General features: G+C 70.2%; 34 protein-coding genes (2 of these 34 running past the window's edge). 27 read left to right on the top strand and 7 right to left on the bottom strand.

The window, feature by feature from the left end; genetic code table 11:
• From IG75_RS36420 to IG75_RS0119540, 5 genes are all read left to right on the top strand, one after another.
• Window positions 1-23,906 carry the 3' portion of a WXG100-like domain-containing protein gene (locus tag IG75_RS36420; protein WP_036514497.1) on the top strand. It extends 1,813 nt beyond the left edge of the window, so 23,906 of the gene's 25,719 nt are visible here — the last part of the coding sequence; its start codon lies beyond the left edge, outside the window; it ends in the stop codon at window positions 23,904-23,906.
• A gap of 51 nt (window positions 23,907-23,957) precedes the next feature.
• Entirely contained in the window at window positions 23,958-24,242 is a 285-nt protein-coding gene (locus IG75_RS0119520; RefSeq protein WP_030522639.1) for a hypothetical protein, read from the top strand.
• A gap of 109 nt (window positions 24,243-24,351) precedes the next feature.
• Entirely contained in the window at window positions 24,352-25,920 is a 1,569-nt protein-coding gene (locus IG75_RS0119530) for a hypothetical protein (protein WP_245713321.1), read from the top strand.
• 410 nt (window positions 25,921-26,330) lie between these two features.
• Window positions 26,331-28,151, top strand: coding sequence for a hypothetical protein (locus IG75_RS0119535; RefSeq protein ID WP_030522637.1), 1,821 nt, complete (start codon window positions 26,331-26,333; stop codon window positions 28,149-28,151).
• On the top strand, window positions 28,148-28,963 hold the full coding sequence (locus IG75_RS0119540; protein WP_245713322.1) for an ESX secretion-associated protein EspG: 816 nt from the start codon (window positions 28,148-28,150) through the stop codon (window positions 28,961-28,963). Before IG75_RS0119535 ends, IG75_RS0119540 begins: the two co-directional genes overlap by 4 nt.
• 6 nt (window positions 28,964-28,969) lie before the next feature.
• Here IG75_RS0119540 and IG75_RS0119545 read toward each other — a convergent pair whose 3' ends face one another.
• Both IG75_RS0119545 and IG75_RS39195 read right to left on the bottom strand, forming a co-directional pair.
• Window positions 28,970-29,308, bottom strand: coding sequence for a toxin-antitoxin system YwqK family antitoxin (locus IG75_RS0119545; RefSeq protein WP_030522635.1), 339 nt, complete (start codon window positions 29,306-29,308; stop codon window positions 28,970-28,972).
• A gap of 85 nt (window positions 29,309-29,393) precedes the next feature.
• A complete protein-coding gene (locus IG75_RS39195; protein WP_156058989.1) occupies window positions 29,394-29,687 on the bottom strand; it encodes a hypothetical protein in 294 nt (97 codons plus the stop codon).
• A 235-nt stretch (window positions 29,688-29,922) separates the two neighbouring features.
• On the opposite strand from IG75_RS39195, the gene IG75_RS0119555 reads away from it, so the two are divergent.
• The 9 genes from IG75_RS0119555 to IG75_RS0119595 all read left to right on the top strand — a co-directional run bounded on the left by IG75_RS0119555 (window position 29,923) and on the right by IG75_RS0119595 (window position 35,409).
• The gene (locus tag IG75_RS0119555; protein ID WP_030522633.1) at window positions 29,923-30,276 is read left to right on the top strand and encodes a hypothetical protein; all 354 of its coding nucleotides are present in this window, start codon (window positions 29,923-29,925) and stop codon (window positions 30,274-30,276) included.
• 80 nt (window positions 30,277-30,356) lie between these two features.
• A complete protein-coding gene (locus IG75_RS0119560; RefSeq protein ID WP_030522632.1) occupies window positions 30,357-30,656 on the top strand; it encodes a YbaB/EbfC family nucleoid-associated protein in 300 nt (99 codons plus the stop codon).
• Between the two features lie 98 nt (window positions 30,657-30,754).
• Window positions 30,755-31,072 (top strand): type VII secretion target, encoded by a 318-nt coding sequence (locus IG75_RS0119565; protein ID WP_030522631.1) that lies wholly within the window; start codon window positions 30,755-30,757, stop codon window positions 31,070-31,072.
• Window positions 31,069-32,472 carry a hypothetical protein gene (locus IG75_RS0119570; RefSeq protein ID WP_051714728.1) on the top strand — a complete coding sequence of 468 codons (1,404 nt, stop codon included), beginning with the start codon at window positions 31,069-31,071 and terminating at the stop codon, window positions 32,470-32,472. The genes IG75_RS0119565 and IG75_RS0119570 overlap by 4 nt, the downstream gene beginning before the upstream one ends.
• Window positions 32,473-32,504: 32 nt before the next feature.
• The gene (locus IG75_RS0119575) at window positions 32,505-32,837 is read left to right on the top strand and encodes a PE family protein (protein ID WP_030525849.1); all 333 of its coding nucleotides are present in this window, start codon (window positions 32,505-32,507) and stop codon (window positions 32,835-32,837) included.
• A 42-nt stretch (window positions 32,838-32,879) separates the two neighbouring features.
• Complete coding sequence (locus IG75_RS0119580) at window positions 32,880-33,884, top strand: PPE domain-containing protein (protein ID WP_030522628.1); 1,005 nt, start codon at window positions 32,880-32,882, stop codon at window positions 33,882-33,884.
• On the top strand, window positions 33,872-34,663 hold the full coding sequence (locus tag IG75_RS0119585) for an ESX secretion-associated protein EspG (protein WP_030522627.1): 792 nt from the start codon (window positions 33,872-33,874) through the stop codon (window positions 34,661-34,663). Before IG75_RS0119580 ends, IG75_RS0119585 begins: the two co-directional genes overlap by 13 nt.
• An 84-nt stretch (window positions 34,664-34,747) precedes the next feature.
• A complete protein-coding gene (locus IG75_RS0119590; RefSeq protein WP_051714729.1) occupies window positions 34,748-35,056 on the top strand; it encodes a WXG100 family type VII secretion target in 309 nt (102 codons plus the stop codon).
• Between the two features lie 53 nt (window positions 35,057-35,109).
• Window positions 35,110-35,409 carry a hypothetical protein gene (locus IG75_RS0119595; protein ID WP_036514495.1) on the top strand — a complete coding sequence of 100 codons (300 nt, stop codon included), beginning with the start codon at window positions 35,110-35,112 and terminating at the stop codon, window positions 35,407-35,409.
• A 76-nt stretch (window positions 35,410-35,485) separates the two neighbouring features.
• Here IG75_RS0119595 and eccE read toward each other — a convergent pair whose 3' ends face one another.
• Window positions 35,486-37,276, bottom strand: coding sequence for a type VII secretion protein EccE (gene eccE / locus IG75_RS0119600; protein ID WP_245713323.1), 1,791 nt, complete (start codon window positions 37,274-37,276; stop codon window positions 35,486-35,488).
• Window positions 37,277-37,414: 138 nt separating this feature from the next.
• Here eccE and eccB point away from each other — a divergent pair, with 138 nt between their 5' ends.
• Window positions 37,415-38,917 carry a type VII secretion protein EccB gene (eccB, locus tag IG75_RS0119605; RefSeq protein ID WP_030522623.1) on the top strand — a complete coding sequence of 501 codons (1,503 nt, stop codon included), beginning with the start codon at window positions 37,415-37,417 and terminating at the stop codon, window positions 38,915-38,917.
• A gap of 56 nt (window positions 38,918-38,973) precedes the next feature.
• Here eccB and eccA read toward each other — a convergent pair whose 3' ends face one another.
• Window positions 38,974-40,815: a type VII secretion AAA-ATPase EccA gene (eccA, locus tag IG75_RS0119610; protein WP_030522622.1), complete on the bottom strand. Its 1,842-nt coding sequence runs from the start codon at window positions 40,813-40,815 to the stop codon at window positions 38,974-38,976.
• A 332-nt stretch (window positions 40,816-41,147) separates the two neighbouring features.
• On the opposite strand from eccA, the gene eccD reads away from it, so the two are divergent.
• The 3 genes from eccD to IG75_RS0119625 are packed head-to-tail and all read left to right on the top strand — an operon-like array spanning window position 41,148 to window position 48,103.
• Window positions 41,148-42,584 (top strand): type VII secretion integral membrane protein EccD, encoded by a 1,437-nt coding sequence (gene eccD, locus IG75_RS0119615; protein ID WP_246872163.1) that lies wholly within the window; start codon window positions 41,148-41,150, stop codon window positions 42,582-42,584.
• Window positions 42,581-44,002: a type VII secretion-associated serine protease mycosin gene (gene mycP, locus IG75_RS0119620; RefSeq protein ID WP_030525851.1), complete on the top strand. Its 1,422-nt coding sequence runs from the start codon at window positions 42,581-42,583 to the stop codon at window positions 44,000-44,002. Before eccD ends, mycP begins: the two co-directional genes overlap by 4 nt.
• A 45-nt stretch (window positions 44,003-44,047) precedes the next feature.
• A complete protein-coding gene (locus IG75_RS0119625; RefSeq protein ID WP_030522619.1) occupies window positions 44,048-48,103 on the top strand; it encodes a type VII secretion protein EccC in 4,056 nt (1,351 codons plus the stop codon).
• Window positions 48,104-48,143: 40 nt separating this feature from the next.
• Here the strand turns inward: IG75_RS0119625 and IG75_RS0119630 are convergent, their stop codons facing one another.
• The gene (locus IG75_RS0119630) at window positions 48,144-48,755 is read right to left on the bottom strand and encodes a GNAT family N-acetyltransferase (RefSeq protein ID WP_063834165.1); all 612 of its coding nucleotides are present in this window, start codon (window positions 48,753-48,755) and stop codon (window positions 48,144-48,146) included.
• A 3-nt stretch (window positions 48,756-48,758) separates the two neighbouring features.
• Window positions 48,759-49,565, bottom strand: coding sequence for a GntR family transcriptional regulator (locus IG75_RS0119635; protein ID WP_051714731.1), 807 nt, complete (start codon window positions 49,563-49,565; stop codon window positions 48,759-48,761).
• Between the two features lie 171 nt (window positions 49,566-49,736).
• Here IG75_RS0119635 and IG75_RS0119640 point away from each other — a divergent pair, with 171 nt between their 5' ends.
• Complete coding sequence (locus tag IG75_RS0119640) at window positions 49,737-50,234, top strand: DUF4254 domain-containing protein (protein WP_030522616.1); 498 nt, start codon at window positions 49,737-49,739, stop codon at window positions 50,232-50,234.
• Window positions 50,235-50,304: 70 nt separating this feature from the next.
• Here the strand turns inward: IG75_RS0119640 and IG75_RS40900 are convergent, their stop codons facing one another.
• Entirely contained in the window at window positions 50,305-51,879 is a 1,575-nt protein-coding gene (locus tag IG75_RS40900) for a MinD/ParA family ATP-binding protein (protein ID WP_036514599.1), read from the bottom strand.
• A 1,212-nt stretch (window positions 51,880-53,091) separates the two neighbouring features.
• Between IG75_RS40900 and infA the strand changes: the two genes are divergently transcribed.
• From infA to truA, 8 genes are all read left to right on the top strand, one after another.
• Complete coding sequence (gene infA / locus IG75_RS0119650; RefSeq protein WP_003418601.1) at window positions 53,092-53,313, top strand: translation initiation factor IF-1; 222 nt, start codon at window positions 53,092-53,094, stop codon at window positions 53,311-53,313.
• A gap of 106 nt (window positions 53,314-53,419) precedes the next feature.
• Window positions 53,420-53,533: a 50S ribosomal protein L36 gene (gene rpmJ, locus IG75_RS0119655; RefSeq protein ID WP_025347279.1), complete on the top strand. Its 114-nt coding sequence runs from the start codon at window positions 53,420-53,422 to the stop codon at window positions 53,531-53,533.
• Window positions 53,534-53,724: 191 nt separating this feature from the next.
• Window positions 53,725-54,096: a 30S ribosomal protein S13 gene (gene rpsM, locus IG75_RS0119660; RefSeq protein WP_030522614.1), complete on the top strand. Its 372-nt coding sequence runs from the start codon at window positions 53,725-53,727 to the stop codon at window positions 54,094-54,096.
• 10 nt (window positions 54,097-54,106) lie between these two features.
• A complete protein-coding gene (gene rpsK, locus IG75_RS0119665) occupies window positions 54,107-54,520 on the top strand; it encodes a 30S ribosomal protein S11 (protein WP_030522613.1) in 414 nt (137 codons plus the stop codon).
• A gap of 22 nt (window positions 54,521-54,542) precedes the next feature.
• On the top strand, window positions 54,543-55,148 hold the full coding sequence (gene rpsD / locus IG75_RS0119670; RefSeq protein ID WP_030522612.1) for a 30S ribosomal protein S4: 606 nt from the start codon (window positions 54,543-54,545) through the stop codon (window positions 55,146-55,148).
• A 99-nt stretch (window positions 55,149-55,247) separates the two neighbouring features.
• Window positions 55,248-56,306, top strand: a complete 1,059-nt coding sequence (locus IG75_RS0119675; RefSeq protein WP_030522611.1) for a DNA-directed RNA polymerase subunit alpha — start codon at window positions 55,248-55,250, stop codon at window positions 56,304-56,306.
• 49 nt (window positions 56,307-56,355) lie between these two features.
• Window positions 56,356-56,874: a 50S ribosomal protein L17 gene (gene rplQ, locus IG75_RS0119680; RefSeq protein ID WP_030522610.1), complete on the top strand. Its 519-nt coding sequence runs from the start codon at window positions 56,356-56,358 to the stop codon at window positions 56,872-56,874.
• 228 nt (window positions 56,875-57,102) lie between these two features.
• A protein-coding gene (gene truA / locus IG75_RS0119685; protein WP_030525853.1) for a tRNA pseudouridine(38-40) synthase TruA crosses the window boundary here: on the top strand, window positions 57,103-57,671 show its 5' portion. The gene runs 265 nt beyond the window's last position; only the first 569 of its 834 coding nucleotides appear in the window; its start codon is at window positions 57,103-57,105; its stop codon lies beyond the right edge, outside the window.

Below are 57,671 nucleotides of genomic sequence, written 5' to 3' on the forward strand. Positions count from 1 at the left end.
CAGGTGACGCGGCGGCCGGACCCGGTGAGTCCGCCGGAGACCGCACCCGCGGCGAAACACCGGGTCCGGTCGTGGGCGCTCCGGTCGCCGGCCCCATGGGCGCCGCCACACCGCCCGCCACCGCGACGGCTCCGGTCAGCCCCGGTGCTCCGGCAGCACCCGGTTCGACTCCTGGCGGAGCCGGTCCGGCAGCACCCGGATCTACGAATACGCCGGGCGGCGCCAGTGATTCGCGCGCGCAGGCCGGTCCCACGGCCGAGTCCAGATCCTCGGGCGCATCGGACGGCCCGCGGTCACGTGCCGGGATCGGTGAACGGTCCCCCTATCCCGGCACCGACGGCAGCGGCGTGCGGGCCGGCCGGACCGGCGCGCCGGTGCCCGACGCGACCAATGCCCGCCAAGTGGGGGAACGACAGGATCCGGCCGGTGGCCGGATACCGGGCGACGTCGGCGACGGCCGGATCGGTCCCGAGGACGTATTCCCGCTTCCCCTACCCGATTCCGCCGCCCGAGACGGCGAAGCGCACCCCGGGTCCCCGGATCAGAGGGCGCGGGATCAGGGGTCACCCGGGGCGCGGCGTGACGGTGGAGCTCGGCCCGGCGACGACGGCGCTACCCGCGACCGGTCCACCGACGACACCGAGGAACGAGGCATCCCCGAACCCGGCGAACCACAGGGCGCGCCCGATCCGCGCAATCGCGGGGAATGCGCCCGGCTCACGCTCGCCCAGCTCGCGGCGGAAACCGGAAGCGACCGGATCACGCCCCCGGAGGAGCCGGTGGGTCCGCGCGGTATGGACCGGCGTCAGATGGAGGACGCCCTGGGCGGAAAACTCTACGACTATCCCGACCCCGGACCCGAGCACTCCCGCCACCAGGCGGTCGCCGACGAACTGTTGCGTCAGGCCGCGCGGACGGACCCGCGTCTGGTAGCGGCGGGCCGCGGACCCCGCGCCTTCGTGGTCGACGAATACGCCGGGCCGGTGGACGAACACGGGGTCGGATCGCACGCCTACTCGCTGACGGTGCGGATGGATCCGCTCACCGGCGAATACCGGGTCGTGGTATCCGATCCGGCCGCCGGGCAACGCCGCGGCTTCCCGCCGGACGTCCCGGCCGAACTGCGCTATGTCTCGGCGACCCTGCTCGACGGCGCGGGCCGGATACTCCCGCCGAGCGGCCACGACGGGCGAGTGCGGCCGACAGTGGAACGCTATCGAAGGCACAGTCGGTCGGACTACGAGGTCAACCGGCAGCGGCGCGAGACCGATGCGCAGTACGCGGCACGCCGCGACGCCGAGGACGCCGACCTCCGGTCGCTTCTCGAACGCCGGCGCGCGGAGTATCTGCGCGCGATGGCGGAACAGGTCGGGGAGGACGGGCCCGCCGAACTCGCCGACCGGTTCCGCGCCGGCGCGGCGGAAGCCGACCGTGCGGCCGAACAGCATCGCTCCGCCGCGGACGACCGGTGGGACGAGGCACGTCGCAAACCCGAGAAGCGGATCTCGGACCGGCCACCCGACGAGGACCGGACACCCTCCCGTGATGACGAGGACGCGGCGGATCGGCGTGGTGATGAGGACGTTGCGGATCGGCGCGAGGATGAGGATCCTGCCGACCGGCGTGAGGAGGACCCTGCCGGGCGGCGTGACGAGGATTCCGCCGGGCGGCGTGATGACCAGGGCGCGGCGGCTCGGCGTGACGGAGAGGGGCCTGCCGGGCGGCGTGATGACCGGGATGTTGCCGATCGGCGCGAGGATGAGGATCCCGCCGACCGGCGTGAGGAGGACCATGCCGACCGGCGTGACGAGGATTCCGCCGGGCGGCGTGATGGTGACCGGGACGCGGCGGATCGGCGTGACGGCGAGGGTCCTGCCGACCGTGAGGAGGATTCCGCCGGGCGGCGTGATGAGGAGGATGTTGCCGACCGGCGTGAGGATCCCTCCGGGGCTGTCCGCGGTGAGCCGGAGTCGGGAACCGATGCCGGTCGCTACCGTTACGACGCGCAACCGGATGAACCGCAGCCGTACCGGCCCACCGATCCCGGCTTCGCCGAGGCGCTGGCCGCGACAACGGCGCTGCGGGAGGCCGAGCAGGCGCAACGGGACAGCGTCGTCGCGGCGTTGCGGACGCTCGCGGTGGACCTGGGCCTGGTCGAGCCGGGGAGCCGGCCGGATCTGCGGCAGTTGCGGCCGAGCCGGATCGGCCCGCGGATCGACGCCCGGCAGCAGCGGGTACGCGATGACGGCACGCTCAGTGAATACGAACGGGCCCGGCAGCTGGCCGATCTGGATACGTTGCGCGCCCGGTCGGAGCGCTATCACCGGATCGTCGGCCGGATGTCCGAGACGTCCCAGTTGCTGGGCGAACTGGGTGGTCTCGCTTTCGCCTTGGACGCGGAACTGCATCCGGGCGCGATCCAGCTGACTCCGTACGAGGGCGCCAGTACCGCCAAACTCGTGGTGGATATCGCGGTGCTGGTGCCGGGGACCGGCACCGGGGCCCCGAAACTCTTGATCGTCGAGGCCAAGGGCGCCGATTCGCCGCTCGGTGGTTCGCGGCGTGCCGACGCCCAGCAGGGCGCACCGGAATACCTGCGCGACACGCTGGCGATCGACAAGAACCTCGCGACCGTCCTCACCGAGACGCCTGATCAGATGCGAGCGCGCGGGATCGATCCGGACGGTGCGGCCGGTCGCGGGCTGCTGCGCGCGCGGGAGGAACTGCTCGCCGCTCATCGCGACGGCACCCTGGAGGTCGAATACCACCAGGTGCGTACGGCGGCGACCGGCGAGATCACCGTGCGGCGGTTCGATCTCGAACGCGATGGGGATCCGGTCCGCGTCGATGTCATCGGTGGGATCGACCGGACCGCGCCCGACGGGTCCGGATCGGCCGACCGCGGGCGGTCCCCGGGCGAGGGCGAGGCACGGCGGAATCCGGATATCGGTGATACGCGGCGGATTCCGGTGGTCGGGGACACCCGGCCGGAGGGCGATGACGCCCAGCCGATTGCGAAGAACGGTGACACTCGGCCGATTTCGGTTGTCGACGACTCGCGGCCGACTCCGATAGACGATGACACGCAGCCGATCACAAGGGTCGACGACACCCGGCCTGTTCCGGCGGTGGACGATACGCAGCCCGACCCTATCGACGGTGCCGAGCGGCCCTCCGCCGCCCGACTGCTGGGTGCCCCGAACGACGACTCCTGGTCGGGGCTGGACTCCGCGCAGGTCGGTGCGCGGTTGCGGGACGAAATCCGGGACCTCATCGGCAACCCGCGATTCGAGGTCTTCGGTTTCGACCGCCCCGAGGTGCATCCGGAGGTGGCCCGCGAGTACGCCCGGGCGCTGGTCGATATGTTCCGGGCCCATCCGTACGCCCGTCTCGGCGCGGTGGTGTTCCGCGACCTGGGCCCCGATGTGTTCGGTCGGACCCACTGGTCGCTCGACAACGGGGTGCCCCGTGCCGATTCGATCGAGTTCAACACCTCCGTGGCCACCGATCCGGCGGCCGTGCGCCGGGAAACCGAGCACAACGTCGATACCGGCTGGTTCCCGGATGTGGCGCGGGACCGGCCGGCCTACGCGCGGGCCGTCCACGAGTTCGGGCATGTGCTCGACGGCGCGGGCGGGCACCGGGCCCGCCGGGACCTGACCGGCCATCTGATGCGGCACTTCTTCGACCGGCATCCCGAGGCCACCAGTGTCGACGACTATTTCGCGTGGTTGCGCGAATCGCTGAGCGGGTACAGCTTCCACCCCGGCACCCCGCATCCGAAGCCGGCGGAGGCGCTGGCCGAGGCATTCCTCGCGACCGAGATGCGCCGTGCCGGCGCGGCCGAGCCGGGTCCGGCCGTACGCGACCGCGGCGACGATCCCGTACGGCTCATCCACGACCTGCTGGTGGAATCGGCCCGGGAGACTCCACGGCCCCGTTTCGGCTGGTTCGCCGAGGAGTCCGCCGCACCGCAGCCCGCGGACGGTCCGGCCGGACCGCGGACCGAGGGTTCGGACGCCGGCGCACCGCCCGGCGCCGACCCGGGTGGCGGCGAGGGGTCGCGCTCGGACGGTGGGCCCGCCGATCCGGCCGCTGCCGACGCCGCGGCGGCCGAGCGCGAACGTCTCGATCTGGTCCGAACCGGCGACGATCAGCTCGACGACTGGCGGTACGCACCGGTGGACCAGGCAGTACAGGTGCGGGAGGTGCTGGCCCGGACCGCGACCGGGCGGGCCGCGCTCGCGCTGCTGCGGGACGCGGGGGTGACCGTCCGGTTCGCCGAACCCGGTGACGGTCCGGTCCCGGCCGACGAATTCAACGGCCGCACGATGGCGGCGGTGATCGCGGCGGGTGATCGTGATCAGGTCGCCCGGGCGGCGGCGGTCGTTCGTGTCGCCGCCCTCGCCGAGTCGGTGCTGCGCGGCCGCGTGGAGGTGACGCCGGCCCGGATCCGTGCGCTGGACCGGGCCGATCACGTCGCGGCCCGGATGCGGGCGGAAGCCGATGCGCTCGGCCGGCAGGCGGAGTTCCGGCGGGAGCTGGGCCGGGCCGGATACGACACCGACAATGCGATGGCGACCGATCCCGTCGACCTGGCGCAGCGGCGGATCCTCGACAATGCCTACCTCGAGGCCTACGACGCCGCGATCCGGCAGGCCGGGGACCCGCAGGGTTCCGGTGCGCGGACGCGAGTGGAAACAGACGCCGCCCGGGACGCCGAGCTCGGCCGTCTGGCCGCGGTCCGCGACGAGATCGCGGCGAGTCGGGATCGGGCGGTCGCCGTCCGGGATGTGCTGCTGGATCGGCTGGGGGTCGGGCCTGAAGAGGTGGCCACCCGGGCGCTGCTGGAGGAAACCGTCGAGCGGTTGTACGGCCGGAGCGTCCGCGTCGACCGGATGAGCGGATACGGCGAGCGCGTGGAGGTTGTGCGCGAGGCGGCGACGCAGGTCCTGCGCCGCCAGCGCGAACTCGAGCTGGCCGAAGCGGATATGGCGGCGGCCGCCGGACTGCGCGATTCGACCGAACCGGTCGCGGCGACCGATACCGACCGGCTGCACCGGGTCGGAACGGCCGAAGGTATCGCGCGACTGCTGGCGCACCGGGCGTTCGACTCCGCGGAAGTGGGTACCGGCCGCAGCGGTCGTGCCGCGGCGGAAGCGGAGTGGGACGCCGCGCGGGCATTCCGGCCGCCCGCGGATATGGACGAGTACATCCCGTCCGCGCAGGCGGCGGCCCGTGACGTCGAGGCGTTGGTGCGGGCGGACGCCGCCGCGGCCGCGCGGCTACACCGGATCGAGGCGGCCTGGGGCCGGGCCGCCGACCGGCTGCGGGATCTGCTCGGTATGCGAAACGATCCGGGTACCGGGTCCCGTCGCGAGATCCTCGATCATCTCGCCCGGCGCGCGCGGGAGCGGTCGGATTCGCTGCCCGGTCTGGAGGCCCGGCTGCTGGGTGCGCTCACCGACGAACACACCCGGGTGAGCGCCGAACGCGCCCGGTTGCGCGCGGAGCTCACCGAGGTGGTCACCCGCGACCTCGCGGGTACGGCGGCATCGGATCGGATCCGCGTTCAGCTGGACGATTCCGGGGCAGTGACGGTACAGCGGGAAACCGGACCGGTGCGTGCCGAACAGCCGGTGTCCCCGGATTCGCCGGTACCGCACGGCGACCGGACTGCTCGTGCCGAGCTGGCGCGAGCTGTCGCCGATCTGCGGGACAAGGCGTTCGGCGAGCTGAGCGCACTCGGCACTCGCGCCGGGGCCTGGGGAACCGCGAGCTGGGTGCGGCGCACGCTCGACGAACACGGAGTCGAGATCAGGTTCAGTACCGAGCCGGAGGCGACAGCGGCCCGCACCCCGAATACCCGGCGGCGGCTGGGCGTGGACGCCGGCTACGACCCGGTCACGCGGACACTTACGCTGCATCCGGGCGATACGCCTGCCCAGCACGTGCGTGAGCTGGTGGTCGCCGCGCGGCTGGCGGAGCAGTTCGCGGGTATCGACGTGGCGGCCGAACGGATGACGCTGCCGCGCGACGAATACTGCGCCCTCATGCTGGACCGGGTCGCCGAGGCCTATGCGCTCTCTTTCCGGGACACGGTGGATCTCCAGGTGCGCATTGTCCGGCCGGCGCCTACCGATCCACTGGCCCGCAGCTACGCCGAAGCTTTCGTGAAAGGATTCCGGACCGCCGAATCCGCCTACGGTTCCCGCAAGATGCTGGGCGGTGAATCCGGTTGGTTCTACTCCGCCGGGCACAAGGCCGGATTCCGTGCGGTGCGAGCCGCGCTGGACAGCCAGGGCCCGCTGGTCGGCGGGCTCGCCCCGGGCGAGCATTTCGCCGGGATATGGGACCGTGCCCACGGGATCTCGCCGACCGGCGGTACCGAACCGCCGACGCCGCGCCGGATCCCGGCGGACACCCCGGAGGACCGGCTGCGCCGGGCACGCAGCCTGGCCGACGAGATCGAAGGCCTGCAAATCCTGCGTGACCTCGGGCAGTACGTACCGGAGGGGCCGGCCGAGCAGGTCTACCGAGCCGCGCACGACCGGGAACTCGGCCGTGCCCGGCGCCGCGCCGGCGGCGCGGAAACTCCGGCGCAGTCCGCACGGCGGGCCGGAACCGAGGCCTTGAGCCGCTACCTGCGCCGGACCGGGCTCGCCGACGCCGAGGTCGCCATGGATGTGGTGCGGTCCATTGTGGACGGCGGCGGTTCGCCGTGGGGGCATCCGAAAGAACAGTCCGAACACCGCGGCGGGGCGGGTACGGCACGGCCGGAAACGATGGCGTCGGAGACGGATTCCGATACGGCGCGGCGTGTTGTCGACGCGGAAATGGAACGATTCCGGCAGCCCGAGCGGATGGGGGAGCGCCCGGAACGGCTGTCGGACCGGGTGCTGCGTTACCTCGACCCGCATCCGCGCCTGGTGGTCACGGCCCGGCCGGGCGAACACGTGGACGCGCTGCGGGAACTGGCGCTCACCCACTCCGAATGCGGCGATGTGCTGTGGGATCACTCCCACGGCCTGGACTATCGGCAGGTGACGGCCGGTCCGGACGGGGAACCGGTGGTCACGCCGGTCAACCGGGCGACGGCCGAGGGACCCTACGGCAGGCGTGATCTGCTGGGTGAGCGCGACCAGATGCTCGCCCACTATCTCCGGTTCCGCGCCGAGGGCCGGACCGACCTCGGCTTCACCGACTGGCTGAAGCAGCTCGGCCCGGACGCCTTCTACACCAAAGCCGATCGGGGCAGCACCCACCGGCCCGGGACGGTCGGTCACCTGCGCAACGATTTCGTCACCAGAGGTCACCAGCGGGTGCTCGCCGCCGACCGGCCGCTCGACCCGACGCATCCGGCCCGGATCGCCCACAATCTGTACACCCGGCAGGTCCCGATCGCCGCGGGCGGTAGTGCGCGGCCCGGCCATCACCGGCTGGAGGTCTTCGCGTACGGCGCCGGGCATCTCTCGGTCTTCGTGGAACCCGACGGGCACGGCGGCTGGCGGGTGCCCGCGCCGGTCGGCCTGGAAGGCAGCCAGAACACGCTGTCCCGGTACTTCCAGGGTATGGCCGGCGATACCCGTGAGGGGCTGGTCGAGCGGATCACGAGAATCCTCGACGACCCCGCCGCGCCGCTCACCCCCGAGAGCCGACCCCGCGGACGTATCGGCAGGCTGCTCGGCCGCTTGCCCTTCGGCTCGGACCGGCCGGGCGGGAACCCGACGCGGGCAGGAGATGCCGACGGAACACCTCCGCCGGACGGGCCGGAGTTCATGGGCGGTGCCGACACCCGGCCGCGCGGGAACCGGACCGGCGAGCCTGGCCCGGACACGCCGGCGAACCCGCCCGACCCGGCCGCGGACGCGGCACTGCTGCACGCCCCCACCGACGAATGGTCGGCGCTCGAGCCGGTCGAGGTCGGCCTGCGGCTGCGCGAGGTGATGCGGGAGCTGACCGGGGATCCCGATTTCGAGGTGTACGGATTCGGTCTGCCGGACCTGAACCCGACCGTGGTCCAGGAGTTCGCGCGGTCCCTCATCGACATGTACCGGCGCTATCCGCAGGTCGATCTGCGCAGTGCCGGTATCGGCCATCTGGACGATGCCATCGCCCTGAACAAACCGGTGACCGATCGCGAAACCGGTATCGCGCGCGCGGATTCGATCGCGCTCGACTACACGCACGCGCGCAGCGCCGAACGGATCCTGGATCGGATCCGGCAGTCGGTGGACGACGGCCGGCTGAACCCGAACGCGCTACGCCGGCCCGTGTACGCGGTCGGCGTGCACGAGTTCGGTCACGGAGTCGATTACGCGGGCGGCCGGCACGCACGACGCGAGCTGGAAACGATATTGCGCGAATACCATCGCGATATCGTCGGCGGAGATACCGCGGACTTCGCCGGCTGGCTGCGCCGGGAACTGGTCGGGTACAGCTTCCGTCCCGACGGCCGCCTCCACGAAGCCGAAGCCCTCGCCGAAGCCTTCGCCGAGGTCGAACTGGCCCGGCAACTCCCGGCGGGCCGCCGGCCCGAGGTGGGCGAGGTGCGCCGCAGGATCCACGACCTGCTGGTCGGGTACGCCGACGCGGATCCCGGAGTGCCCGCGCAGCGGATCGGGCCGCTGCACGACGGGCCGGAACACATCGGGACCGACGATATGCGGTCAGCGGATTCCGGCGACCGGTATCGCGATGCCGTGGCCGACGAATGGTCGGCGATGGGCCTCGACGAGATCGTCGCCACGCTGCGCGAACGGTACCCGTTCCGGGAGATCACCGGATTCGCCGACCGTCCCGGCGTCCCGCCGCTGGACCTCACACTGGTCCGTGAGGTCGCGCGGGCCGTCGATCTGATGATGTCGCGGTTCCCCATGCTCGATGTACACAATCTGCACATCGGGCCGGTCACCGACCCGGACCACGTCCGGGGCCTCGCGGGCTACGACCTGGACCCGCGCGACGCCGATCGGATGGTCACCGACACCATCACGCTCAACGAGCGGCTGCTGCGCAACCCCGGCGAGTTCTACGCCTCCCGCCGCCGCTCCGAACAGACCTTTCACTCGCCGCGCAACTCGGCCGACCGGCCCGCCTTCGCGACAACCGTCCACGAACTGGGCCACGGCCTGGACTACGCGGGCAGTACCCGAGCGCGCGGGACGGTCGAGGATCTGCTGGTCGAGTACTACAGCGAGAAGACCGGCGGTTTCGATCCGGACGAGTTCAGCGTGTGGATCAACCAGCTCAGTGGCTACAGCTTCACCAACCGGGGCGATTTGAACCGGCCGGAGGTTCTGGCCGACGCGGTTCTCGATGTCGTGCTCAACGGCCCCGATGCCACCGAACCCGCGCGGATCGTCTACGCGGCGCTGCTGCGGGAATCGATCGACAACTACTACGACACCTTCGAGAACGAAGCCGCCGCGCTGCGCATCACGGATCTGGGCCTGGGACCGTGGATGGACGGCTACGACCGGACGGCCGCGGCCGGGCCCGACCGGCCGACCGGCGAAGTCGCCGACCGGTCCGACGACCGCGGGACACCGGATTCGGATATCGCGCTGCTCGGCGCCCCCGCGGCCGACCAGTGGTCGGATCTGGGCCCGGCCGAGGTCGGCGGGAAACTGCGCGACCATATGCGTGCGGCGACCGGTAACCCCGACTTCGCGGTGTTCGGGTTCGACCAGGCCGACCTGAACCCGGAGGTGGTCCGCGAATACGCCCGCGCCGTCACCGATATGTACCGCGACTATCCGCACACCGATATCCGCGCGATCGGGATCGGGAACCGCCGCGAGGGAATTCTCGCCGACGCCGGACCGGCCCTGGACCGCGAGACGGGACTCGTCCACACCGAGGACATCACCCTCAACTACCGGCACGCCACCAGCGTCGAGAACTTTCGCGCCCAGGTGCAACGGGGAGTGGACAACGAACAGTTCTCGCCGACCATGCTGCGGCGGCCGGTATACGCCATGGCGGTGCACGAATACGGTCATGCCCTGGACTATGCCGGTGGGCTGCGGGCGAGTTCGACGGCCCAGCGGCATCTACTGCTGCGGGCCGCCGAGGTGGGTGGCGACTTCGGCGCCTGGTTGCGACAGCTCAGCGGATACAGCCGTGACGACGACGGCCTGCTGCGCGGGCACGAGGCGGTACCCGACGCGTTCGCCGAATACATCATGGGCGGTGACGATCCGGCCGCACGCGACCGCGTGGTCATCACGCCGGTACGAGAGCTGTACGAGCTGCTGATCCGGCACGCCGACAACCCACCGGGCGGTGCGTCCGAGCGCTCCGGGGACCGCGGCGCGATGGACGCCGGGCACCGGCCCGGTGACGACGGCACCGGCCGGGATCGTCCGGACGACCAGGACGGCAACGGGCTCGACCGCGACGGGCCCGAGACGAGTACCGGCGGTGGCGCGAAGAAACCCCCGGGCGGGCCGCCGCGTCCGGCCCCGCCGCCGGAAGAACCCGACGGCGGCCGGCCGGACCAGGAGCCCGGCGGGGACGAGGCGCCCATCCATCCGGACGCGATCATCGAGCCGCTGGTGATCGAGGTCGACGGCGAGCGGATCGCCTTCGATCTGGTCCCGGACGGTCCGGACCGCTGGCGGCTGGTGCCGCAGGGCGATCTCCCCTCGGCGACTCCCGAACGGCTGGCCGCGCTGCGCCGCGAGATAGCGGCGATCCGGCGGATGTGGCCGGGCCGCGCGCCGCAGGTCAAATACCCGTCCGGATCCGGATGGGACAGCCGGGGTCAGGCCGCGATCGCCGACGGTGTCGCCGGTATCCCCGATCTGGTGAACCCGGTTCCGCCGCAACCGCCGGCCACCCCGGCGCCCACTCCGGACCATCCGGTGATCGGTCCGGCACCGGAATCCGGCCCGGCCGACCCGACCCTGCTGCGGATCGGACAGCAGTTGCCGGTGTGGATCGGCAATCGCGAGCACATTCCGATCTTCGGACGGCTGTCCGCCCGGATGCGCGACGACGCGGGCGAATTCGTGCCGATGCATCCGGGCGACGACGCGGAGTACCAGCCGTGGCTCACCGACGGAACCCTGGCCGCGGCCCGCGACCAGCTGCTCGCCGACCTGGATTCTCGTCGCATATCGCCCGCCCAGGCCCTGCGGGATCTGCTGGCCGTGGCCGCCCGGCCCGATGTCACGCCCGAGCAGCAGCGCCAGATCCTCGATGCCCTGCGTGATCGCGGGCTCCTCTCAGGCGACGAGGCCGCGGCACTCGCCGACGGACTGGCCGAGGAGCGCGCAGCGCGGGGCTCGGAGCTGCCCGTCGGACCGGCGCCCGAGGGGGAGAGCCTGACCGACGCGGCCCGGCGGCTGCTCGATATCGACCTGCCCGACGACAGTCCCGAAACCCTGGCCCGGGTCATCGACGAACAGCAGTACCGGGTGGCCCGGGCGACCGGGGCCATCGAAGGGCTGGCCGCCGCGGTGCGGCGCTACCGGATCGAACAGACCCTGCCCTACACCATGCGGGACGCGCCCCCGGCGGCCGATACCGAGCGCGGGCTGCCCCGGGCCGGCGACCCGGCCGCACTGGATGATCCGGGCGGGCGGCGCACCGAGGACGATCCCGGCGACGTCTTCGACGACGAGCGCTTCGAGGACGAGACGGACGCGCCCTCGTCGCGGCGGCCCGGCCGCTACGCCGCACCTGACCCGGAGGGCCGGCCGGTCCCGTTCCGCGACGAGATCAGCTTCATCGATCAGAATCCCATGGGGCGGTTCCTCATCGAGATACTGGCCGCCTTCGGGCACGAACCGGGTCTGCTCGACACGCCGCCGGTGGAGAACGGCGCCGACCAGCTGCCGATGTGGGGTGACGGGTACGAACTCGGCCGCGACCAGGGCCTGCGCCGATTCTTCGAGAACGCGTTGCGCCGGGACCAGATCCGCGACGAACTCGCGAGCTGGGCGGCGATGCGCGACCTGTCGCTCGAGGATCTGCTCGCCGACCCGGAAGGCGTGCTGGACCGGTTGCGTACCGAGAACGTGGCCCGTTCGGAACGAGTCGCCGAATTCGTCGACGCCGCGCGCGCCACATTGCCGGAAACCGGGCTCACCGATCCGGTCGGAGACCTGCTCGGACGGCAGCTCGTGCGCCTGCCCGGCGGGGCGGGTCAACCGGACCGGCTGGTGATCGTCGACGGTGCGCGCGACCGCGAGCAGGTACTGGCCGACGCGCTGGCCGCCGACTCCGAACTACGTCATCTGCTCGACCGGGGCGATCTCGTCCTGGACTACCGTGCCGTGCAGCGGGACTGGACCGGCGAGACGGTGCTCGTGCCCGCGCCGATCCCGCCGCTGCGCTATCTCCACGAGAACATCCTGGGACGCGACCTCGAAGTACTGCTGGTCCGCGACGGCGACGGCACCTGGCATCAGGTGACCGGGTCCGCGGCGGAACACCGGGCGGCTCTCGGCGAGCCGCTGCCCCGCTCGACACCGGAGATCGCCGCCGAGATCGCCGGCATTCTGCACGAACTCGGTATCGGCCCGGACGCGGTGGCGCCGGATGCGTCGGCCGGGACCGTGGGTGATCTGCTGTTGGACAACGCGGTGCGAGCGGTGCAGCTGGAGGCGCTGGCCGATTTCATCCGTTCCGCCACCGATATCGAGATCTTCAACGAGCTGACCGACGCGCGAAGTCGACTCGCGCGCCGGCTGGGACTGAACCTGATCCCGGACCCCGGCGCACCGGAACGTACCTTCACGGCGGAGTCGCTGGCCGACCGCCTGACCGATACCGGGCAGCGCCGGGCTCTGCGCGCCCAGCAGTTCGGGGATCTCGCCGAGTACGCGAAAGGCCTGCGCGAGGTGGATCCGGACGCGGTCGCCGCTGCTCGCGACCGGCTGGCCCGGCGGCTGGTATCGGAGGAACTCGCCCGCAAGATGTCGACGCAGCGAGCCGCCGACCGCGCGGGCGTCGACCGGCGGACAGCGGCCCTGCTCCCGCCGGGTTATGTCGACGGCCCCGACGGCAAGCGCGTATTCGCGGTGAACCCTTCGGGCCTGGATCCGAAGAAGTTGTTCCAGGTGATCCGACGGCTGGAACGCGACGGTCAGGGCGAGCTGGTACACGAGGCACTGGCCGAATACGCGAACGCCCTGTTCGATATCGACCCCTATACCGATGTCCCCCGCGGCGACCGCACCGCCGACCCCCGGATCGCCGACGGCCGCTTCCCGATGCACGACCGGGAGGCCATGGGCGGGCTGCGGGACCTCATCGCCGAGGCGGTCCGTGCGGTGGGCGCCGACGATTTCGCCCGGGCAGTGGCCGATGCCGCGAACCGGCCCGGCAGCCATCGGATCCCCGACGACGACCCGGATCGGCGTCCCAACGCCGACCGGGACTGGGCCCGCCTGGTCGGGGTCGATCTCACCGGCGCCGACGACGCGACCTTCGTACGCATCTACGAGGCCTACCGGGACGGCCGGATCGAGAACCATGAGGGCCTCAGCCCCGAGGACCTGGCCGCCGAACTCGGCCGTCTGCGGCGCGAAGTCCGGGACCGGGCCCGGCGGATCGCCGCACTGGGCCGGCTGCTCGACGAATACGCGCGCGGCCGGCGGCCGGACCTGGCCGCGGCGGCGGACGGGCGACTCGCGACCGGCGCCGGTGATCCACCTCCGGCGGGGCCGGGACCGGAGGGGCCGTTGCTCGGTCCGGCGGGGCCGGGTCCGCAAGGGCCGTTGCTCGGTCCGGAAGGGCCGGGACCTCAGGGGCCGCCGCCTGGTTCGCAGGGGCCGCTGTCCGGTTCCGAGGGCTCACTCGCACCGCGTACCGGCGACGAGACACCACCACCCGGGCCGGAGGCCGGTGACTCCGGCGACGGTAGCGGGAAACCGCCGGACACGCCTCCCGCGGTCCCGGGAGATCCCGGTGAGGGCCCGGACGACTCCGGTCCGCGGGCGGAGTCCGGACCGGGGGCGGCCCCCGCGCTCCCCGATTCCTATACGGAACTGATGGATTGGGTGGAGCTGCGCCGGGCCGAGATCGCGGTCGACGCGGCCGCCGACGAAGCGGCCTGGGCCCGTCGGCAGGCCGCCGACCGGCCCGGCGACGGACTCTTGCGATTCCGCGCCGAACAAGCGGATCGGATGCTCGGCTACGCCCGCGAACGGATCGACCGGATCCGGTTGGCCCAGGTGGACCGAGCGGCATGGAATGCCCGGATGGACGCCGACCGGGCGCGCTTCCTGGCCGATATGGACCCGGACAACTGGCTCGCCGGCCAGCGGGCCGATCTGGCCGAATGGGTCGCCCGGATGGCCGCGGAGCGGGCGCGGTGGTGGCAGGACATGCTGGGAGGTCCGGGTGGGGGCACCCCACCGGGGCCGCCGCCGGGCGAGCCGGGACCCGACTCCGATTCCGGGCCCACCGGGCCGAAGCCGGATTCCGCGCCCGACCCCGAGGGTGCGCCGGAGCCGGACTCGGGAGAGTCGGTGGATAAGGCTGTGGCGCCCGGCGATCCGGAGCGCGGGGAAACGGGTTCTGCGGCGGAGGACGGAACGCCCGCCGCCGGCAACCCGGCCGATAAAGGACGGCCGGAAGATTCGGCCGATGGTGTGCGGACCGACGACTCGCCCGACGGTGGGCGGTCCGACGACTCGGTAGTGCCGGTGGGCGAAGATGCGGAGCCGGTGGCCGAAGACCGGACGCCCGAGGTCGGCGGCAGGGAGCCGGAAGCGAAGGCCGGGATATCTCGTGGCGACGGCACCGAGGCCGCGGGCGTCCAGCCCGAAACCGACGGTAACCTGCAGATATCCGAGGGTGCGGCGCCGGTGCCGGAGGGCGGGCGATCCGCGGCCGACGGCGCGGAGCCGGACGATCCCGGTGGCCCGCGGGCGCGGGAGGAGGACGGCGGTGCGACCGGTCCCCGGCCGCACGATCTGCTCGCCGATGCCTTGGTCGACGCCGTCGCACGGTGTGACGACCTGACCGCGCGGATCGCCGAACTCGCGTCCGGTCTGCGCGCCGATGTGGACCCGGGCGCCTTCGACACCGCGCGGATGGCCGAGACATTGGCTGAGCTGCGCGGTCACGATCTGGATGCCGAGGACCGGGTCCGCGTCGAGGAGATCGGCGATCTCCTGACCCGTCTGCTGCACGCGGAGCAGGAAGTGCGCCGGATCACCGGCCGGATCGAATACGACCGGCTGGTGGGGGAGCGGCACGGGGTCACCCGGGAGCGCGAATTCCTGCGGGCCAAGATCACCGACCGGGCCCGCAACCTGGGCCTGCAGAACCCCGGCGGCTGGGCCGATCTGGGGCCGGAGGCCCGCGAGCGGATCGTGCTGCGTCTCGACGAGGAGACCGGATACGACGCGGTGGACGTCGCCGGTGGGATCGACGAGATGCCGCTGCACGACCGCAGCGCGGTGGGCGACCAGGAGCGGCAGCATCGCCGGGACCTGATCCGCAAGCTGATCGCCCGGACGGCGGAATTCGACGAACTCGGCTCCCGCCTGCGGGAACTGGACCGGCAGATCGCCGGAATGGAACAGGGCCAGGAGGTCCTCGACCGGCCCCGGCCCGAGGAAGTGACCGCCGAACTGGAACGGCTCGCCCGCGAGCGCGCGGCCGAACTGCACCGCATCAAACCGCGCCGGACCATGCGCGACGATCTCGCCCGGCGGCTCGGGCCGGTGGACGAGAACGACGACCCGGCCGCGGGTCTGCTCGAACCCGGCGCGTTGGACGCGACGCTGCGTGACCTGCGTGAGGGCGCGTACCGGGAGCTCGCCGCGGGCGTCCTGCGGCCCTCGCAGTACCAGCGGCGGCTGCTGCGGATCGATGCGCTGGCGGATGCGGCCCGGGACGTGAACGAGGCCCATCACCGGATCGGCCGGCTCCAGGACGATATGGCGCGGGTGGCGGGTGTCTGGCGCGCTCTGGTGGAGGCCGAGGGCGGCCGTATGGTGACCGATCGGGTCGGTGTGGTGGACGGCGACGTACCGCGGATCATCGTGTTCGGGCCACGTCCGGACCCGGCGAATCCGCGCGCCGATCACGACGCCGCCCTCGACCACGCCCTACGCAACAGTCTCGCCGCCGCGCAGGCCATGGTGCGCCCGGAAACCACGGTGGAGTACCGGCGGGTGCTCGCCGACCGGGCGGACAACTGGCGGGTCGAGGATATGGACCCACCCGAGGTCGAGCGGATGAGCACCGGGTGGGTCGCCGGTCGCCGCCTCGATATGACGAGGTGGCGGGACGCCGCGGGCGACTGGCATCCGGTCGACCCCACCCGCCCCGGTTGGCAGACCAACCGTGACGCCCCCGACCTGCCGAAGATGTTCGGCCGGAAGGATCTGCCCGACGGTGTGAGCGGCTGGGCCAGCGAGGATGTCGTCAACGACATCGTGCTGCCCCTCGAGGATGTACCGGCGGGCAAGATCCCGGAGAGCACCCTGCCGGTCAACGCGCCGATGGCGCCGGCGCAGTACGACACCTCGGGTATCGACCCGAAGGACCTGTTCGGCCAGCACTGGGGTGCGGATGCCTACAACGTGATGCGGTTGCTGCTGATGGCCGCGCTGGTGCCGAAACATCCGGCGGTCAAGGCCTGGATCCAGCGGCATCCGGAGATCGGCCGCTGGGTGCAGGCGCGACCGTGGCTGCAGAAACTGCCGCCGTTCGGGACGGTGTTCCGCGGTTACGAATGGTTCGCGCCGCCCGGAACCGATGTGCAGCCCATGCACCGCCGCTGGCAGGAAAGCGACCACCTGCCGCGGGCCGCGATGAACGAGATCCCCGAGGGACTGCGCCGGGAGTGGGAGCGCGAGGCCGACCAGTGGGCCGAGGTGCAGCGCTGGGCCGACGAAGAATACGACCGTTTCCTCGGTGACGACACCGATATCGATCGGATCGCCGACGGTATCGAACGGTATCGGGAGGACCGGCAGCGAGCGGCGGCACGGGAATTCGTCGACCTGGTGCGGACCCGGACGGTCGGCGAACTCGGTGGTCTCGATCCGCTCGGGAATGTTCCGGCGCAGCTCGCGCGGATCGAGGCCACGATCGACCGGATGGCCGAGGAGGCCGGTGACCGGTTCGCCGTCGACGATCCCGAGCTGGTGCGCAACACGGTCGAGCAGGTCCGCGAGATGCTGCTGGGCGTGGTCGATCCGGCCGAGATCGTGCCCGGAGCCGATCCCGACGAGATCGTGCGGGCCGTCCACCCGGACGATATCGCCGAACAGCTGGCCGGGCAGATGCGCGACGACGTACCGCGCTTCACCCGGGCCGAACTCGAACAGATCAAAAACCACCTGATGGTCGACGAGCACCGGGTGCGCGACGCCGACGACCCCGACGGCGAACTGGTCCGGCGCCCGATGGACCGCCTCGCCGATATCGCCGAAGCCTGGCACCGGCTGCGGGCGGGCGAGCCGTTGCCGGCGGACCTCGTTCTGCTGCAGGACGCCCTCGCCGAGGCGCAGTACCTGGCCGACCACCCGCAGGCCACCTGGCAGGCGGCGAATACGTACGCCATCGGTCTCGGCCACCATTGGGATTCGCAGCGTCCCCCACTCACCGGGTGGCGGGCCGGCCGCCCCTACGCGCTACCCCCGCTGCAACCGGACGCGGCGTACCTGCCGCCGGGCAGCCGGGAGACAAGCGAGCGGCGACCGCCGGCCGCGCGCGACGGTGACACGCTGGAGTTTCCGGCCGCGGAACCGCCGGGCGACGGGCCCGCGCGTCCTGCTCCGGAGACGCCGGATGGGGAATCGGTGGGATCGCCGGGGGTTCGAGCTGCGCGTGACGGTGACACGCTGGAGTTTCCTGCCGACGAAAGGGCCGGTGAGGGAGAAAACTCGGTGCATCAGGCTCCGGAAGGACGCCGGGGCGAGGCCGGAGAATCCCCGGTCGAAGGGACGGCGGGCGGTTCGGCGACCAGCCGGCGGCCGACCCCACCGGAGAACACCGCGCCGGATGCTCCCAGCGGGTCCGTACCGGATGATCCCGACAACCCCGACGGACCTCCGCCGGACGAGCCCGGCGGTACCCCGCCCGCGAACGGCCCGGGTGGCGGTAAGCCGCCGTCCCACCCACCGTCCTCCGCCCACAGCGCCCCGGAACCGCCGCGGGGCAGCGGACCTCCACCGCCCCCGAACGATTCCGGCAGCTTGAACGGCCGCGGGGGCCCGGGTGATTCCGGCGGCTTGAACGGGGGCCCGGGTGACCCCGGCGGCCCGAACGCTCCCGGCGACCCCGGCGACCCCGGCGACCCGAGTAGTCCCGGCGCCCCGTTGGCCGGTGACTCCGGCGCGCCCCGGCACGGCGATCCGCTCCGTAATCTCCTGTCCTTCCTCCGGGATATGGCGGACCGGCCCCTGCAGCGCACGACCGCGCCGCTCGCCGGTGCCGTCGCCGAGCACGCGCGCAGGCTGGCCGAACACCTCGGGCTTGCCGGTGTTTTCGGTGAATTGCGCGATCCGCTCGCCGCGCTGGCCGAACTTGCCGAGATCGCCCGCGCCCGCGGCTTCCTCGACGATTTCGACAACGGGCCGCGGATGAGGTACCCCGCCGATTTCACCGAACTGTCCGCGGCGGAACGCTACGGCGACGAGCAGTACTGGCGGCACGAGGCGGATCCCGAACTCGCCGCCGCGATGCGGGAGGAACTGCTGCGTGCGGGCCTGCCGGTGGAGGACCCGCAGCTTCCCTCTGGACAACCGCACGGCGAACTGCCGGCGGTTCGGCCGGAGGACGCGGCGGATCCCGGCCGGGACTCCGCTACCGATGCCGCGCCACGAATGGAAAGCGTCGCCGAAACACGTGACGCGCTGGCGCGCCGGCTCGGTATCGATGACGAGGCGCTCGGCCCGGACCGTCTCGGCCCCACGGTTTCCGATCACCGCTACCGGATCCTGTTGCGTGCCGGCGCGGTGGAAGCCCTGGCGGCCGCCCAGGCCCGAGTGGACGCCGCGACCGACCCTGCCGCGCGCGCGGCTCGGCGCGACACCCGCGATATGTGGGCCCGGCTGCTGGGAATCGATCCGGAGCAGTTGAACCGCGATCCGGCGGCCGTCCTCGATCGGGAACGCGCGGGTGTCGTCCGCGCCGCCGACGAACTGGCGGCATTCGCCGACGGTGCGGTGGCGGCCCGGCGGCAGGAGGATCCCCGTGCACCCGAGCCGGGCGACACCCGCCGCGGCAATGTGGTGGTAGAAGGCGAGCGGGTGCCGGTGCGCCTGGTCGCCGACGACGGTGACCGCTGGCGGGTGGCGGAAGCCGGCCGCGCGGCGCCGCCCGATGTGCCGGCGGTGCCCGCGGATCCACCGCGCCGCACACCGCTGCTGCGCCGGATCTGGGAGTGGTTGCGCGATACCGGGTACACCAACGAGACCCCGAAGTACCCCTCCGGTTCCGGGATCGACAGCGCCGGGCAGTCGTTGCTCGGCGACGAGGCCGGGCTGCCGTTGCGTAAAGCCGAGGACCCGACGCCGGGTGTCCCGGGCGACGAGTACGAGGTGCTGTCGACCAAGTTCAATCCTGTCCGCATCCTCAAAGAGGGTGTGACCCTGTGGAAGAAGCGGGAGCTGCTGCCGTTCCTGCGGCGGTTCACGTCCCGGGTGGCACCGCCCAGCGCCGATACCGCACCGCTGCTGGACGAGGCCGGTAACGAATACCGCTACTGGTTGGACGAAGCCGACCCCGAGCTGGTGCGCCGGGAACTGGGGGTCGAACTCGACGATCTGAAACACCGGGCGGAACAGGACGATCCGGCGCTTCCGGCGGCGCCGGTAACCCGGCATCCGGCGCCGGGACCCACCCCCGCCGAACCCGACGGTGCGGAGGTGGCGCGCAGTACCGGTGAGATCGCCGGATGGGCGGACGAACTGGCGGACGCTGCGGCCCGGCGCGACGAGCAGGCGGCGGCGCTGGTGGCGGCCGCCCGGGCTTTCGGTATCGACCTGGGCGACCCGACTGCCGAGAACGTCCGCCGGGTGCGGGACCTGATCGAATATCAGCAGGCACGGCGGATCGGCGCACTGACCGGGCTGGCCGACGCCGCTCGGCGCTACAACGCCGAACACGCCGATATCCCGTACAGCGACGAGGCGACCTTCTTCGACGCCAACCCGCTCGCGCGTTTCCTGCGTGAGGTGGTGACCGCCTACCGCGAACCGCACCGGGCGCCGGAGTGGCTGCCGGAATCGGTGCGGCGGCGCCAGCCCGGCCCGGCCGATCTTCTGGGCTGGGAGGGCGTGAACAACGGCGGCGAGCCCACCCGTGACTGGGGTGATCTCTTCGACAGCGACCAGCCCGGCCGGGACGACGGCCGCCGGGTCTATCTCGAACGGGCGCTGCGCCGCGACCAGATCCGTGACGAACGGGCGGTATGGGCGCAGATCCTCGGCGATATCGACCTGGCCACGCTGGACGCCGACCGGCTCGCCGATACCCTCGCCGAGCAGCTGTTCCGCATCCAGGACGCCGCGTTGCGGGTGCAGGATCTCGCCCGGCAGGCCGACGAGTTCCTGCGTCGCGACGCCGAGGTCGACGAACTTGCCGGCCTGATCGGCGATATGGCGGCGCAGGAATGGGTCCACGCACAGGACGGGGTCATGTTCGGCGACCCGGCAGGTTTCGGTCTGCTGCCCGCCGACCGGCCCGGCGCGCCGATGCGGCTGGTCGTCATCGACAGCCGACTCGACCACGACCGGATGCTGGCCGACGCGCTCGCGCGCTATCCGGACCTCGCCGCGGCCGTGAACGACGGCACGCTGGACGTACGGTACGCGCTCACCCGGGTGGAGCCGGGGCAGCCGCTGCCCGGCGGCGGGTACGGACCGGAGCGGATCACCGTGGCCGACGCGGGTGTACCGCGGGTCCGGCACCTCGCCGCGGAGGTCGAGGGGCGGCACGTCGATCTCACCCTCGTCGACGACGGCGACGGCTGGCGAGTGGTGCCCGACGACCCCGCCGATCCGGACCCCGGCCACCGCCTCGACGCGATGTCGCGCGCCGAAATCGACACCACCGTGGCCGAACTCGCCCGGCGGCTGGGTATCACCGACGAGGATCTGGCCGACCCGCACCGGCTCACCGCGGAACTATCGGCGCTGCGCGATCAGAACGAGATCCGGGCCGCCCAGCTCGAGGCCATCATGGACCACGCGCGCACCGCCTGGGATATCGACACCTATCACGCGGTCACCCGAGCCCGGGACATCCTGGCGCACCGCCTCGACCCCGCGGAGACCGCCCCGCTCGGCCCGTCGCGGGCCGCGCAGACCGTCGCCGACCCCGCCACCCCGGGGGCCCGGCGGATCCAGCAGATCACCGGAATGCTCTCCTACGCCGAAGAGCTGGCGGCGCTGGATCCCGCCGCGGTCGACGCGGCCACCGCGCGGCTGCGGCAGCGCCTGGATGCCCTCGACGAAGCTGTCCGGGTGGTCGGTACCGGAGATATCGAGGAAGCGATCCGGTCTCTCGTGCACCGGCCGCATGCCCGGCCCGACCTGGTCGCCGCACTCACCGACTTCCTGACCGCTCTCGGGCGGATCGATGTATTCGACCCCGCGACCCACGGTGACCGGGCCGTGGACCCGCGGGTGGGTCGCGCCGAGATCCCGGTGCACGAGAAGGCGGTCCGGCACCTGGTCGGTCTGATCGAGGATCTGCGTCACCTCGCCGACGCTCCGCACCGGATGGACCTGCTGGACGCCGAATCCGATCTGCTGCCCGCCACCGAACTCGGCATCGGCCACGATTTCGCCCGGACGGTCGGTGTCGATGTGCCCCCCGCGGACCTCGCCCGCTGGGACGAGGTGCTGGATCGGCACCGCCGCGGCGAGATCGGCGACGACCATCCCGAATTCGTCCGGGTACGTGCGGAACTCGCCCGCTGGAACGAGGTCTACGAGAAGTACCGCGACGGCCGGCTGGACCGGCACGAACGCCTGACACCCACCGAACTCGCCGAGGTCCAGGCCGAATTGCGCGCCGAGGTCCGGCAGCGGGCCCGCGATATCGCCGACCTGGCCGAACTCGCCGACCACGCCGCCCGGCTCGACGAGGCCCGATTGCGCGACGAGCGGGAGCGAGCGGTGGCCCGGGTGGAACGTGCCCGAGCCGTCCTGCCCCCGCCCCGTCCGGAGCTACCGGTGGCCGAGGCCGATCTGGCCTCGCATACGGCACTGGACCGCCGGATCGAGGCGTTGCGGGGACGCACGACCCGAATCGATGAACAGCGGGAATATCAGCGGCGCGTCTCCGAATACGAGGACGCCGCCCGCCGGGTGATCGACGCCGAAGCCGATCTGGCCCGGATCGAGAACGAACTCGAACAGGGCCCGATACGCCGGGACGACCGGGCAGTAGACGCGGCCGGAGCTCTCGTCACGGGCGACGGTACCGGCGACCGGGGGTCGACGCGGACTACCGGCGACTCCCCGGACGCAGGCCCCGCCGAACCGCGCGGTGAAGCGGACGACGCCGGTGGACACGGCGGACGAACCGAGCCCGCCCCGGGTAGCGATTCGCGCGCACATCGTGGTGCGCCGGGAGACGCGGATCCACCGGGCGGCAACGGCTCCACCGGACGCCGGCGGATACCGATGCCGCGCGGATCTTCGCTGCGTCCCCATATTCCGCATCCGCCGCGCGATCGCGAGATCGATTTCCCGCCGCCGTTCGAGAACGAGCGCGAGCCGTGGCCGGTGGACCTCACCGATCTCCCCATGCGGCCCCGGCCACCGGAACCGTCCGACCCCCCGCGGCCTCCCGCACCGCCGGAGCCGCCGACCACACCGGGGCCTCCGGTACCACCGACGCCGCCGATCCCGCCTGCACCACCGGGGCCACCCGTGCCGCCAGAATCACCGGCACCGCCGCAGCCGCCGACTCCTCCAGCGCCGCCGGGCCAGCCGCACCCGCCGGGCCAACCGCTCCCGCCGGGCCAACCGCAGCCGCCGGGCCAACCGCACCCGCCCGGTGAACCGCAGCCGCCGGGCCAACCGCACCCGCCCGGTGAAACGCACCCGCCGGGCCAACCGCACCCGTTCGACCCGCCGCAGCTCCCGGTGCCTCCCGGCCTGCCGACCCCACCCGGCCGGCCGACGCCACCCGCCCAGCCGCCGTGGCATCCCGCGGTTCCGGAACCTTCGCAGCCGCCCGGTCCACCGCTGCCCGGGCAACCGGCGGCTCCCGCGCCGCCGGTCCCGGGCCCGTGGCCACCGGACGCGCGACCACCGTTCGATCCCTATCCCGCCGCACCCGGCCCGGCTCGTCCACCGGAGCCCGGCAACCTCCCGGGCAGCGGCCTCCCGCCGGGATCTCCCGGGGGCGCCGGTCCTACGAACCCGAGTTCGCCGGGTGGTTCGGCACCCGGAGGTATGCCGTACCCGCCGACGCTGCTGCCGCCCGGCAGCGGGCCGCAGAATGGTTCGCGCGAACGCTTCCGTCCCCGCCACGGCGCGCCGGCCGACGGTCCGCCGCCGGTCCGCGGCGACGGGGAGACCGATGCGGCGGCCCCGCTGGTCGTACGTCCGTTCGCGGGGTTCGGTGTGCCTTCGGAGTTCAACCCGCGGACCGGCACGTTGCAGGCGGCACCGGCCGCGCCGGGCCGGGTCGGCGGTCTCTACGGCGAGATCGCCGGGGTGCCGGTGGTGCTGTACCGGCAGCACGGGCGGCTGGAGTTGCGCATCGGTGAGTCGACCATCGACCTGGACGGCCCGGTTATCGTCGAGTTGGCGACCGTCGCCTACCGGACCACGCGGTTCACGCTGGTCCAGGGCGGACACCGGCTCGGCGAGCTGACCTACCGGTCGCTGCCGGAGGAGTTGGATTTCGGTGCGTATCTGCGGGATGTACTCGCCGATCCGCAACGGCGCGCGCAGGTGTTCACCACGTGACGCGCGGGATGGTGGGCCGGGCGGATATCCACGAACCAGTGAGGAGTAACTATGCGTATCGGGGATCCGAGCGACGACGAGTTGCGGGAGAACTTCGCCGAAATGCTCGAATCGGTCCGCAACGGCGGCGGCTTGCGCACCGAGACCGGTCTGGACATGGAGACCGAGGACGCGCTGTGGGCGATCGCCCGCGCCTATCCCGAGGTTTCCGACGAGTTGGTGGAGGCGGCCCGCGCGACCTTCGCGGGGCAGCTCGACGGCACCAACGCCCGGGCCCGCCGCGCGGAACTGGAGCGGCAGTTCGAGGAGTTGCGGCGCACCCGCGACGCGCGGTGACCGGCCGGTTCGGCCGCGGCTCGGCGTGGGCGGATCCGGCGGTCCAGTGGTTGCGGTCGGGGAGTGAGGCGATCGCTTCCGAGTTCTGTACGAGGGGAATGTGGGCGAAGTGACAAGGACGGACGAACAAGCCGGGGAAGCGCCGGTCCATGACGATCCGGTGTCCCCGGGGCCGGCCGCCCCGGGCGCCGAGGAGGCCGGCGCAGCGGTCGCCGGCCCGGAAGACCCGGATACCCCGCGGGACGGGGACCCCGATGTCGGTTTCACCCTGTCACCGCCCGCGCCGGCACCCGATCCCGCCGCGGCTGCTCGTGCGATCGTGCACGATGTCGCCCGGCAACTGGCCGCGGTCGCGCCCGAGGGCTGGCACCGGGTGGACGCGGTGTTCGCGTCGACGGTGACCGCCGATGTCGGTTTCGCGGTCTTCTCCGACGAACGGCAGCACGCCGTGCGGTGGAGTCCCGGTCCCGAGGTACTCGCGCTGGTGCGCGAACACCGGACGCTGTCCGCCGCGCTGGGGGACGGGCCGTGGTGGCGCCTGCTGCTGAGCCTCACCCGCGCCGGACAGCTCGAGGTCGACTACGACTACGGTGACGAGCCGTTCCCCGACGATCAGTTGTTCGCACCCGAGATCTACCGCGCCGATCTGGAAGCGTTCCCTCGCAGATCGCTCCCGGTGTGGTTGGCGGCGTATCTGCGGCACGGGGACCGCCAGCAGCGTCCCCCCGGCGTGGCCGCCGCACAGGCACGTGCGGACCGGCAAGCCGGTGTTTCCGGTCGACCGGTCGGCGATCTCCCTCCTTTCCCGCTGATGGCCGCGCGCTGGGCGGTGCTGTCTGCGGCGTTCACCGCCGTACGCTCCGAGTGGGGTCCCCGGCTGCGGCCGGGACTGCGCTGGTTCGAGGGAGCCACCCGCAGTGGGTCATCCCTGCACGCGCTGCCCGCCGGTCGCGCGGTGCTGTCCGGCGGTGTGTGGAACGCACCGGAACTCGATCGGGCCTACAACAGTGCGGACGAACTGCCGCAGCTGTTCCGGGGCGCACCGGACTGGGTCGCCGATCAGGTCCTGAACCACCGGGCGGGCGCCGGGATGCTGACCTTCTGCTACTGGTGGGACGGGCAGAGCTGGTACCGCGGGGAGTCGCCGGACCCCGCGGTGATCACCGACGCGATTCCCGGGGTGCGCGAGGCGGATACGGTCGCGCGGATCGTGACCGGTCTGCTCGGCCCCGAGCCGTCCGGCGAGCAGCGGGCTGCCGCCACGGACCTGGTATCGGCGGCCGAAGCGGGTCTCCTCACCCGTGCCGCCCTCGCCCATGTCTTTCCCGAGGCCGGCGACTCCGATCTCGATGCCGCCTTCTATCAGCTGGTGATGGGCGGAGTGACCGCGCCGGAACCCCTCACGGCCGAAGCTGCGCTCGACCGGGTTGGCAGGTATCTGACCGACAGCGGCGCGGACACTTCCGGTTATTCCGTGGCGGAACTACGCGCGGAACGGGTGAATACCGGGTGGATGGTGTACGTCCCGGTGCCGCCCGGCGAGATCGCGGTCGGCCGGGCGATCTTCTACCTGGCCGATGACGGGGTGCTGGAGCGTTCCTCGTCGTCGGTGGCGCCCTCGCGCTATCTGCCCGAATTCGAACAGCGGTTCCGCGAACGTAACCGCACACTGCTGTAGCGCGCGGACCGGCTGCGCGTCAATGCAGTTCGTGATGTGTTCACGCACTGGACGGCAGCGCACCGAAACTTCGATGGCCGTTCAGCGTGTGGTGGGCCGAGGGTAAGACTCGGCTGCGATCTTCGGTTGTGACCCGTGCTGTCGCCGGGCGTCGGTGAGGAAGGCGTGAGCGAATGGAATGCCCGGCGCCGATGCTCGACCGGAGTGGTGTCGATTGTGGGATCACCACCACTCCGTCGTGTGGCCGGAATGCGACCCGGCCGGACGTTCAGTTGTGTTGTCCGGGGGTGGGAGTCCCGGGATCGGACGCCGGAATCGTATCCCTCTGGTGCCCATCCGTTCTCGAGTCGCTGTTCCCAAGATTGACGAGTGGCAGGACACGGAACTTCGACGTGGCGGGAGTGTGAGGTATGGCCGGCGACGACCCGTGGGGTGCTTTCCGGGACCGGGCCGCGAGCGGCGGCGTGGCGTTCGAGGAAACTGTCGCGCGGGACGCGGCGCAGTTCTGTGCCGATCTGATCAGCATTTTCGATGTCGTCGACGGGGTCGCGCCGCTGCTGGTGCCGCTGACCGCGCTCGGACCCGAATCGTTCTCCGGTCCGGAGCGGCTGCGCGCGAAGTACGACGAGGTCGCCGGTGAGTTCGCCGACGACATCATGTCCGGGCATCGCCGGCGCGTCACCGATCTGGGCGAGGCCTTCGTCCTGGCCGGAAAGCTCTATCAGGAAACCGACGCGGACGCGGCCGGGACCTTCGCGCGGATGGTGGACGACAGTATGGCGGGCTCGCTGATCGAGCACGCGTTCTCGCATTACGACGAGACCGACGGCTGGGTCGACGAGACCTACACACTCGTTCCCGATCTCGGCAATTACGCCGACAAGAACAACAAGTTCACGCTGCCGAGCGGCCTGTCGGGATTGCCCGGTAGCGCGGGTGCGGAAGGGTTCGCGGCGGAGGCGCCGCCGGCCGGTGGACTGAACTTCAACCAGTTCTGGTGGCTGGGCCAGGAGATCAACGGCGCTTCCCAGTTCATCGCGGACAAGGCCACCTATTGGATCCGGATGAAGATCCAGCTGGACACCGGCTTCACCGATTTCGACCAGGGGATGCAGGGCCTGCTGGAGTCGGATCGCTGGAAAGGTCAGGGCGTCGAGGGCGCGACCACGGCGGTCCGGGCCTATCTCGGCAGCGGTAAGTATCTGATCTCGGCCATGCAGCAGCTCGGCGACAACCTGCTGAACGCGTCCCAGTGGATTCAGAACACCGCGCTGGGCATGCCGGACAAATCGTGGGCCTACACCCGTCAGGAGGGTGGCGACGCCGCTGTCCACCAGCAGGAGGCCTTCGCGCGACAGGTCTACGCGAACTGGTACGAACCGGGTGTCGAGCTGTCCTCCAGCGCGATCCCCAAACTGGTGAAGCCTGCCGAGACCACCGGTCCCCCGCCGAACAACGGGGAACGCACTGGCCAGAACGGTGGCGGTGGAGGTGGCGGCGCCAACGGTGGCGGTGGTGGCGGCGCCGCCGGCGGCGGCCAGAACGGACGGTACGAGCAGCAGCAGGCGGCGCTACAGGAGATCGATCAGCAACGTGCGGAATTGCTGGCCGCGCAGCAGGATCTCGAGGAGCAGGCGCAGGCGCAGCAGGCCGCGCTGCAGCAGCAACAGCAGGCTCTCGAGAAGCAGCCGGAGGCGCAGCCGCTGTTGCAGGCGGCGCAACAGGGGTTGCAGCAACTCGGCCAGCTGGGACAGCAGTTGTCCACCGCCGCGCAGCAGGCGTTGCAGCAGGCCGGTATCACCGGGCTGCCGGGGATGCCCGCGTTGCAGGACGCGGTGAAGAACTACCAGTCGGCGTTGCAGAAGGCGGGGAAGTTGCCCGCCGGTCTGGGTGGTGGCGGAGGCGGTGGCGCGGGTGCCGGCGGCGGGCCGGGCGCGACCGGCCCGAAGTCCCCGCAGGTGCCGAACGTGGAAAAGGCCGCCAAACTTTTTCCCCGTGCTTCCCTCGCCACAACGGTCGGCGCCGCACAGTCCGCCGGTGTCGCCGCGTCCTCGATGGGGCAGGGCGCCCCCATGGGGGGTATGCCGATGGGCGGCGGTGGCGCGGGCGGCGCCGCCCAGGGCGGTCAGCAGAAGGACCACAAACGCGCCGACTATCTCGATTCCACCGAATGGCTGGAAGAAGGTATCGGTGAGCCGTCGGTCGTGGCGAAACCCGTGGTGGATCAGTGATCGCCGGGGCCGGACCGCGGCTGTGGCGGTTCACCGATATCGAGTTCTACGCCCTGTGGACGGCGGCGAGCGGGGAGCTGGGGCTGCCCTTCCCCTTCCACTTCACCGCACGCACCCTCGACCCGCATAAGTTCCGGTTCGAGCAGCGGCAGGCGCGTGCGGGATTACGCGAACGGCTGGGGGAGACATTGGATCCGGTGCTCGATGTCCTCGCCCACCCCGATATCCGGGTGGTGGTCAGCGGCAGCGACCACCGCGAGGGCGATGAGCCGCGCAGTGTCATGCGGTTGTTCGGCGCTCGCCGGGACGCGGCCGGCTATGTCGTCTCCTCGCTCCCCGGTGAGAGTTTCTGGCACAGTGGTGGTTTCACCGTAACCGGATGCGACGCGGTGCGGCTGGCGGATGAACTGGTGGCGGAGCTGCCCGATATGCCCGCCGGAAGCCGCGGCGAGACGGTGCTGCCGCGCCGTGCCGGGGCCGTGGACCGGGAGGAGGTTCGCCCCCGGAAGGCTCCTACCGTGCGTGATTCGTTCGACGCGTCGGAGTTCGAACGTGGGTCGGCGTTCCTCGCCGCGCCCGTGAGCTGTGTGGGAACGATCGGTGTGGAGCAGGGTTCGTCGATCTACGGCCCGCGCGGTATCACTCGGCACCGGATGGAGTGGCGGGACCTGGTCGACGACGGCAGGTATCTGATCCGCGGGGCCGACACACCCATTGCCGCACCCGCCGACACCGAGTTGCTGAAGGGCGCGATCAATTCGATGGTGGCGCAGGTGGTCCGGGTCATCAAGGACGAGCGCCGCAAAGTTTGAGCGGTCTCACCGGCGACGGCCGTGCTCGTCCCATTCCCGGATCGCCTCCAGTTCGCCGTGCTCTCCGAACAAGCTCTCCGCGGCGAGGCGACCGTTGGGATGCCACCGCCGGAACACCCCGCGCGGCTGCCCGCGACAGCTCTCGCCCTCCGATTTCAGCCGTCCGTCGGGCCACCACTCCCGGCAGCTGCCGTGGCGCAATCCGTCGAGGTAGAACTCCTGGGACAGCAGCTGTCCGGGCACCAGCTCTTCGACCACCTCGCCGGTGAACGGTTGCCCCGCGTACTCCAGTCGTAGGTCGGGGCTCACCGTGGTCGGGTCCTCGTTCAGGTCGATTCGCCTCATCGCGGATCTCCCGTGGGTCCGTGCACTCGGACAGAATATCGATGCGCTGGGCAAAAGCGGTGCATATGCGGCGAATTCGCGGCGTTCACTCGCCTCCGACGCCGGCCGATCGGACCGGTGCGCCGCCCGACGGAATGCCGGTGGCGGCCTCGGCCGGCAGCGCGAGCGTGGTCGCCGATCCGCCGGAGCCGGGACATCTCGCGGGCCGCTGCGGGTCGACGTGAATTCCGGCAGGGAAGCGGTTCCATTCGGAACCGGGATCCACCGCTTCGGTGACTCGAACAATGAGCCGTTGAATAGCGGTCGATAAACGATCGAATTCCGTTTCGGGAGCTCCCGTCCGGCATCGGACGGCCTTGGCGTAGGACCGATCGGGCACCAGGAGCGGTGCGCCTCTTCCCATCTCGGGTGATCAGGGCCACATTCATCGCCTGACCGGTAAGTCGCGTCCGGCTATCCGCGGCACGGCCATCACCGGCCGATAACCGTCAGTTCATCTCGGCGATCGATACTCGAATGGAGAAATGGTCCGGATAGTTGAGGCGGGCAGGTGCGATGGAATATGTGCGAGGGCCACGCCGCCGGGCCGTTCGAATATCGGAGGAGGCCGCACGATGAGCGATTCCGACCAGGGCGGAACCGAATTTCCCACCGAGTTCAGCGCGCATTCGCTGACGGGGGAAATTCGCGTCCGGACAACGGAAATGGGTTTACCCGTGGCGATCTCCGTGGAACCCGGGCAGCTGCGCCGCGATCCGGATGCGCTCGCCGGTGAGATCCTGCGACTGTGCAGAAAGTCGGCCGCGCGGGCGGGCCTGGAGCGGAGGAAACAGCTGCAAGAGGCAGGTTTCACCGCCGAGATGCTGCGGTCGATCGGCCTGCCCACCGAAGCCGAGGTGGCGCGGCAGGAGATCGTCGACGAGCAGGACTACGACACCGAACCCGAGAGTTGGCTACGTTCGGTCTAGACGTCGCGGAATCGGCACTCCGAAATCGGGGCGCGAGAAGAGAAAGCCGACAACAGGTCTCGATTCTTTCGGAGGTGGACATGGTCGAAACAATGGATGAACTAATTGCCAGAGTGCAGCAGCAGGTTTATCGGCTCACCGATCTACGTGACGCGATGACCGGCATCCTGATTACCGAGACGTCATCCGACGGCACGGTGACCGCGGAAGTGGACGGCAATGCGGCGCTGACCGGACTGAGTTTCACCGGCGCGATCAGCAAACTCACTCCGGAGCAGTTCGAGAAAACGCTGGTCGATACCGCACGGGCGGCAGCGCACCGGGCCGTGACCGAACTCGGCGAGTTGATAAACGACTTCAATGCGGAGAGCACTAGGTAGTCACCGAGTGTTAACCGCGGCGCGATCGCGGCCGAAGGTATCGAATGGGTAGCGTTTATTACGAAACATTGTGGGATGTTTCGGGATTGGACGAAGACATGAACAACATTCACGTTGTCCCGGACGCGGTTCGCCTGTACGGCAGCGAATCCGCGGCCATGGCGGCCGGGGTGGCCGCGGCCGGCGCGGTCGATCAGGCGGCGACGGTCGCCTTCGCGGCTCCGGTGTTCGGGCTGATCGGTCAGGAATTCCTGGCCGCGTTCGCCTACGCGCAGGCCAATCACCTGTCCTCGGTGGCCGAACTCGCCGCCGTGCACGCCGGCACCGCGCTCACCGCGCATCAGGCCGCGGCGAGCTACGAGATCGCCGACGCCGGTAACGCTACGAACATCGGCGCGGTGTTCCCGGGTTCATGAGCAGCCCAGGAGCAGGCGCGGCCCCGCCTCCCGGCGCGGAAGCCCTCGACCCGACAGTGCTGGACCTGTTACGCGGCAGTGCGCTGGCGCCGATGCTGGACAGGCCGGTGAACGACATCCTGCACGGCATGGGATTGCCGCACCTGCCGGAACTGCCGGCGTTCGGCCAACTCCCGGATATGCCGCCGCTGCCGACGATCGACCTGAGTGCGCTGATGCGCCCGCTCACCGATCTCGCCTCGGCCTTCGGCACCGGCCGATTCGGTGCCCCGGCCCCGGCCGCCCCGGCGGATGGCGCGGCCACTCCGCCCGACGCGGCGGCCGCGCCACCGCCGGTGGATCCCACCCAGGCGTTATCGCAGATATCGACCGTGATGCAGACGCTGCTGCAGGTCGCACCGTCGGCCCTACAGGCGGTCATGGGCCTGTGGCAGGGGATGGGTGCCACCGAGGCGGCGGCGAAGGCCGGTGCGGCACAGGCGGACGCGGCCGCGCTGGAGGCGCAGAGCACCGGCGAGAAAACCCACCTGGTCAAGGGCGCCACCAGCGTGGCGATCGGCGGCGCGGAGATGGCTGCGGTCATCGCCGCGTTCTCGGCGAAGCTGGCGCTGGCCCCGCTCTACGCGACGTCCGCGGGCGGCGCGGCGTACCTGGTGGCCTCGGCGGTCGAGGCGGGCGTCGAGGGGCTGGCCATCACGGCCAAGACCAAGACCGAACTCGGTATCGAGGCAGTGGGTATGACGCAGACCGGCGAGAAGGTGCCCATCACCAACGCGCCCACCGGTGTGAACCCGGCCGATCAGATGAATCAGTTGATACAGCTCGTCGGTATGGTCACGCCGCTCATCGGGACCGTGGGGCAGGCCGCTCAGGCGCTGGGGCAGCCGGCCGCCGCGAGCCCGGCACTGTCCGCGCCGAAACCCATCGACGCGCCGGGCGCCACGGACGGCCCCGGGCACCACGAGCCGGCCGAAGCGCGGACCGGAGGTTTCGGCGGTCTCGGTGGGGCAGCGATGGCGGCGGGGGCGACCGCCGCGCCGCTGAGCCCCTTCCCCGGGACCAGGACCGCGGCACCCGGTCCACTCGGTGCGGTCGGCGCGCCGGGTGGACTCGGCGGCGTGTCGTCGGGGTCGGGCGCGGCCGCCGCGGCGCACAACGGGACCACGAATTCCACCGCGGCCGGCAGTGGCCCCGGCGTGATGCCGATGGGCGCGGGGATGGGTGCCGCCGCGGGAATGGCCCGTGACGGCGAGTCGGTGACCGACGGTTCGGCGCGCGGCATGGTCTCGGCCGAACACGGTGACGAAGTGGTCGGGTCGCTCGAAGGTATCGCGGTGCCGGTCGTCGGCGGGGCGGAAACAGCATCGGAACCACCGCCGGACAAAGAACTCACGCTCTGAGAGCACCGGCGAACAGCACACAGGAGGGTCTCATGAACAACGAGATGGGTGAGGTCTACGACGGTGTCCGGTTCGACCCGGCCGCGGCGGGCAAGGCCTCGTCGGGGCTGGACACGCTGGCCGACCGGCTGGCCGCCGATCTCGACGCGGCCGCGCAGGCGCTGACCGTGGTGCCGGCGGGGATCGACGAGGTGTCGGGGCGGGCGTCGCAGACCCACAACGAAGTCGCCACCTCGTACCTGACCAGCGCGCAGGCCAGTGTGCGGGAGATGCGCAAACTGGCCGCCACGCTGCGGCTGAGCTCGACGCAGTTCGACGGTATGGAAACCGACAATGTCTCGAACCTCGGCGGCCCGAAGGCCTGACCGCAGCTCCTACCGGCGACGATCGAAGGGTATTGCGCAGCGATGATCGAACCACCGCAGCCCGGTTTCACCGGTGTCGTGTGGCCCGCGCGCCCGGCCGACCGGCTGGCCCGCGACCTCACCGCCGGCCCGGGTGCCGTGCCGATGGCCGAGGCCGTCCAGGCGTGGGCCCGGCTGGCCGCGTCCTTCGGCGCGGCAGTGGTGGAGTACGAACGGATGGTGCTGGAGATGCGCGGTGCCTGGGGTTCCGGGCGCAGCAGCGAAGTCCTGCAGCGTATCTCGACCCTGCGCGACTGGCTGGTCGATGCGGCGGCGGCCGCGACGGCCAATGCCGCGCGCTTCCAGGCGCAGGTCGCGGCCTACGAGATCGCCCGGCTGGCGATGCCGCATACCGCCGATATCGAACAGATCCAGCAGATCCAGCGGATGCTGGAATCGGTCGGCGGCATGCTGGGGGCACCGATCGAGGCGATCGCGGCCGAGATCGACAAGGACGCGGATATGGCCAAGGCCGTGGCCTCCCGGGTCATGGAGAACTACGAGAAGGCCACCGAACCGCTCGCGTCGTCGTGGCAGCATCCCGAGCCACCGGTGATCGCGCCCGATACCGCGCTGGCCGCCGAACACGCGGCCGCCGCGCCGGGCGCAACCGCACCGCCGCCCGCGGTGCGTGGCGGTATGCCGCTGGGCGCGCTGGGGATACCGGTGGGCGCGATTCCGATTCCGGCGGCGATGCCGCGGGTCCCGGTCGCCTACACCGCGCCGGTCTATACCCAGTCCGCGACGGTCCCGGAGGTCCTACCGCAGAACGCGTCGGTCGCCGGTGGTTCTTCCCAGGCGGCGCCGCTCGCGCCGGGGGCGATGGGTGCCGCGAACGCCGCGGCCGGCGGGCAGGAGGCGCCACGGTTCCCGCGGGCGGGCCTGTCCGGTGACGAGGACGATCAGTTCGCCGGCGAGGGCGAACTGCGGGCCGCGCCGGCGGTGCTCGGCGCGGTGGAGGCGCCGGCGGCGCGGGCGCACGCCGGAGGTACGCCGTGCGGACTTTGAGCAATGACGGCCTGCTCGCGGTCGCCGAGCGACTCGGTGTGCAGACCCTGCCCCTGGTGCTCGCCGCCGGGCCGCGGCAGGACTCCTACGACGAATGGCGGGCGGCGCGGGAGCGAGCCGTCGCGGAACTGACCACCGCGGAGGTGTTCGACGCCGAGGGCGATGTGGACACCGACCTGGCCGACGCGTTGTACATACTCGCGCAACCGGATCACGAGCTGGTGGCCCGCGGTTACGGGCCGGAGCACACGCTGCGCGGATGCGTCGCCGGTCGCGCGCAGCGGTACGCGGTGGCGATCCGGACCGGGGACAGTTTCGATATCGGGACCATCTGGTGCGACGGATCGCCCGCCGCGCTGGTACGGCCGCTGCTGGACGCGCTCGGGCCGGGTGAGCCCGCCGCGATCGGTGGATTCAGCGCGCCGGCCGACGAACTCGCCGCCCGCCTGAACGCCGCCGAGACCACCGGCGACTACGCGGACGCCCTTTACGCGCTGGGGATACCCGACCGCGACGCCACCGTGCTCGGCTCGGCCTTCGCCAGCTGCCACGCCTACACCGAGATCGTGGCCTACAGCCACGAGGACGGGCTGACCACCCGCGCCCCCGGCGCCGTCGCGGTGTATGACACCGAACGTGGGCGGATCGCGACCGCCCCCATGGTTTCGCCGGACCGGCAGGTCTGGTCGACGGTCACGACGGGCACCGGCCATCGGGTCGCGCAGGCGGTCGCCGCGCTGCTCGAGGGCCTGCCCGGGGGGAGGTGGCCGACACCGTAGTTCTCCCGGTGCTAACCCACCGTCTCTTCATCTCGAGATCGTCGGATCTCGGCACGAAAACGAATTCACGAAAGGAACCCCACAATGGCTACACAGGGTGTTGATCTCGATCTCGAGCTGGTCAAGAAGGCGACCGGCGAGATGTACCAGGCCATCGAAAATCTGCGGCTGTCGGTGAAGGCCGTGGATTCGGCCAGCGATGCCGCGCGCGCGGGCTGGAAGGGCGACGCCAACGCGTCGTTCGTCACCACCTCGCAGGCCTGGAGCGACGAGTCCGACCGACTGAACCAGAAGCTCGACGAGCTGACCAAGGCCACCGAAGACGCCACCCAGACCATTCTGGGCATGGACGAGGACGCCTTCATCCCCGGCGGCGGCTACACCAGCCTCTGACTCCGTAGCACGGCACTTCCACCTATCCACTCCACCGAGAAGGAATTGGGATCATGAGCGATATCTTGTACGACAAGCCCACTATGGAGGCTTTGTTCGACTCGCTGAAGACCGAGGGCAGCAAGATCCAGGGTGAGATCGAGGCCCTGGCCACCGCCAAGGACAACTTCCTCAACGCCATGGCCAGCCAGGGCGCCCAGGAAGGGTTCCAGACCGCCCACGGCGCGGTGAACACCGAGCTCGAGGACACCCTCACCAAGCTGGACCAGCTCGCCGCGGCGGTGGAGAACGCGCTGCACCGCGCGCTCGAGACCGATAAGAAGATCGGCGACGGCTTCGCCGCTTTCGGCTGATCGCGCCGCACCGGAAGTCGAACGGCCGGCTGGATCGGATGAGGATCCAGCCGGCCGTTCTCGTGCGTGCGGTCTCTCAGCGCGCGGCCAGGGATTCGCCGATGTAGTGCATCTCCTCCTGGGTGGTCACCATGTTCACCGTCGTCGTCACGGCGGGGGTGCGGACGGTGACCCGGTTGGGGGCGTCCGGATCCTGGATGAGCGAGACATCCGCGTCGAGCGACCCCGGCGGGTCGTGCGGCTGCCGGACGTGCACGATGGTGGCCCCGCCCGCGTGGGAGACCGGGTCGACACCGTCGAACACCAGCACCGTGGTGCTCGGATAGGGCGCGGTGGGCAGCGGCGGCGGGCCGGGCGGATGGTAGCTGGCACCCGCCGCGCGGGGCGCGATGGTGAGGATCTGCGGGGCGTCCAGATTGCGGACCAGGGTCTGCCAGGCCTCGGGCCGGGAGGTGTGCACGATGGCGTGCGCGCCGAGTCCGGTGGCGCGCAGGATCACCTGTTGCGCGAGATCCAGCGTCCCGATCACCTCGAGCTGGCGGGTGCCCTCGCCGATGAGCGGTACCGCGATACCCTGGCCGCGGTCGTCGGCACCGATGAGCTGGCCGCAACCGGCGGTGGGCACGGTGAACTCGGCGAGCGCGGTGAGCGTGCCGCGGTAGGCGACGTCTCGTCCCCAGCGGCCGGTGTAGCCGACCGGCAGCGTATCGAGCAGGATGCGCAGCTGGTTCCCGTAGAGCTGCCGCAGCCCCGGCAGCGGTGGCTGCTCGGGTGGTTCGACCGTGTCGAAGCGGACCACGGCGTTGAGGACCACGGTTTCGGCCAGCTCGGTGTGCGGGTCGTTGCGGCCGATACCGGGCCGCAGCCGCAGGGTGACCGTGGTCGACAGGCCGGGCACCGCCCAGATGTCGGCCAGTCCGCGTGGGCCCACCATATCGGCGCCGATCTGGTATTGGGCGAGGTATCGGCCCTGGGATTCCAGCCATTTCGGGGATTCGGTCAGCTGGTCCACGGAGAAGCCGTGGGTGAGTTCACGGACCGCGGTGTTCATTTCGGTCGCGGTGAGCACCGAGGCGGCGATATCGTGCGCGGCCAGCCGATTCGCCACCCGCCGGGTGGCGATGATGGCGGCGCGCAGTGCGCCGGTGCCGCCGCCGCCGCGATTGTCCACCGCCTCGGCATTGGCCAGCGGGTCCAGCCGCAACACCAGCCAGCAGGTGCGATGGGCGATGGCCGGTAGCGGACCGAGGATCCGGTCGTAGAGGTGCGCGGCGATACCGGTACCGGCGGTCCGGGCGCCCGTGCTCACCACATCGATACCGGCCAGGGTCAGATCGAATTGGTCGAGACAGCGGGCGATCTCCGGCAGCGGCAGCAGCTGTTCGGTACTGAGCGAACCGGGCTGCAACAGGGTGAGCGTGTCCGGTGGCGGGTCGATGCGCAGCATGGTGAGCAGCAGATCCCCGTCCCAGCGCACCCCGTAGCCGCCGCCTTCGGGCAGCGGTACATCGAAGGCCGCCGCCTCGTCCAGCCGTTCCGCGGAGATCCGCCCGCGCCGGGCGAGCAGGCCGGCGATCCGCGCCACCAGGGTGCGGCCGCCGATCGGGGTCAGCCCGATAACGCCCACTCCGGCGCCGGCGCCGAGCGAATACCAGACCGAATCGATGAACGCGAGGACAACCCATGCGGTGAACGCGGCGACGAGAATACCGGGAACGACGATCCGGAGCGGAAATATCCGGAACAACCAGAATTCCGGATCGCGCAAAGTGTCATAGGCGGATACGCGAATATTCGTCGAATTCTGGGCGACTCCCGGTCCCGGGATTTCGGTGTCTCGAGGTTCGGAGTTCATCGTGTCGTTCACAGCTGTTAATTCCTGCCTGGGAGGCACGCACGTTCCGGTGGGCCGCAGGGCTTTTCACGGAACCGAGCCGACGTGGTCATCGGAAATTACGGTACCGTGTCGAATGAGATCGCGGTCGATAGCTCGATGGAGTTCGCAGTGCCAGCACAGCTGACTACCCGTGCCCAGGTGAACGGGTACCGATTCCTTTTGCGCCGTCTCGACCACGCATTGGTGCGCCGCGATGTGCGTATGTTGCACGATCCGATGCGTTCCCAAACCCGCTCGCTACTGGTCGGATTTGTACTCGGCATTCTCGTGGTCGCCGGTGCCGTCATTCTGGCGTTCCTGCGTCCACAGGGCGCGATCGGGGACGCGCTCATCGTCTCCGGCAAATCCAGCGGCGCACTGTATGTCGTGGTGAGCAAGGAGGACGGTAGCCGGACGCTGCACCCGGTACTCAATCTGGCCTCCGCGCGACTGATCACCGGCAGCAATGCCGAACCGCACGCGGTGAAGGACGACAAGCTCGGTTCCCTGCCGCGCGGACCGCTACTGGGTATCCCGGGGGCGCCGTCCGCGCTCCCGGGTTCCGCGCAGGGCGGTGACTCGCACTGGTCGCTGTGTGAGTCCATCGAATTGTCCGCGGGCGGTAGCGCGGCTTCGGCCGCGGGGGCGACGACGACCGTGGTGGCGGGCCGGCCCGAGCCGAGCGACCGGATCCGCGCCGCCGCCCCGTCCGACGCACTGCTGGTTTCCCGCGAGGACAAGACCTATCTCGTCTACGACGGCAAACGCGCCGAGGTGGATCCCGCGAATTCGGTACTCGCCCGCGCGCTCGACCTGCCGGGCCATCGGCCGCGGCCGGTCGGTACCGGTTTCCTCGGTGCCACCACCCAGGTCGCGGCACTCACCGCGCCGGCCATCGATCGAGCGGGCGAGCCGGGCCCGGGGCCGCTGGCGAATGTCCCGATCGGTGGCATCATCTCGGTGGCCGGCCTGGGCAACGCCTCGGGGCCGGAGATGTTCGTCGTGCTCGCCGACGGCGTGCAGCCGGTATCGCCGTTCGCCGCCGAGGTGATCCGCTACGCCGACTCGCAGGGGATGAGCGAGGTCGAGGTGGTGCCGCCCGATGCGCTCGACGATGTTCCGGTGGTGCGTCACCTGCCGATCGAGGACTTCCCGCGGGAGATCCCGCGCATCGTGGACGCCGAGGACGGGCCGGTCGCCTGTATCGCCTGGTCCAAATCGCCGGGCACCACTCCGGTGGAGAAGGGCGCCGGCGAAGGGCCGCGGGAACGCGCCACCGTCGGCCTGCTGATCGGCACCCGGCTGCCCCTTCCGGACTCCGCCGAACCGGTACGGCTGGCGACCGCGGACAGCAGCGGTGATCGGGTGGACGAGGTGTATGTGGCGCCCACGCACGGCGAATACGTCCAGATAACCGGCCTGGATCCGGGCAGTCCGCGTCGCGGCAGCCTGTTCTATATCGGTGACAACGGGATCCGCTACGGCATACCGGATCCGGCCACCGCCGCGGTTCTGGGTCTGGGCTCCACACCGCATCTGGCGCCGTGGGCCATTGTCGGCCGGCTCGTTCCGGGCCCGACCCTCGAGCCCGGGGCGGCCCTCATGAGTCACGATTCGCTGTCCGAGGGCTGACCGGGGTTCCGCGGCCGCCGGTCGATCCCGGCCGGCCCGCGGCCCGGCGCCGGTGCTCAGGCCGGGTCGGCCCAGGCGATGTTCAGCGATTCCAGGATGGTGGCCAGCGCGAGCCGCATATCCGGTTCCTCGATACGCCGCAGTACTGCCTCGTCGATATCGGTGAGGTCCAGTGATTCGTCGTTGGCCAGCCGGAACTCGCGTTCCTCTTCGGCCGCCTCGATCACATTGCGGATGAAACGGCCGTTGCCGGCCACATCCACGCCGCGCCGGGGTTGCCCGCTCTGGTCGGTGCTCTCCATGGCGTACAGGTGGTCGCAGGCCCGGATCAGCACCTTCAGCGCTTCCTCGGACAGATCCGAGTCGCGCTTCTTCGCGATGACCTCACCGATCCGCCCCAGCTCGGTGGCGTTGTAGGACGGGAACTGCAGGCGTTTGGCGAAACGTGAGGCCAAGCCGTCGTTGGCGGCGAGCAACCGGTCGATCTCACCGTCGTATCCGGCGATGATGACCACCAGGCGGTCGCGGTCGTTCTCCATCCGGGCCAGTAACGTATCGACGGCTTCGCGGCCGAATGCGTCACCGCCCGACAGGCCGGCCTGGATCAGGGTGTAGGCCTCGTCGATGAAGAGCACGCCGTCCATGGCGCCGTCGATCAGCTTGTTGGTCTTGATGGCGGTGCTGCCGAGATGTTCACCGACGAAGTCGACGCGTTTGGCCTCGATCATCTTCTCGGTCTCCAACAGGCCCAGACCGCAGTAGATCTTGGCGACCACCCGGGCGATGGTGGTCTTACCGGTACCGGGCGGGCCGGTGAACGCCAGATGCTGCCCGCGCGGCACACTGGCCATCCCCTTCTCCGCTCGGATCTTGGCCAGCTGCGCGGTCGACTGCAGCTTTGCGACCTGGGTTTTCACCGAGGCCAACCCGATCTGGGAATCCAGTTCGGCACGTGCCTCCGCCAGCGTCTCCTTGGCCCGGTCCTGGACCTCGGCGCGGTTCATCTGCTCCATCGTCGGCGAGGAGGCCGGATCCCATCTGTCGGTCCGCGCCTCGATCACCTCGCGGTTGGTGATGGTGATCCGGTAGGTGCGGTCGCGCATGGCCGAGGCGTTCGCCTCGAAGTCCGGTGCCTGCGAATAGACCTTCTCGAACAGCGCCTGCGCCTGTTCCTCGTTGCCGGTTTCGCGCAGGCACAGACCGCGGCAGAACATGGCGGTGGAGCGGGCGGCGGGAATCGGCCCCTGCTCGGCGGCCGACATCCGGCGGATGGATTCGGCGAACAGGCCGAGCTGGGCGCAGGCCGTGCCGACCATGACGTGCGCGCCGGCCGCCAGGTACGGGTCGTCCCATTCCGCCGAAGCGGCCAGCACGGTCATCACATCGGGCCAGCGCTGCGTGGTGTAGTGCAGGACGCCCCGGACGTAGGCCGTGATCCGGTGGTCCGCCTCACGTTCGGGGTGGTCGGCCTGCTGGCCGCGCCGGTACTCGTCGAGCTCGTTCACTACGCGCTCGGCCTCGTCGAAGTCCCTGTCGGCGATCAACTGTGCCGCCCACGCCAGCGCGATCTCGGTCCGCCCGGCCAGCGGATAGTCGATGTAGAGACCCGGCTGGAAGCGGCCCGCGAGTTCCCGGGGCCGTAGACCGACCCGGCGTTGTTCTCGGTAGAGCGTCGCGTCGCAGGTGCGATACAGATTGAACAGGACTTCTTTGGTGAGTTCGCCGGCGGCGGCCCGGCCCAGCCAGGCATCGCACATGCCCGGGTCCCATTCGGTGGCTCGCTGGAACGCCAGTGCGGCATATTCGAGGTCGCGCGCCGATTCCTGTCCTTCGATGGATAATCCGAGCGACAGGACTCCGGCGTCGAATGCGCGTTGTGCTTGGCGGTTGCCGGTCATTGCAGTCGCTCCCCGAATTCTTTGGATCGTCTTGAAGAGAACGTTATCTGGATACCAGACTACCGATCGCGCACGCTTCGGCGCTCGGTTACATTGGGGTGCAGTTACCGATGATCTGCAACGCCGAGTAAGCCGAGCGAAAGTTCACCGAAAGTGCCGAATTTGTTAACCCGGAGAGTCTTTCGAAATCCACTGTCCAGCGGAAAATGAATTGTGGATGGCGTGCAGATGAATAGCCGGCCGCCGGGGCTTGAAACTCCGAACGAAATATGGGTGGGGAGATGAGCGCACCAGCCGAATCGCCGAGCGTAAACCGAGCACACGAACCGGAATTGAGCAGAGTTTCGGTGATCGGTGGCAACACCCAGGTCGATGTGGGATTACCCGCGACCGTGCCTATCGCCGGTTTCATCGGCGACCTGGTCGCATTGATCGAATCACGCAGCCCGGACCTGCCCGAGACGGAAGAGGAGACGGGTCCGCTCACGGCGCAGCACTGGACACTGGCCCGGCTGGGCCGGGAGGCGATCGCGCCGAGCCGCACGCTCACCGAGGCGGAGGTCTACGACGGTGAACTCCTGGTGCTGCGTGCGGTATCGGCCAAAGAAGCACCCGCGTTGTTCGACGATGTCATCGATGCCGTATCCCGGCTCACCGCCGAGGAGTTCACCGGGTGGTCCGGAGCCTCCGCGCGCTGGATGGGGCTGGTGGCCTCGGCGCTGACCGTGCTCGTCACCCTGGCGGTCCTGGTGGTCTCGCGCGGTGCCGGCGACCCGCTCGCACCGCCGCTGGCGCTGTTGGGTTCGGGGTTGGCCGCGTTGGTCGCGGCCGGGATCACCGCGCGCAAGTACCGCGACGAGCTCACCGCCTCCTGGCTTTCGGCCGACGGGTTGATGCTGCTGTTCGGCGGCGCGGCATTGCTCGTCCCGGGTGCGCTGGGCAGTCCGCATCTGCTGCTGGGCAGTTCGGTGCTGCTGGTGGCCGCCGTACTCGGCTACCGTCTCACCGGAGTGGGCGCGACCCTCTTCTCCTTCGCCGCCGCGGCCGCGATCATCGCACTGGTCACCGCCGTGATCTATCTGATCTGGCATCCCGGGCTGCCGAAAGTGGGCGGCGGTTTGCTGGTGGCCGGGATCATGATCCTGTCGATGGTGCCGCGGCTGGCAGCGCTGTTGGCCCGTCTTCCCATCCCGCCGGTGCCGACCGCCGGCGCCGCCATCGACCCGGCCGACCACGAACCCCGCCCGACCATCGAGGGCATCGGCGCCATCGGGGCGACCGCACTGCCCTCGGCCGCCGGTCTCGGGGAACGGGCCCGGGCGGCCAACCGGTTTCAGACCGGCCTGATCGCCGCCTGCACCGCCAGTACGGTCATCGGTGCGTTCGGAGTCGCCGACCCGCTGGGCGCCTATCGATGGCAGGGCATCACCCTGGCGGTGATCACCGCGATCATCCTGTCGCTGCGCGGTCGCTCGTTCGCCGATATCATCCAGGCCGCGACCCTGATCGGCGGCGCCTGTGTGACCTTCGTATCGCTGATCGTCGGATTGTCCTTCGGCGACGGCGATCTCGTACTGGTCTGTGCCGCGATCCTGCTCGCCTTCACCCTCGGTGTGATCGGCTTCGGCGTGATCGGTCCGCATATCGAGGTCACCCCGGTGGTCCGGCGGGCGATCGAACTCTTCGAATACGGGCTGATCATGGCTGTGATCCCGCTCGTGCTCTGGGTGATGGGTATCTACGGTACGGCCCGGAACCTGAGCATATGAGGGCTCGACCGCCGTGCCGCGGCCTGCTGCGGATGATCTGCGGGGCCGGTGTACTGGCCGCGATGGTGCTGCCCGGCCCCTTCGCCGGGGCGGTACCGCAGCCCGCCATCGATCCTGGTGCGCTGGGCGCGGCCCAGGCGATCAGCGGCCGGCCCGCCCCCCTCGAACCCACCGAACAGCGTGCGGTATGCGCCGAACCGCTGCTCACCGGCGCGCCCCCGAGCGAACCCCCGATGGCACAGCAGGTGCTCGATCTGCCCGCCGCCTGGCAGTTCAGCCGCGGCGCCGGCCAGAAGGTCGCGGTGATCGATACGGGCGTGAACCGGCATCCGCGGCTACCCCGGCTACAACCGGGCGGGGACTATGTCTCCGATACCGACGGCACGGTCGACTGCGACGGGCACGGCACCCTGGTCGCCGGGATCATCGGTGCGCAGCCCGTCCCGGGCGACGCCTTCGCCGGAGTCGCGCCCGACGCGGAGATCCTGGCGATCCGCCAGCTGAGCCTGGCCTACGAGAAGAAGGACAACAACAACCGCGACGCACCCGGCAAGATCGGCACCGAGGGGTACGGCAGTGTGCTGACCCTCGCGGGTGCGGTGGTCCGGGCCGTGGACCTGGGCGCCACTGTCATCAACATCTCCGAAGTGGCCTGCACCCGGGCCGGACTCGATACCGCCGACAGCGCACTCGGCGCCGCGGTGAAATACGCCTACGACCGCAATGTGGTGGTGGTGGCCGCGGCCGGAAACCTGCAGAGCGACGGCGCCTGCGAGACCCAGAACTCGGGTGCGGGCTGGGGTTCGGTCGCGACGGTGGCCAGCCCGGCCTGGTTCTCGCCGTATGTGCTGGCGGTGGGGTCGGTGGATCCCGACGGGCAGGTCTCCGAACTCTCCCTGAACGGGCCGTGGGTGCAGGTGGCCGCCATCGGCCGCAATATCGTCTCGCTGGACAGCAAACCCGGCGGTACCGGACTGGTCGACGGGGTGCAGACCACCGAGGGCATCCGCTCGGTGGAGGGCACCAGCTTCGCCGCACCGTATGTGGCCGGCCTGGCCGCGCTGGTGCGATCCCGTTTTCCCGAACTCACCGCCCCGCAGGTGATGGACCGGATCACCCGGACCGCGCACGGCCCGGGCACCGGTCGCGACGACAGGATCGGGCACGGTCTCATCGATCCGCTGGCCGCGCTGACCGCCGAACTGCCGGTGGAGCCGGTGGGTACGGGCGCGGCCGTCGCCGCCCCCATCGCGGCACCCGTGCATCCACCCGGACCCGATGCGCGCCAGCGCTGGATCGCGATCACCGGGTCGGCGATCTGCCTGGCCGGTCTCGCGATCGGCGCCGCCGTGGCGTATCCGTTCCGCCGGCCTCGGCGCGAGCCGGATCTGGAGCCGGGCCTGGAGCCGGACCCCTGACGCGGCACTCAGCTCACACGTTCGTCGCCGATCGAAGAAGGAACCATGGCTACCGAAGGTTTCGTGCGCCGTCCCCGCATCGCCCCGCCCCGCGCTCCCGGCGGTGAGGTCGCACTGACCGCGCCCCCGGAGGTGCCGCGTGCCATCCCGGCGCCGTTGATGATGAAGATCATGCCGGTGGTCATGGTGATCGCGGTGATCGGCATGATCGCCATGATGGCGATGATGGGCCGTAACCTGCTCGCCAATCCCTTCATGATGATGTTCCCGATGATGATGATCATGTCGATGGTGGGCATGATGGCCGGGTTCCGCGGCGGTGGTGGGAAACGCGCGGTCGAGCTCAACGAGGAACGCAAGGACTACTTCCGCTATCTCGACCAGGTGCGCCGCGATGTGCGCCGCACCGGTGGGAAACAGCTCGAATCGCTGGGCTGGAGTCATCCCGAACCCGCCGATCTGCTGTCGCTGGTGGGTACCCGCCGGATGTGGGAGCGCCGCCCCAACGACCCCGATTTCGGTCATGTGCGGGTCGGTGTGGGCAGTCATCGGCTGGCCACCAAACTCGCCCGTCCCGAGACGGGCCCGCTCGAGGATCTGGAACCGGTGTCGACCGTCGCGCTGCGCCGGTTCGTGCGTACGCATTCGGTGGTGCACCAGTTGCCGACGGCCGTCTCGCTGCGCGCCTTCCCCGCCATCAATATCGGCGGCGATCCGGCGGAGTCGCATACGCTGGTGCGCTCGATGCTCATGGAGCTGGCGACCTTCCACGGCCCCGACCATCTCGCCGTCGCCGTGGTCTGCAGTGATCCCGACGCACCGGTCTGGTCCTGGGCGAAATGGCTGCCTCATCTGCAGCACCCGGCCCAGCGCGACGGGATGGGTTCGGTCCGGATGATGTACCAGTCGCTCGGCGAACTGGAGACCGCGCTGTCGGCGGAACTGATCGAGCGTGGCCGGTTCATGCGTAATCCGCAGCCGACCCAGGGTCGGCTGCACCTGGTCGTCGTCATCGACGACGGCTACGTCAGCGGTAACGAGCGGCTGGTCGCGGAATCGGGCCTGGACTCGGTGACCGTGCTGGACCTCACCGCACCCGAGACCGGTCTCGCGGTCCGGCGCGGCCTGCAGCTGGTCTGCGCGAATTCGGAGGTCTCGGCCAAGAGCGCGGCCGGCGTCGAACGGTTCGCCGCCGCCGACGAGGTGAGTATCGCCGAGGCCGAGGCGTTCTCTCGGGCCCTGGCGCGGTATCGCCTCGCGACCGCGGCGCAGATAGTCAGCCTCGGGGAGGGCACCACGGCCGACCCCGGGCTGATGGCGTTGTTGAAGATTCCCGACGCCGCCCAGGTCGATCCCGCCCGGGTGTGGCGTCCACGTACCGCCCGGGAGCGGTTACGGGTGCCGATCGGTATCACCCCCGACGGCACTCCGGTCGAGATCGATATCAAGGAGTCCGCGGAGAACGGGATGGGCCCGCACGGCCTGTGCATCGGGGCGACCGGTTCGGGTAAATCGGAATTCCTGCGCACCCTGGTGCTCTCGCTGGTCACTACGCATTCTCCCGATGCGCTGAACCTGGTGCTGGTCGACTTCAAGGGTGGCGCGACCTTTCTGGGCCTGGACCCACTGCCCCATGTCGCGGCGGTCATCACCAACCTGGAAGAGGAACTCTCCCTGGTCGACCGGATGAAGGACGCCTTGGCCGGTGAGATGAACCGCCGGCAGGAACTGCTGCGCTCCTCCGGTAACTACGCCAATGTCACCGATTACGAGAAGGCCCGCGCCGCCGGTGTCCCGCTGGATCCGCTGCCTGCCCTGTTCGTCGTGGTCGACGAGTTCTCCGAACTGCTCTCCCAGAAACCGGATTTCGCGGAACTCTTCGTGATGATCGGGCGCCTCGGCCGCTCGTTGCACGTGCATCTGCTGCTGGCCTCGCAGCGCCTCGAGGAGAACAAGCTGCGCGGACTGGAATCGCATCTGTCCTACCGGATCGGCCTGCGCACTTTCTCCGCCAACGAGTCCCGCGCGGTCCTGGGTATCACCGACGCCTACCATCTGCCGAGCGTGCCCGGCTCGGGTTATCTGAAGAGCGACGCCTCCGACCCGTTGCGGTTCAACGCCAGTTACGTCTCCGGCCCGTACGAGGCGCCGCAGGGCACGGCGACCGGCGAGGACGGCAGTCCGGTCGCCCGGCAGCGTCCGGCCGTGTTCACCGCGGCGCCCGTGGATATCCCCGAGGCCGGGATCCCCGCGTCGGCGGAACCGGCTGCCGCGATCAATCCGCTGCTCGAATTGCCGCCCCCGCCGTCGGAGGTGGGTGCGGGCGCCCTGGACGGCGAGGGCGTACCGGACTCCCTGCTCGATGTCGTCGTCAAACGGCTCACCGGGCACGGCCGGCCCGCGCACGAGGTGTGGCTGCCGCCGCTGGACGAATCGCCGACGGTGGATATGCTGCTGCCCGACCCGGATTGGCGCTCCCCGGTCAACCGGCACGGCCAGCTGTGGATGCCGATCGGCGTCATCGACAAGCCCTACGAGCAGCGACGTGATGTGCTCACCATCAACCTCGCCGGTGCGCAGGGCAATGTCGCGGTGGTCGGGGGCCCGCAGTCGGGTAAATCGACCACGCTGCGCGCCATCATCATGGCCGCCGCCGCCACCCACACCCCCGAGCAGGTGCAGATCTACTGCCTGGATTTCGGTGGCGGCAGTATGGCCGGGCTGGTGGGTGTCCCGCATGTCGGTTCGGTGGCCGGCCGGTTGGACGGCGACCGGGTGCGCCGGACCATCGCCGAACTCACCTCCCTCATGCGTCAGCGCGAAGAGCGGTTCGCCGAGCAGGGCATCGAGTCGATGGCCGAGTACCGCCGCCGTAAGTTCGCCGCCCTGCAGCAGGGCATCGCCGATCCGTTCCCCGAGGACGCCTTCGGGGACGTCTTCCTGGTGATCGACGGCTGGATGGCGATCCGGGAGGAGTTCGAGGTACTCGAACCGCAGATCAACGCAATTGCCGGACAAGGTCTTTCGTTCGGTATCCATCTGCTGATCGGCGCCTCGCGCTGGGCCGAGATCCGTCCGGTGGTCAAGGACCAGATCGGGACCCGGATCGAATTGCGCCTCGGTGACCCCTCCGACTCGGAGATGGGTCGCCGGGTGGCGCACCAGGTTCCGGTGGGGCGGCCCGGACGCGGTCTCACCGCCGACCATCTGCACATGCTCATCGCGCTGCCGCGACTGGATTCCGTCTCCGGGACCGGTGATCTGGCCGAGGGGGTGACCCGGGCCCGGACCGAACTCGCGCAGCTGTATCCGAATCGCCGGGCGCCCGAGGTCCGGATGCTGCCGCTGAAGTTCGAGCGTGCCGATCTGATCGAGCAGGCCCGGTCGCGGGGCATCGAATCCGGTGCCACGAAGGTCGTGGTCGGACTCGGCGAATCCGAACTGCAGCCGCTGGTACTGGATTTCAACGCCGAACCACACTTCATGGCGTTCGCGGACGTGGAATGCGGTAAGACCACCCTGCTACGCAATATCGTCATGGGGATCACCGAGAATTCCACCGCCGAAACGGCTCGGGTGATCATGATCGACTATCGGCGTACCATGCTCGGTGTCATCGAGGGGGACCAGCTCGCCGGATATTCCACCTCATCGCAGACCTGTGCGCCGATGATCAAGGAAGTCGCTGCCTATCTGGCCAAGCGAATTCCCGGATCCGATATCACCCCGCAGCAGTTGCGGGAGCGCAGCTGGTGGAGCGGTCCGGAGATCTACATCGTGGTCGACGACTACGATATGGTCGCCGCCGGCAGCGCCAACCCGTTCCAGCCGCTGATCGAATTCCTGCCGCAGGCCCGCGATATCGGTATGCACCTGATCGTCACCCGCCGCATCGGCGGAGTGTCCCGCGCCCTGTACGACCCGATCCTGGGCACGATGAAGAATATGTCGGTGGACACGCTGATCATGAGCGGGTCCAAGGACGAGGGCAAGCTGATCGGCGATGTGCGGCCCACCAGGCTGCCGCCGGGGCGCGGCACGCTGATCTCGCGCAGCCGCGGTATCGAGATGGTGCACATCGCCCATCTCGATCCGCTCTGACGCCGCTCCGCCCGGTTCCGGGTGCGGATTCCGCCGCGGGTCAGCCGGAGACCGGCAGCACGATCGGATCGCGGGCCAGCCGGGTCAGCGGCAGACCGGTCGGGATACCGAGCGTCGGACCTTCCAGCAGCCAGTCGTCGACATGCCGTTCGAACAGCGCGCAGGAGGGGCTCGGATCGTTCGGATCGGCGACGCGGGCCAGCCGGAATCCGGCCCGCCGGTAGTAGGTGTGTAGGTCGGTATTGGTCGTCCACGCGTCGAGCCGTACCCAGCTCCGGTCGTGCGCCCGGGCCAGTGCCGCCGCGTGCGCGAGTAGCCGCCGTCCGACGCCGGACCCCGCGAAGCGGAGATCCACGATCAGATAGTGCACGATGAGCGCGTCCGCCAATTCGGCGCCGGTCCACAATTCCCGATCGGCGCGGTCGTTGACCGTGATCGTCCCCGCCGGTTCACCGTTCACCTCGGCTATCCAGGTTTCCCACGCGGCCACCGACCGGGCCACGGCACGCGCGAAGTAGTCGATCGACAATCCGGACGCCTCGGTCGACCATTGGTCCGAGCCGCGGGCGGCCAGCCAGGACGAGCGTTGTAGCCGCAGGCGGCGGATCAGGTCCAGGTCATCGAGGTCGGCCGGCCGAATCTGCACCGTCATGAGCTAGAACCATATCTCGGACCGATCGGTCTGATCCAGTACGCCACGGATCACCGCTATCCCGGCCGAATCGCCGAGTTCGTAGGCCAGCCGATTGCTCGCCGCGATGGAACGATTACGGGTCACCCGGGTGACCCGGTCGTGGTTCGCCCCGATCCGCAGATGATCCAGTAGCACAGTGCCCATGGCCACACCGAGCACCGCGGCCTCCTCGGTGTTCGCCGGACGCGCGACCAGCGAATCCCGGTGCGCGGTCTCGCCCTGCCCGCGTTCGGCCAGCCGGCGCGTGGTGCCCTCGGGAATATCGTGCGGTGAATCCAACCCGGTGGCCTCGGCCAGATCCCGGGGATAGAAGCTCACCTCCCACGACCACGGTTCGTTGTCCAGGTACTGCACGACGGTCCGGGCCACCACCCACGAATCCACCGGAATACCGAGCCACTGCGCGACACGCTCGTCCGCCGGTTCCATGCGCGCGCTGAATTCCTTGGTGGGCACCCGGCCCGCGGCGCGCGCGATCTCGGAGAAGATATCGTGGGCGGCCCGCGGCCGATCCGGGCGGATATGGTCGGTGACCACCGATTCCAGCACTTCGCGGCTGCGGATGATGGTGCCTCGGGAAGTAGCCGTATAGACGAGATTCTCGGTGACCAGCACCTGGATCGCATTACGTGCGGTGGTGAGTGAAACCTGCATCTGCTCGGCCAATTCGGCGTGACTGGGCAGGCGTTCCCCCGGTTGCCACTTGCCGGCTCGTATCTCCTCGCGGAGGTGGTCCGCGATCCGTCGATACGTCGGACCGTCCGCCATCGTGCTCCTCGGGTGGTCGCCAGGTAACGAAGTGTACGCTTTTCGTGTCCAGGGGGGCCTGTATCGCTTGACAGTAGCCTTCGGCGGTTTATTGTAATCAACGTACTGACCCGGTGTTGTGCGGCGATGAACGGCGAGGCAACCGTGACAGGTTCGGATACAACAGTCGTAATGGCTCTTCCCGGCGCCCAGCGCGGCGCTGATCCCTTGGCGCAGAGCGGGTCTCCCGGTCTGCCGAATTCGGACCTACTGGTGCGCGCCGCGCGCGGACACCGGGTCGTCGGGGGTCAGCTGCTCTGGTACGCCCGCGATTTAGCGGTACTCCACGAGCGCAGATTGGTGGGCCGCGGCGGTTCCATCGTCACCGATCCCGACCGGCTGGTCGAGATCGACCGGCGCCGGATGGAATTGGTGCTGGCCATCGATGATTGGGTGGGGCGCAATGTCCCGCAGCACCGGCTCGGTGTCACTCTGCACACCGAAACCGTCGGCGCGATCATCGATCGGCTCGCCGAATCCGCGGTCCGCGCGCACCACGCGTTGATGACCCTGGACGCGGACGACGAACTCCTGCACAGCGCCTGGCATCATCTGGCCGAACTGGCCGATGCCTACGACGCGCTGGTCGGCGATGTGCTGGCCGGAAGGCGCAGGTTGCCGGAGTGGTGACGCCCCGGGCCGGTCGCCGCCACGGCCGGCTCCGGGGTCCACCGCGCGGTACCGGGTCCGAGCGCGGGGCTCAACCGCCCTGATGCGGCTGGTAGCTCTGCGTGAAATCGTCGGCCACGGTCGCCGCCAATTCCACGTAGGCCCGCTTGGTCTCCTTCTTCAACCGCGGCAGGTCGATTTCGGCGCCCTCGGACATATGCGGGTCGAACGGGATCATATGCACCGCCCGGCAGCGCGACAGGAAGTACTGCCGCAGCTGCTGCACATCGATGTTCGGCGTACCGTCGCGCGGCGAGTTGATCACCACCACCGCGTTCTGCACCAGATGGTGGTAGCCGTGCAGCGACAACCAGTCCAGGGTGGCCGACGCGCTCTGCGCGCCGTCGATCGCGGTGGGGGAGATGAGCACCAGCGAATGAGCCAGTTGCAGGACGCCCGCCATCGCCGAATGCATCAGACCGGTACCGCAGTCGGTGAGGATGATGTTGTAGAACCGCTGCAGGATCCGGGCCACCGCGCGGTACTCGTCTTCGTTGAACGCCTCCGATGCGGCCGGATCACGTTCGCTGGCCAGCACTTCCAGGCGGCTGGTCGCCTGTGAGGTGTGCCGCCGGACATCGGAATACCGTTCGATGGCCGGATCGAGCAGCAGATCCCGGACCGTGGACCGCGTCTGCAGGGGGACGCGCTGCGACAGCGTGCCGAAGTCGGGGTTGGCGTCCACCGCGATCACCCGGTCCCCGCGGATCGAGGCGAAGGTCGAGCCGAGACCGATGGTGGTGGTGGTCTTACCGACACCGCCCTTGAGGGAGAGCACGGCGATCCGATAGTCGCCGCGCACCGGTTGCCGGATCCGCGCGACCAGCTCCTGCAGCCGCCGTTCCTCGGCGGACATACCGGGATTGATCCGGCCGCCGGACGCGTGGTGTACCACTTTGCGCCAGCCCTGGCCGGAGGCCTTCTTCGCGCGGCGGACCGAGACGTCGTCGAGGGACGGCGCACCCGGCCCCGGCGCGCCGAATCGCGCCGGGTTCTGCTGCCACTGCTGCGGGGGCGGCCCGCCCTGTTGCTGCCAGGCCGGCGCGCCACCGTGCTGCTGCGGAGGTGCGGACTGCTGCTGCCACTGCGGGGGCGCGGGGTTGTACTGGGCCGGGGCCGGGCCGGGGGCCTGCGGCGGCGGTCCCGGTTGCTGCCATTGCTGCCGTGGGCCCGGAGCCTGGGGCGCCGGCGGGAGCGGCTGCCGCGGCCGGTTCGGTTCGGGGGCGTGCCACTGGGCGCCTTCGGCGGGAACAGGAGCTTCGGGCGCCCGCCACTGCGGGTTGCCGCGATCCGGCGCCGGCGCCGAACGCTCCGGCCACGCCTGGTCACCGAGCTCGCCGGTCCCGCCGTGGTGCGGCGGGGGAGCGCTCTCCGGCGCGCGCGGCCCGTCGTCGGCGGGCCCGGTGCGCGGGGCCGGCGCGGCGGTGTGCTCCGGAGCCCGGAAGGGATCCGGCGTCGGGAAGGGCTGCGGTGCCGGGGCGGCCTCCGGTACCGGGGAGGGTTCCGGAGCGGTGAAGGTATCGGGCGCAGTGAACGAATCCGGGGCGGGCGCCGGCGCATCGGCCGGACCGGGGAAGGCGGGCGCGGACGATTCGGCGGAAGACACAGGCTCGCCGGCGGTCCCCGCGTCGCTGGCGGCCTCGGAGGGAGACGGCGGCAGATCGGGAAGGCGCCGCAACGGCTGCTGCGGCACCGCCCCCTCGTCGGGGCGCGAAGTGTCGGCGGGTGGATCCGGCAGCGGCGGGGGCGGCGGTAGCAGCGGCGGTTGGGTGGCGGCCGGCGCGGCAGGTCCGGCCGCACCGCCGGCCCACTCGTCCGCGCCGGTGGGTCGCGGCTCGGGCGCCGGATGCGGCGGGATCGGATGGTGTGGGCGTAACCGGTCGAACTCCGGCGCCGGCTCGCCCGGTTGCCGAACCGGCAGCTCCGGTGGATCGGTCGCCGGGGCGCGGAAAGCATTCGGTGCCGCCGTGGGCGCCGGCGCGCCGTCCGGACCCCATTGCGGTCCCGGGCCGGGTGCGGGCGGAGCCGGCACGTCGGGCCGGTCGGCGGGCGGGTACGGCGCCGGCATGCCCTGCTCGGCCTGCTGGGACGGGTCGGCGCCGGCATGACGTGCCGATTCGGCGCCCTCCGGCCGGGGCGTGGCCCACTCGTGCCGGCCGGTCGCCTCGGCCCAATTGTTGCGCTGGGCGGGGCGGGGGCCGGTGTTGTTCGGGAGGAGCTCCCCGACGCGTTCCTCGAGTGACGGCTGGTCCTTGTTCTTGTTCCGGAACCAGCCCTTACCCTTTTTCTTGTCGCTCTCGGCGGCACGGTCCTCGTCGCGGCCGCGGCGGGCGAAGAAACCGTCCGGCGGTTCGGGGGTCTCGGGAATGACCTCGTCCTGGGGCAGATTCTGGACCGGCGGCGGCTCGTAGTTGCGAAAATTCCCCTCGCCGACCCCGGTGACCTCGGTATCGGCCAGCCATGGTGGCAGCATGGGGAGGCCGTCGTTGCTGCGGCTCACCGGTCCCCTCCTGGAGTGGTCGACCTCGGACTGCGGCCAGTTTACGCGACAACCACCCTTGCACTCAGTGCCGGGGAGCCGGGTCCGGGGTTGTGACGCGCCTCGCGGAGAGTACCCCTTTTTGCCCGATCACATACCTACCGGTAAGCTGACCAGGCGGTGTATCAAAGCGCCGCCTGTTCGTGTGCGATCGGTTGTCGTGTTCGCCGTTGTACACGGTGTGCCGTTCCCGCGGTCGCACCGGTGTGCGCCGGCCGGTCCCGCGGGCAGTACCAGGGCAATCAGACCAGGTTGAGTGTAACCGGGATCGCGGAGGATATGGCGAAGAAAGACGGGGCCATCGAGGTCGAGGGGCGGGTTGTCGAGCCGTTGCCGAATGCGATGTTCCGGATCGAGCTCGAGAACGGGCACAAGGTCCTCGCGCATATCAGCGGCAAGATGCGTCAGCACTACATCCGCATCCTGCCGGAGGACCGGGTCGTCGTCGAGCTGTCGCCGTACGACCTGTCCCGCGGTCGGATCGTCTACCGCTACAAGTGAACGAGTGGGCCCCGGCTCGCTCCCCGAGATTTCCCCGGTCGTACCCGACCGGGGTCAACTGTGTCCACACCCGTAGGTGTGGGCCGCTACGAAAGATTGGACGGACGTGAAGGTTCAGCCGAGCGTCAAGAAGATCTGCGAGAAGTGCAAGGTGATCCGGCGTAACGGCCGGGTCATGGTGATCTGCGACAACCTGCGGCACAAGCAGCGGCAGGGCTGACACCGGGCCTGAGCACCGAACGCGGTTCGGACTGGCACGCAGAAGAACTCCCAGCTCCAGCCGCACACTGAGGATTTTTCCGGGGTGACCCGGAAGGTGTGCGCGCCTACCCCCGGAACGGAGGCCGGGGCCCCACCAGACGAGGGGACGGACAGGGAGCAGACCTCCGCAACAGTTAAGGAAACTGCCAGATGGCACGTCTCATGGGCGTCGACCTCCCGCGCGAGAAGCGCATGGAGATCGCACTGACCTACATCTACGGCGTCGGTCGTACCCGCTCCAAGGAGATCCTGGCCGCGACGGGCGTCAGCCCGGACCTGCGCTCGAAGGATCTCACCGACGAGCAGGTCACGCAGCTGCGTGACTACATCGAGGGCTCGTCCCTCAAGGTCGAAGGTGACCTGCGTCGTGAGGTCCAGGCCGATATCCGTCGCAAGATCGAGATCGGCTGCTACCAGGGCCTGCGTCACCGTCGTGGCCTCCCGGTCCACGGCCAGCGCACCAAGACCAACGCGCGCACCCGCAAGGGCCCGAAGCGCACCGTCGCCGGCAAGAAGAAGTAGGGGATAAGCGATGCCTCCGAAGTCCCGGGCCTCCGGCCCGAAGAAGAGCCAGAAGTCGCGCCGCAGGGAAAAGAAGAACGTCCCGCACGGTCACGCGCATATCAAGAGCACGTTCAACAACACGATCGTGTCCATCACCGATCCTTCCGGCAACGTCATCTCCTGGGCGTCGTCGGGTCATGTCGGGTTCAAGGGTTCGCGCAAGTCGACCCCGTTCGCCGCGCAGCTGGCCGCCGAGAACGCGGCCCGCAAGGCGCAGGAGAACGGTGTGAAGAAGGTCGACGTGTTCGTCAAGGGCCCGGGTTCGGGCCGCGAGACCGCGATCCGTTCGCTGCAGGCCGCCGGCCTGGAAGTGGGCACCATCTCCGATGTCACTCCGCAGCCGCACAACGGCTGCCGTCCGCCCAAGCGGCGTCGCGTCTAAGCGGGAAGGAAGGTAGAGCACAATGGCCCGTTACACCGGACCCATCACCCGCAAATCGCGTCGCCTGCGCGTCGACCTGGTAGGCGGTGACCAGGCTTTCGAGCGTCGCCCCTACCCGCCCGGCCAGCACGGCCGCGCGCGGATCAAGGAGAGCGAGTACCTGCTCCAGCTGCAGGAGAAGCAGAAGGCCCGCTTCTCCTACGGTGTCATGGAGCGGCAGTTCCGCCGGTACTACGAAGAGGCCAACCGCCTCAAGGGCAAGACCGGTGACAATCTGCTGCGTCTGCTGGAGACCCGGCTGGACAACGTCGTGTACCGCGCCGGTCTGGCCCGTACCCGCCGCCAGGCCCGCCAGCTCGTCAGCCACGGCCACTTCCTGGTGAACAACAAGAAGGTCAACGTTCCTTCTTTCCAGGTCACCCAGTACGACATCATCGATGTCAAGGAGAAGTCGCTGGCGACCCTGCCGTTCCAGGTGGCGCGGGAGACCGTCGGTGACCGTCCGGTCCCCGGCTGGCTCCAGGTCATCCCGGGCCGGCTGCGCATCCTGGTGCATTCGCTGCCGGAACGCGCGCAGATCGATGTGCCGCTGCAGGAACAGCTGATCGTCGAGTACTACTCGAAGTAACAGCTGCGCCGCTGGTGTGGGCCGCCGAACCGCGACGGCCCGCACAACCCCTAGACGAGGCGTCAAATAGCGGGCGCCCAAAACAGGAGGATTGATCCCATGCTGATTTCCCAGCGTCCGACCCTCACCGAAGAGGTCATCGCCGACAACCGGTCGAAGTTCACCATCGAACCGCTCGAGCCGGGCTTCGGATACACCCTCGGTAACTCGCTGCGGCGCACCCTGCTGTCCTCGATCCCGGGGGCCGCGGTGACCAGCATCCGCATCGACGGCGTTCTGCACGAGTTCACCACCGTGCCCGGTGTGAAGGAGGATGTCACCGACATCATCCTGAACCTCAAGGGCCTGGTCGTGTCCTCCGAAGAGGACGAGCCGGTCACCATGTACCTGCGCAAGCAGGGGCCGGGGACCGTCACCGCCGATGACATCGTGCCGCCGTCGGGTGTGGTCGTGCACAACCCGGATATGCATATCGCCACCCTGAACGACAAGGGCAAGCTCGAGATCGAGCTGGTCGTCGAGCGTGGTCGCGGTTATGTCCCGGCGGTGCAGAACAAGGCGACCGGTGCGGAAATCGGCCGGATCCCGGTGGATTCGATCTACTCGCCGGTGCTCAAGGTGACCTACAAGGTCGAGGCCACCCGTGTCGAACAGCGCACCGACTTCGACCGGCTCATCCTGGACGTGGAGACCAAGAACTCCATCAGCGCGCGGGACGCGCTCGCCTCGGCGGGCAAGACCCTGGTCGAACTGTTCGGCCTGGCCCGTGAGCTGAACGTCGAAGCCGAAGGTATCGAGATCGGCCCCTCCCCGGCCGAGGCGGATCACATCGCCTCCTTCGGGCTGCCGATCGAGGATCTGGACCTCACCGTCCGTTCCTACAACTGCCTGAAGCGCGAGGGTGTGCACACCGTCGGCGAGCTGGTGGCGCGGACCGAATCGGATCTGCTGGATATCCGCAATTTCGGCCAGAAGTCCATCGACGAGGTCAAGGTCAAGCTGCACGCGCTGGGCCTCTCGCTCAAGGACAGCCCCGCGTCCTTCGACCCGTCCAGCGTGGTCGGCTACGACGCGAGCACCGGAACCTGGTCCGACAGCGGCACTTTCAGCGATAACGACGGCGGCGAGCAGGACTACGCCGAAACCGAACAGCTCTAGGCCGCCGGGGTAGGCGCCCCGGAACGGCCTTTACCAAGGAGAACCCACAATGCCCAAGCCCAAGAAGGGTGCTCGCTTCGGCGGGTCGGCGTCACACCAGAAGGCGATCTTCGCCAATCTGGCCACGGCGCTCTTCGAGCACGGTCGGATCACGACCACCGAGGCCAAGGCCAAGGCGCTGCGCCCCTACGCCGAGAAACTGGTCACCAAGGCCAAGGCCGGCACCCTGGCCGACCGCCGCGAGGTGCTCCGGGTGATCCGGAACAAGGACGTCGTGCACGATCTCTTCGCCGAGATCGGCCCGTCGTTCGAGGGCCGCAACGGCGGTTACACCCGGATCATCAAGACCCTGCCGCGTAAGGGCGACAACGCCCCGATGGCGATCATCGAGCTGGTCCGGGAACAGACCGTGACCAACGAGGCCGATCGCGCCCGCCGGGTCGCCGCGTCGCAGAAGGCGGAGGAGAAGGCCCCCGAGGCCGAGACCGAAGCCGAAGCCGAAGCCGAAGCCACCGAGGCTCCGGCCGAGGAAGCCGCGGCCGAGGAGAAGGCCGACGACAAGGCGTAATTCGTCTGCCGGGGACGCGTGCGACGCGGGTTCCCGGTTCGTCGACGAGCCCGCCGCCCACTACGGGCGTGCGGGCTCGTCCCGTATCCGGAGGATGGTCTGGTGAGCGAACACGAGCCGGGATACGCGACAACCGGTTCGGCCCCGCGCGGATCCGCCGACCCGCGGGCGGCCGGCGGGTCCGCCCCGGTGTCCGGGTCCGCGAGTGGGTCGCGCGGGAAAACAGCGATCACGCCGGTGCCTAGGCCGGAGGGCGCGCGGTTCCGCCTGGATATCTCCTACGACGGCACCGAGTTCGTCGGCTGGGCCCGCCAGCCCGGTCTGCGGACCGTGCAGGGTGTGCTGGAGGAATCGCTGGGGAAGGTGCTGCGTGAACCGGTGCAGTTGACGGTCGCCGGCCGCACCGACGCCGGGGTGCACGCCGAGGGCCAGGTCGCACATTTCGATACCGCGGTAGAGGTGGACGAGGACAAACTCGTGCACCGGATGGCCAAATTCCTGCCCAAGGATGTCCGGATCACCGGTGTCCGTGCCGTGCCCGCCGAATTCGACGCCCGCTTCTCGGCGGTCCGCCGCCACTACATCTACCGTCTCACCACGGCGCCCTACGGTGCCGACCCGCTGGCCGCGCGCAGCGTGGTGGGTTGCCGCCCGGTCGATGTCTCGGCCATGCGCGCGGCTTCCCACACACTGCTGGGTCTGCACGATTTCGCGGCCTTCTGCCGGCGCCGGGAGGGCGCGACGACTGTTCGCGAACTCCAACGGTACGACTGGGTACGGGACGGGGACCGGCTGGA

This window comes from Nocardia rhamnosiphila NBRC 108938, assembly GCF_000720425.1.
GTDB lineage: Bacteria > Actinomycetota > Actinomycetes > Mycobacteriales > Mycobacteriaceae > Nocardia > Nocardia rhamnosiphila.

Coding starts and splice junctions, on each gene's coding strand:
- IG75_RS0119560 (WP_030522632.1), top strand. CDS start 30,357: ATGGTCGAAACAATGGATGAACTAATTGCCAGAGTGCAGCAGCAGGTT.
- IG75_RS0119555 (WP_030522633.1), top strand. CDS start 29,923: ATGAGCGATTCCGACCAGGGCGGAACCGAATTTCCCACCGAGTTCAGC.
- IG75_RS0119575 (WP_030525849.1), top strand. CDS start 32,505: ATGAACAACGAGATGGGTGAGGTCTACGACGGTGTCCGGTTCGACCCG.
- IG75_RS0119595 (WP_036514495.1), top strand. CDS start 35,110: ATGAGCGATATCTTGTACGACAAGCCCACTATGGAGGCTTTGTTCGAC.
- IG75_RS0119590 (WP_051714729.1), top strand. CDS start 34,748: ATGGCTACACAGGGTGTTGATCTCGATCTCGAGCTGGTCAAGAAGGCG.
- rpsK (WP_030522613.1), top strand. CDS start 54,107: ATGCCTCCGAAGTCCCGGGCCTCCGGCCCGAAGAAGAGCCAGAAGTCG.
- IG75_RS0119545 (WP_030522635.1), bottom strand. CDS start 29,308: ATGAGGCGAATCGACCTGAACGAGGACCCGACCACGGTGAGCCCCGAC.
- IG75_RS0119580 (WP_030522628.1), top strand. CDS start 32,880: ATGATCGAACCACCGCAGCCCGGTTTCACCGGTGTCGTGTGGCCCGCG.
- IG75_RS0119625 (WP_030522619.1), top strand. CDS start 44,048: ATGGCTACCGAAGGTTTCGTGCGCCGTCCCCGCATCGCCCCGCCCCGC.
- IG75_RS0119520 (WP_030522639.1), top strand. CDS start 23,958: ATGCGTATCGGGGATCCGAGCGACGACGAGTTGCGGGAGAACTTCGCC.
- IG75_RS0119640 (WP_030522616.1), top strand. CDS start 49,737: ATGGCTCTTCCCGGCGCCCAGCGCGGCGCTGATCCCTTGGCGCAGAGC.
- IG75_RS0119565 (WP_030522631.1), top strand. CDS start 30,755: ATGAACAACATTCACGTTGTCCCGGACGCGGTTCGCCTGTACGGCAGC.
- IG75_RS0119635 (WP_051714731.1), bottom strand. CDS start 49,565: ATGGCGGACGGTCCGACGTATCGACGGATCGCGGACCACCTCCGCGAG.
- IG75_RS0119630 (WP_063834165.1), bottom strand. CDS start 48,755: ATGACGGTGCAGATTCGGCCGGCCGACCTCGATGACCTGGACCTGATC.
- infA (WP_003418601.1), top strand. CDS start 53,092: ATGGCGAAGAAAGACGGGGCCATCGAGGTCGAGGGGCGGGTTGTCGAG.
- mycP (WP_030525851.1), top strand. CDS start 42,581: ATGAGGGCTCGACCGCCGTGCCGCGGCCTGCTGCGGATGATCTGCGGG.
- eccA (WP_030522622.1), bottom strand. CDS start 40,815: ATGACCGGCAACCGCCAAGCACAACGCGCATTCGACGCCGGAGTCCTG.
- IG75_RS0119675 (WP_030522611.1), top strand. CDS start 55,248: ATGCTGATTTCCCAGCGTCCGACCCTCACCGAAGAGGTCATCGCCGAC.
- rpsM (WP_030522614.1), top strand. CDS start 53,725: ATGGCACGTCTCATGGGCGTCGACCTCCCGCGCGAGAAGCGCATGGAG.
- rplQ (WP_030522610.1), top strand. CDS start 56,356: ATGCCCAAGCCCAAGAAGGGTGCTCGCTTCGGCGGGTCGGCGTCACAC.
- rpsD (WP_030522612.1), top strand. CDS start 54,543: ATGGCCCGTTACACCGGACCCATCACCCGCAAATCGCGTCGCCTGCGC.
- IG75_RS0119570 (WP_051714728.1), top strand. CDS start 31,069: ATGAGCAGCCCAGGAGCAGGCGCGGCCCCGCCTCCCGGCGCGGAAGCC.
- IG75_RS0119535 (WP_030522637.1), top strand. CDS start 26,331: ATGGCCGGCGACGACCCGTGGGGTGCTTTCCGGGACCGGGCCGCGAGC.